This window comes from Marinimicrobium agarilyticum DSM 16975, from assembly GCF_000423345.1.
Taxonomy (GTDB): domain Bacteria; phylum Pseudomonadota; class Gammaproteobacteria; order Pseudomonadales; family Cellvibrionaceae; genus Marinimicrobium; species Marinimicrobium agarilyticum.
The window spans coordinates 590229-647899 of record NZ_KE384008.1 but is presented as its reverse complement, the minus strand read 5'-3'; the positions used below and the strand labels follow the sequence as shown (position 1 = coordinate 647899).

Sequence of the window (57671 nt, the reverse complement as noted above, 5' to 3'; positions counted from 1 at the left end):
CATCCGCAAAGTCATTCGCGGTGATCTCTACATGAGCAACAGCATTGCCCAGCAACTGGCCCTGAAGAACTTCTCCGGTGATGGGGAGAAAACCTCTCCGTTTGAGCGTTTGTCCCAGCGGGAGTTGCAGACGGCCATGCTGATTGCCAATGGCCAGAAAGTGCAGGACATCGCCGATATTTTCTGCGTCAGCCCCAAGACCGTGAACAGTTACCGGTACCGGATCTTCGAGAAGCTCGATATCAACAGTGATGTGGAGTTGACCTTGTTGGCGGTGAAGCATAATTTCCTGGATCCGGAGGCGGTGGTTTAAGGGGAGTTATTTGTCAGGTGGCGCTTGCGCTTACCTGACCTACGCGGTCGGCAAAAAACGTAGGTTAGGTAAGCGGAGCGCCACCTAACAAACCCCCTCCGACGCAACTCCCAATCTGTTATCCTCCCCACCCATGACCACGCCAGAAGTTTTTGACCATAAACGCTTTCTCTCCAACACCACTCAGCAGCCCGGCATCTACCAGATGTACGACGCCGAGGGGGAGCTGTTGTATGTGGGGAAAGCCAAAAACCTGAAAAAACGCCTGGCGAGTTACTTTCGCCCGACCGGGCTCTCGCCCAAAACCCACGCCCTGGTCGCGAAAATTCAGCAGGTGGACGTCACGGTCACGTCCACGGAAACCGAGGCGCTGATTCTTGAGCAGAATCTGATCAAGTCACACCGCCCGCCGTACAATATTCTGTTGCGGGACGATAAGTCCTATCCCTATATTTTTCTCTCCAGTGGAGAGACCTTTCCGCGAATCAGTTTTCACCGTGGCTCCAAGAAAAAGCGGGGCGATTACTTCGGGCCTTACCCCAATGTCGGTGCGGTGCGGGACAGCCTGAATTTTCTGCAGAAAACCTTTCAGGTACGCCAGTGTGAAGACAGTGTGTTCCGGAACCGCTCCCGGCCCTGTCTCCAGTACCAGATCAAACGCTGCACGGCGCCCTGCGTCGATTACATCAGCCCGGACGATTACGCCGAAGATGTTCGCCACACCAAAATGTTTCTAACGGGCCAGAGCGATGCCCTGATGAAAGAGTTGGCGGACCAGATGGAAACCGCTTCCCTGTCGCTGGAGTTTGAGCGGGCGGCCGCGCTGCGGGATCAGATTACTGCGCTGCGCTCCATTCAGTCTCAGAACCTGATCGAGGAGGGGCGGGGCGACCTGGATGTGGTGGCCGCTGTGCTTCAGGCCGGGTTGATCTGCGTTCATGTGCTGTTTGTCCGGCAAGGGCGCATTCTGGGCAGTCGGAGTTTTTACCCTCAGGCGAACCTGGCGGATTCCGAAACCGAGGTGTTGGGGGAGTTTCTGCCCCAGTTTTACCTGGCGAGCGAAGGCCGGGAAATTCCCCGGGAGATTGTCACCAGTCATCCGATGGAGGACGCCGAGCTATTATCGCAGGCGCTGCGGGAAGCGTCGGGCCGGCAGGTGGTGGTGACCGATAAGGTGCGCACTCATCGCTCCCAGTGGGTGCAGATGGCTGTGACGGCGGCCCAGCAGAACCTGACCAGCCGGGTGAACAGCCGCAAAAACAGCATGGACCGGTTTCTGGCACTGCAGGATGCCCTGGGGCTGGATGAGATGCCCCAGCGGCTCGAGTGTTTTGATATCAGCCACAGCAGCGGCGAGCTGACTCAGGCGTCGTGTGTGGTGTTCGATACCAATGGCCCACTGAAGTCTGATTACCGCCGCTTCAATATAGACGGCATTACCCCCGGGGACGATTACGCTGCGATGGAGCAGGCCCTGCAGCGCCGCTATACCCGGTTGCAGAAAGGCGAGGGTAAGCTGCCGGATATTTTGATCATTGATGGCGGCAAGGGGCAGTTGAGCACGGCTCATGCGGTGTTGGCCGAGCTGGGTGTGAATAACGTGCCGCTGCTGGGTGTGGCCAAGGGCACGACGCGCAAGGCGGGGTTTGAAACGCTGTTCTGGGCCGAGACCGGGGATGAGATTGTGATGTCCAGTGATTCTCCGGCGTTGCATCTCCTGCAGCATATTCGCGATGAGGCTCACCGCTTTGCGATTACCGGCCACCGCCAGCGCCGGGATAAGAAGCGCCGCACGTCGAGTCTGGAGGGTGTGCCGGGTATCGGTGCCGGTCGGCGCCGGGAGTTGTTGCGCCATTTCGGGGGTTTGCAGGAGGTGCAGAAGGCGAGCGCGGCGGATATCGCCAAGGTGCCGGGCATCAGTAAACGGTTAGCGGAAGAGATTTACGGGCATTTTCATGATGGGTAGGGGCATGGTGGGCGGACGAGTTATTTTGGTAGGTGGCGCTTCGCTTACCAACCCTACAAAAAACGTCGAGGCCGCTAACCGCGTAGGGTAGGTAAGCGCAGCGCCACCTACCAAAAAGAGCTGAAATATGGTGCCGGGAGCGGGACTTGAACCCGCACGACCTTTCGGTCCCAAGATTTTAAGTCTTGTGTGTCTACCAATTTCACCATCCCGGCATAGGGAGGGAGTACCTGGGGCGTGATGGCAGAGCCCCACGCTTTAGCAGTGCTTCGCACTGCCTTCTGTGGCCGTTCCCGGACATCCTGTCCTCCACGGCACTAGTACATCCTGTACGTCGTCTACCAATTTCACCACCCGGGCTATAACTGGGTGAGGCTGTTGCGCAGAAAGGAAAATTGGAGGCGCGAGCCGGAGTCGAACCGGCCTAACCGGATTTGCAATCCGGGGCATAACCGCTTTGCTATCGCGCCTTGCGTGAAGAGGGCGGAATTCTAAAGGAATCGGAAAAAAAATCCTAGGGGTTTCCGAGACTTATCCGCAAATTCTTGAAATTGCTCGCTTTTCAGTCAACGTCAGACGACGGCTCGGCCGAGGTCTTCATGAAAGGGGCGGCGGCTTTGAGGTACAGGATCATGGACCATAGGGTCAGCAGTGCCGCGCTGTAGAGGGTGATGTAGCCCACCCACTCGAAAAAGGCGAAGGGCAGGTCGGCCAGCAGGACGATCAGGGCGGTCATCTGTAGGGTGGTTTTGATCTTGCCGATGTAGGACACCGCGACACTGGCCCGTTGGCCCAGCTCGGCCATCCATTCCCGCAGGGCGGAGATGACGATCTCGCGGCCCACAATCACAATGGCCGGGGCGGTGAACCAGGGGCTGTTGTGCAGCTCAACCAAGAGCACCAGCGCGATCACCACCATCAGTTTGTCGGCCACCGGGTCCAGAAAGGCACCGAAGGGGGTGCTCTGATCGTACTTGCGGGCGACATAGCCGTCGGCCCAGTCGGTGATGGCAGCGACACTGAAAATCAGCGCCGAGACGAAATGGGCCCAAGCGAACGGCAAGTAAAAGACCACCACAAACAGCGGAATCAGAACAATGCGGATCAGGGTCAGTTGGTTTGCCAGGGTCATGGGGTGAATCGGTCTCTGGTTCGCTACGTTGGGCGAATCATACAGCCGCAGACGCACACTGGCCAGCCCGCTGTAGGCAATCAATAAAGGAAGGGGGGAGGAGAGCGCCGCAGCCAGCCGGGGCCGGTTCGGCGCGGCGAGTCAGCCCGAGGGGATGGCCCGGTCCAGGGCGCCCACGTCCAGGAAGGGAGAGGCGTCAATGTCTTTGGCATCCATCATTTCAGCGACGCGCTGCAATGCGGCGATGATCATGCCCTGTTCCCATTCATCCAATTCGCGGAAGCGGCGCACAAAATTGTCCTGTAGGGCGGTCGGGGCGGTGGAGAGAATTTTTCGGCCGTGGTCGGTCAGGCGCGGGTGAACCTTACGCTTGTCGGTGTCCGAGCGCACCCGCTCAACCAACTCGCGTTTTTGCAACCGGTCGAGGATGGTAGTGACCGTGGCCTGGCTCAGGCTCATATCGCGCGCCAGGTCACTGATGGTCATGTCGCCCTTGGCGTTGACGATCTGCAGCAACAGCAGCTGGGGGCCGGTGACGCTGGCGGTCTTGACGAGCTTCTTGGAGTGCAGATCAGTCGCCCGGATTACCCGGCGCAGGGCCACCAGCACTTCCTCGATTTTGTCCGAGGTGCTCATGGTTTTGAGTGCGCTCAGGTTATGTTCGGCCCGCGAGGCCAGTCCGTGGGGCAGATGCGGTTCGTCTTTGGTCATGCCGGTTCCTCCGAGGATCGGGTGGACTCATCATTTCGCTTAGTGTACTATACATTTTTCTTTAGTTCTCTAATTAATTTGCTGGCGCCGGGGTACGGGCGACTTCGAGAGCGTTTTGCTGAAGAAATCGAGCAATTTGGGGAGGCAAACCTTGAATTTTCCACGGTTTGCAGTCATACCCTATAAAGTCTATTCACGCTGGGAAGGATCAGACGATGACCGACAAACCCGACGACAATCTGGATTTTCGCCGTCCCACGGCCGATGTGGGATATCTGCTGAACAAACTGGTAGAAGCCAGCCCGCCTCTTGACCCCAACTCCATTTACTGCAATCTCCTCCAGTGCTCTCACTTTGCTGACACCGCCGTGGCGGTGTTCGATGGTGATGAGCTGGTGGGTTTTGTCTCCGGCTACGTCATTCCCAACAAGCCGGATACCCTGTTTGTCTGGCAGGTTGTGATCGCCGAGGCGGCGCGGGGCAAGGGCCTGGCAAAACGCATGCTCAAGCACCTGTTGGCGCGCGAGGCCTGTGCAGAAGTGCGGTACATCGAAACCACGATCACGCCCGACAACGAGGCCTCCTGGGCGCTGTTCCGCAGCCTGGCCCGGGATCTGGATACCACGCTGGACAGCGAAGTGTTCTTCCAGAGCAAGGTCCACTTTGGCGGAGAGCATGATGACGAACACTTGCTGGTGATTGGTCCGTTCCACTCGGAGCGCGCCACAACGGTGTAACGAGCTGCCGAAATAATGAAACGAGGGCGGACCGATTCGCCCGGACACACACGAGACGACTTTACATAACTGAAGACGGAGTAACTTATGATCGTTCGCACCCTTAAAGAAGCTGAAAAGTCCGGTCGAAAAATTGAAGCGGAAGGCTTTGACAGCACGCGCCTGCTGTTGAAAAACGACAACATGGGCTTTTCCTTTCACATCACGACGATTTATCGGGGTGCCGAGCTGCCCTTGCACTATCAGAACCATCTGGAGTCCGTGTACTGCATCTCCGGCTACGGTGAAGTAGAAACTCTCGCTGACGGTAAAAAGTATGAAATCGCGCCCGGCACCATGTACGCGTTGAACCTGAACGACAAGCACATTCTGCGCGGCATTGAGGAAATGAAGGTGGCCTGCGTGTTTAACCCACCGTTGCACGGTAAGGAAAAGCACAACGCCGAAGGCGCCTACGAGCTCGACGCAGAAGAAATTTCGGATTAAGTCGTCCGTCGGGAGGTGGCCTGCCCGTTATTGAACAGGCCACACCCCTCGATAAGGCGGCACCTTATCCAGGGCAAACCCATCCAGAATGGAGGACTTATGTCACACACAGTCGAGAAGATCGGCGGCACATCGATGAGTGAGTACGAAGCCGTACGCGACAATGTGGTACTGAAAAACGGCAAGGACGAAGATCTCTACAACCGGATTTTTGTGGTCTCCGCTTATGGTGGCCTGACGGATTTGTTGCTGGAGAACAAAAAGAACGGCCAGCCGGGCGTCTATGGCCTGTTTGCCAGCACCAACGATGACGATCCATGGATGGAGCGGTTCAATGACGTGCGCAAGCGCATTCACGATCTGAACAAGGAGTATTTTGGTGATACCGAAATGCTCAAAGAGGCCGACGCTTACATCGAGGCCCGCCTGGATGACGCCGAGCGTTGCCTGACGGACTTGCAGCGTCTGTGTCAGCACGGTCACTTCGAGCTCGACGCCCACCTGTTTACGGTCCGGGAAATGCTCGCCAGTATCGGTGAAGCCCACAGTGCCTGGAACATGGCAAAACTGCTGCAGCGCGATGGCGTGAATGCCCGCTTTGTGGATCTTTCCGGCTGGAAAGCGGACGGCGCATTGCCGCTGGATGAAATGATCAAGAAGAACTTTGCCGGCATCGACTTTGCCAAAGAGCTGCCCATTGTGACTGGCTACAGCCATTGTACCGAGGGTTTGATGGCGAGTTTTGACCGTGGCTACAGTGAGATGACCTTCAGCCGCATCGCGGTCATCACCGGCGCGCGTGAGGCGATCATTCACAAAGAATTCCACCTGAGCAGCGCGGATCCGCGTCTGGTCGGAGCCGACAAGGTTGTGCCCATCGGCCGCACCAACTACGACGTGGCGGACCAGTTGGCCAACCTGGGGATGGAAGCCATTCACCCCCGCGCCGCCAAAGGTCTGCGCCAGAGTGGTATCGCCCTGCGGGTGAAGAACACCTTTGATCCGGATCACGCCGGTACCCTGATTACCGGGGACTACGTGAGCGAGAAGCCCTGTGCGGAAATCATTGCCGGGCGCAAGGGCCTGTACGCCATCGAACTGTTCGACCAGGACATGATGGGCAACATCGAGAAGTATGATTCGGGCATTCTGCACCAGATTTCCCGCTTCAAGGCCCACGTGGTCAGCAAGGACATTAACGCCAACACCATCGTTCACTATGTGGCCGGTAACCTGAAAACGGTCAACCGGATTCGCAACATCCTGGAAGAAAAGTATCCGGATGCGGAAATCGATGTGCGCAAGATCGCTGTGGTCTCGGCCATCGGTAGTGACATGAAAGTGTCTGGTATGCTGGCCAAGTCCGCGACGGCGTTGTCGTCGGCCAACATCAGCGTGCTTGCTGTTCACCAGTCCATCCGGCAGGTGGATATGCAGTTCGTCATCGATGAGGATGATTACGAACAGGCGGTGAAAAGTCTGCACAAGGCACTGGTGGAAGTGCACGATCACGGGGATGCCATATGCGCAGCCTGACCAGGCTGGCCGCACTCTTACTGCTTTGTGTCTCGGTCTCGGTGGTCGCTCAAGACGACCCCGAGGCCGAGGCGCGTCAGCGTGTGGCCGAGGATATCGACCAGCTCGAAGAGCCGATGTACAGCCCCTTCATCGAACGCTACATGCTCGATGAGCTCAAGCAGCTTCGTATTGACCTGTCCAACCAGCGGGCGGAACTGATCCAACAAGTGGTTGATCGGGAACTCAATTCCGTTGACCGCGGGGTGACTTACGCGACCAATACCGTCACCTATTTTTTCTACCTGATTGCGGCGGTGAGTTCTATTCTGGTACTGCTTGGCTGGAATTCGCTGCGCGACATCAAAGAGAAAATGAGTACCCTGGCCGATGAAGAAGTGGGCAAGTTGGTCAATGCCTACGAGGTGCGGCTGAGGGGCATCGAAAAGCAGATCACTCAGAAAAGCATGCATATCGATGCCAACCGGGAGGAAATCGAACGCACCCAGGAAATCCACTCCTTGTGGTTGCGGGCGAATCAGGAGCAGGCATCCGCCAACAAAATCGCCATTTACGATCAGATCCTGACGATCAAGCCAGACGATTGTGAAGCACTGACCTACAAGGCTGATGTGGTTCTGGAGTTGGGCGAGCCTCAATGGGCCGTCAACTTGTGCCAGCAGGCGCTGTCGATCGACTCGGACAATGCCCACGCCTTTTACCAACTGGCCTGCGCCCACACGTCTTTGGGCCACTACGAGGAAGGTATTCACTTTTTGGCCGAGGCCTTGAACCGCGCGGAAAGTTACCGGGAGTCCCTGATGCAGGACCCGGCACTGTTCCCGCTGCACGACTTGCCAGGCTTCCAGGAACTGGCCGGTAACCGGGAGGAAGAGTAGGGTGGCCGCGGCCACCCCGTCATCCGACAATATCGCTCTCTCGTCCCAGGCTGGATAATAATCCGAAACCCGAACCAACCGGAGTGACGCATGTTTGAGAAACTCGCCCGTACCTTGGGCCTGAGTGCTATTCCCCAGGTCTTTTTCATCGCCGTCGGCATCGTGGTGCTATTTGTCGGGTTTGCCATCCCCTTCAACGCCCAGTTCGCCGCATTCTTTGACATGCTGGGTGCATTCACCTTCGTCAATTTCGGCTGGTTTTATGTGCTGAGTGTCAGCGGCCTGCTCCTGTTTCTGATATGGATCGGGGCAGGGCGTTACGGACACATTCGCCTCGGTCCCGATGGTGTGGGGCCGGAGTACGGCACGGTCACCTGGTTCTGCATGTTGTTTGCGGCCGGTATCGGCACCATTCTGATGTTCTGGGGCGTGGCAGAGCCCATGTCCCACTTCGCCAACCCGCCTCTGGAAGATGTGGAGGGCGGCACCAAGGACGCCGCGCGCCTGGCGATGAATATTGCGCTCTACCATTACGGCCTTCACACCTGGACGATTTTTACCTTGCCCGCCCTGGCCATTGGTTACTTTACCTATCGCCAGGGCCTGCCGATGCGTATCAGCAGCGTCTTCTACTCGGTACTGGGTGATCGCATTTACGGCCCGGTGGGCTGGGCGATTGATATCGTCGCGTTGATCGGTACGCTTTTCGGCGTCGCGGTGTCGGTGGGGCTCGGGACCCTGCAGCTCAATACCGGCATGAATTACCTGTTTGGCCTGCCCAAAAACCAGATTGCCGAGTTGGGTATCGTGGCGGGTATCACGTTGGTGGCTTCCATTTCCGTTGCGTTGGGCCTCGACAAGGGGATCAAGCGACTGTCCGAATTCAATATCATAATCGCGCTGGTGATTCTGTTGTTTGTGGCCGTTACCGGCCCGACGCTGTTTATCGTTTCCGGCACGGTGCAGAACATCGGGGCCTATCTGCATAATCTGCCCTGGTTGGCGTTCTGGACCGAGGCCTACAACGAGGGTAACTGGCAGCGGCACTGGACGGTGTTCTATTTTGCCTGGACCATTTCCTGGGCGCCCTATGTGGGCATCTTTATCGCCCGCATTTCCAAAGGGCGCACCATCCGCCAGTTTGTGGCCGGCGCCCTGGGCGCGCCGCTGTTGTTTACCGTGGTCTGGTTCTCGGTGTTCGGTATGTCCGCCATTGACCTGGACCTGAACCACGGGACCGATATTGCGGGTCAGGTGCAGGAAGACGTTTCCGTGGCGCTGTTCAGCTTCCTGGAACAGTTTCCCTGGTCGGGGCTGATTTCCACCCTGGCCGTGATCGTGATTGTGGTCTTTCTGACGACCTCTGCCGACTCGGCGGCCCTGGTGGTGGACCTGCTGTCGCGCCGGGACGATCAGCCGTCGCTGACCTGGCAGCGGGTGTTCTGGACACTGCTGCTCGGTTTGGTGGCGGGCACGCTGCTGCTCGGCGGCGGGCTGCAGGCCCTGCAGAATGTGATCACCGCGCTGGGCTTCCCGTTCTGTGTGTTGTTGGTGTTTATGGCCTATTCACTGACCCGGGCGCTGCACGCGGATTACCTGGGCTACTCCATGGAGGAGCTGGCGCAGGGCAAGGCACCCCCCATGGGACCCATGGGTTCGCTACCTCATGAAGAGAAAGGTTCAAGCGCGAAACAAGAGGAACGCAATGAGTGATCAACGGGTATACCGGGTTCACGCGCCCGGTGATGAATCGAGCCTGAGTCTTGAGCACGAGCCGTTGGCGGAACCGGGGTTTGGTCAGGTGCGTGTTCGCCACCGGGCCATCGGTCTCAACTTCATTGATATCTATCACCGAAGCGGTCTCTACCCGCTGGATCTGCCCACGGGCATCGGGCTGGAGGCCGCCGGTGTGGTCGAAGAACTGGGGCCGGATGTCAAAGGCCTTTGCGAGGGCGATCGGGTGGCGTACTGCAGCGGTCCGCCGGGGGCCTATGCGGACACTCACGTGGTTTCGGCCGATCGTCTGCTGCCGATTCCCGAGACCCTCAGTGACGAAGTCGCCGCTGCCAGCCTGCTCAAGGGGCTGACGGCGGCCTATCTGCTGCACAAAACCCACAAGGTAAAAGCCGGTGAAACCCTGTTGTGGCACGCCGCGGCGGGCGGGGTAGGGCTGCTGGCCTGCCAGTGGGCCAGGCGTTTGGGCGCGCGGGTCATCGGTACGGCCGGTTCGCGCGCCAAAGCCGATCTGGCCCGGGAGCGTGGGTGTGACGAGGTGATTCTTTACCGCGAAGAAAACGTGGTGGAACGGCTCAAAACCCTGACCGAGGGCAAGGGCGTTCCCGTGGTTTACGATTCGGTGGGCAAGGATACCTTCGAGCTCTCCCTCGACTGCCTGGCGCCGCTGGGTCTCATGGTGAGCTTCGGCAACGCCTCCGGCGCCGTGCCGGATTTCAGCCCCTTGCTATTGGCCCAGAAGGGCTCGCTGTTCTTTACCCGTCCGACCCTCGGCCACTACAGCGCAAGCCGGGAGTCGCTGGAGGAACTGGCTGGCTTGTGGTTTGACGCCGTGACCTCCGGTGCGGTAAAAGTGGATATCAATCAGCGCTACTCGTTGGAGGAAGTCCCCCAGGCTCACCGAGATCTGGCGGCGCGCCAGACCACCGGTGCCAGCGTGATCATTCCCTAGCGAGCCGCACACACACTGGAACCCTTTCTATGCCCAAAGGCTTCGGCAACAAACTGGTCATTGCCATTTCCTCCCGCGCTCTGTTCAACCTGGACGAGAGTCATCAGGTGTTTGAAAAAGAGGGTCTGGCCGCCTACGCCGACTATCAGATCGAGCGCGAGGATGAGCCCCTCAAGCCCGGCGATGCCTTTCCCATGGTGCAGAAACTGCTTCACCTGAACGAAAGCCTGGGTGGGGACCCGCGGGTGGAGGTGATCCTGCTCTCGCGCAACAGCGCGGACACTGGCCTGCGGGTGTTCAACTCCATCGAGCACTACGGGCTCAACATTACCCGGGCGGCCTTTTGCAGCGGCAGCAGTCCCTACCGATACACCAGCGCCTTCGGTTGCCACCTGTTCCTTTCCACCGATGGGGAGGATGTGCGTCAGGCCCTGAATCAGGGAGTCGCGGCGGCCACGCTGGTGGCGGCGAAGAACAAATCCGAAGACGAGGAAGAGCTGCGGTTTGCTTTCGATGGCGATGCCGTGCTGTTCTCCGACGAGGCCGAACAGGTGTTCAAGAGCCAGGGCCTCAGTGCCTTTACCGAGAGCGAAAAAGCCTCGGCCAAAACCCCGCTCAGCGGCGGACCCTTCAAGGCGTTCCTGTCGGCGCTTCAGGGCCTGCAAAGCGAATTCACCGAAAGTCGTTGTCCCATCCGGACCGCTCTGGTCACGGCACGTTCGGCCCCGGCCCACGAGCGGGTCATCCGCACGCTGCGGGCCTGGAATGTCCGGATTGATGAGTCCCTGTTCCTGGGTGGCCTGCCCAAGGGCGAGTTTCTGAAAGCCTATGGAGCCGATGTCTTTTTCGACGATCAGCAACAACACATTGATTCCGCCAGCGAGCATGTCGCCAGCGGCCATGTCCCTCACGGTGTTGCGAACCAAGCCTCATAACGGGTGGTTGGATCGAGCGTCTATATAGTCTAAAGTTATAGCACGGGCTAAAATTTGATCGACAGGGCTGGCAATTTGCCCGGTAAGGTTCTATTCTACAAAAGAATAATTAGTTAACTTTTTATAACACCGTCCTTCAGATTATCGGACACCCTCGGCGCGAGCCAACGGTCAACCCTCAGGGTGACAGGCGAGACCCAATGGAGGCCTACGGAGGGGATTACGAAGGACAAAAAGGGGGCACTATGAAGCTGCAACAACTGCGTTATATCTGGGAAGTGGCGCACCACGACCTGAATGTGTCTGCGACAGCTCAGAGCCTGTATACCTCCCAGCCGGGTATCAGTAAGCAGATCCGTTTACTCGAAGACGAGTTGGGCGTGGAGATTTTCTCGCGCAGCGGCAAGCATCTGACCCGCATCACTCCGGCCGGCGAGGCCATTCTGAAAACCGCCGGCGAGATCCTGCGCAAGGTCGACAGTATCAAGCAGGTGGCCCAGGAGTTCAGTAACGAGCGCAAGGGCAGCTTGTCCATCGCCACCACTCACACCCAGGCACGCTATGCCTTGCCGCCGGTGATTCAGTCCTTTATCAAGCAGTATCCGGATGTGTCCCTGCACATGCATCAGGGGACGCCGATGCAGATTTCGGAAATGGCGGCGGACGGTACGGTGGATTTTGCGATCGCGACGGAGGCGATGGAGCTGTTCAGCGACCTGGTGATGATGCCCTGCTACCGTTGGAACCGTTGCATTGTGGTGCCCCGTGAGCATCCGTTGGCTCAGGTTCAGCCGTTGACGCTGGAGTCGGTGGCGAAGTATCCGATTGTGACGTATGTGTTTGGTTTCACTGGTCGGTCGAAGTTGGATGAGGCGTTTATGAACCGCGGCCTGGCGCCGAAGGTGGTGTTCACGGCGGCGGATGCGGATGTGATCAAGACGTATGTCCGTCTGGGTCTGGGCATTGGTATTGTGGCGAAGATGGCGGTGGATGAGCGTCTGGATTCGGATTTGGTGGCGTTGGATGCGAGTCATTTGTTTGAGTCGAGCGTGACGAAGATCGGTTTCCGCCGCGGTACCTTCTTGCGCGGTTTTATGTACGATTTCATCGAGCGTTTCGCGCCTCACCTGACCCGCGATATTATCGACGAGGCGTACAACCGTCACTCCCGAGCGGAGTTGGAAGAACTCTTCGAACACGTCGAGCTGCCGTCTTACTAGAGTTTGGACGAACCAGCCCCCTAAAAACCCGGCCTTCAGCGCCGGGTTTTTTGTTTTTCTCTGCTGATTTTCTCCATTAAGGCGTCATGTTTAACGTTTAGTCCGGCGGCTACGGGGTATGACCATCGGAGACCCGCCGTGAACCCATCCATGGGGGCTTCTCATCGGCATCCATGCCGCGGCTTTGGCTCCTGCGTCGCTCTAGCACCTACATCCATGTAGGCGTCAGAGAGTCTCCGATGGTCATACCCCGCATCCGCCTCTGAAGCCAAATCACCCACGAAAGCGTCTGAAATTTTGTGTTTCCGCGTAGGGTAGGTAAGGGCGTGAGCCCGCCACCTACCAAAATCACTCTCCACCACACCAACCGCATTTGTACGCTTTGTTCGTTGATGGCCCTACCTGTGACGGGCTATTTATGGATGGGAAATGGCGGATGCGCCTTCGGCTTATACGCCCTACGGGCCCAAATACGTGAATCTGGCACTGAGGCGAGAAGGTGGGTGTACCGGTTGAAGACTCTCTGACGCCTACATGGATGTAGGTGCTAGAGCGACGCAGGAGCCAAAGCCGCGGCATGGATGCCGATGAGAAGCCCCCAGGGATGGGTTCACGGCGGGTCTTCAACCGGTACACCCACCTTCTCGCGGGACTGTTCAATAGCCTCCGCACTAAAAAAACTTATACAAATCCACTTGCGTTGTACAGAATAATGGCCTATAACTTATACAACACTCAAGAAGTTGTACAAGATGTCCTCATGGCCACCACAGATGAAAAAATCCCCGTCGGAATCAGCGAATGCCTGCTCGGAGAGCCCGTGCGGTTTGACGGGGGCCACAAACGCAACCGCTTTCTCACCGACATCATGAGCCAGTACTTCGACTACCGGCCCGTGTGCCCCGAAGTGCTCATCGGCCTCGGTATTCCCCGCAAACCCATCCGCCTCGTTGCCACTGACAAAGGCACCCGGGTCCGGGGCGTGGATAACGATAGCCTCGACGTCACCGAAGCGCTCGCCGCCGAAGCCGACAGCGCCCTCGACCGGATGCCTGAGATCTGCGGCTACGTCCTCATGCAGAACTCCCCCAGCTGTGGCGCCTTTCGCATGAAGCGCTACGGCGAGAACGGCTACCCCCTGGACAGCGACGGCGTGGGGGCCTTTGCCCAGCGACTGCTGGAGCTCCATCCGCTGCTGCCCGTCGAGGAAGCCGGCCGGCTGACCGACGCCGGGCTTCGGGACAACTTCATTGAGCGCGTTTTCGCCTACAAGGACTGGAAAGACTCGGTCGAGTCCGATCCTACCCCGGCCAAATTGGTGGATTTCTATTCCCGGTACAAGTACCAGGTCATGGCTCACCACGTGCCCGGCTACAAGGCGCTCGGCCCCCTGGTGGCCCAGGCGGGTAAGCGGGATATTCACGAGCTTTGCCGGGAGTTTCTGGAGACGTTCATGGATGCCCTGCGCCACAAGGCCTCGCGCAAGGGCAACACCAATACCATGATGCACTTGCGCGGCTATCTGCGGGACTTGCTGGACCACGACGAGCAGAGCGAACTGTCTGAGGTGATTGAGTCCTATCGCTGCGGGGAGGTGCCTCTGGTCGTGCCCCTGACACTGCTCAAGCATTACTTGCGTAAGGTGGATAACCCCTACCTGCAACAACAGACCTTCTGGTCCCCGCATCCCGAAAAGCTTGGGCTGCGTAACGTGAGCATGGACTGACGCCATGACCGATAACAGTATTCCCCAGGACGCCGTACCGATCCGGACCGTTTCAGAGCAAACGGGGGTCAATAGCGTGACCCTGAGGGCCTGGGAGCGGCGCTATGGGCTCATCAAGCCCTTGCGCACGGAAAAGGGCCATCGCCTTTATCGCCCGGAGGACATCGAACGGATCGGTCTGATTCAGCAGTGGCTGGCCCGGGGCGTGGCGGTCGGGCAGGTGAGGGCGCTGCTTGAAGAGTCGTCCGACGGTGCGGCCGGGCCCGAAGCGATTTCCGGCCCTTGGGAGTCACATCACCAGGAAATCATCAAAGCCGTGAACGCACTGAACAGACCGAAGTTTGAGCGCAAACTGGCCGAGCTGACGTCGCTGTACCCACCAGCGGTATTGGTGGATCAGTGCCTGGAGCCACTGCTGAGTGAGTACCGTACCGCCCAGCATCGTCGCCCGCCCTTTGGAGCGGCGACCCGCCTGGCGTTTCTGGAAAGTAGCCTGGCTGGTTACTTTGCCTCGGCGCGCTATCGGCAGACGGTGGGTCGCCGGGCGCCGCGCTTGCTGCTGGTGGACACGGGCCGGGCGCCCGATTCGGTGACGCCGGTGATCCTCGCGTACTGCCTGGGCGTAAACAGCGTCCGAGTGGACTTCTTCGGGCCCATCCCTCAATCAGAATGTGTTTACGCGGTGGAACAGCTCGGCTCGGACGCCCTTCTGCTGTTTTCCGATGGGGCTCCCGTGGCTGATCTGGCGCAGCAGCAACGCGAGCTCAGTCATCAGCTGCAATTGCCGGTGTGGCTCGCCGGGCGTCAGATCGCGCTGAGCGATCCGGTGCTTGAGCCGCACTGCGTGGGGCAGACTCAAGGTGACATTCTGCTAGAGGTGGCGAAACGCCTTGGGCGCGAGACCGGAAGTCCTGATTTGACCGAATCGGGAGTAACCCCCTAATGGAACACCCCCTGTTACATCGGGTGCAGACGCTTTATGAGCGTTTCGACCCGGCCCTGGTTGATGCGCTGGATCAGATCTACAGCAATGAGGTTGTGTTTGAAGATCCCCTGCATCGCGTGGAAGGCCTGCCGGCCTTGCGCCGCTATTTCGCCGGGCTGGTTGAGGGCCTGGACGAATGCCGATTCGAATTCGCCGACGTGGTGACCGAATCCGACGCAGGGCAGGGAGGGCAGGCGGTGTTGTTCTGGACCATGCACTACCGCCACCGCAAGCTCAGAGGGGGCGCTCCCCTGAAGCTGGCTGGCAGCAGCCATCTGAAATTCACTGACCGGGTGACCTATCACCGGGATTACTTCGACGCCGGGGCGATGCTTTACGAACATGTTCCGGTGCTCGGGTTTGTTATTCGTAAGCTCAAAGCGAGATTGGGTTAATGCGAGCATTGGTTTGGCTGCGCAATGATTTGCGCCTGCGCGATAACCCCGCGCTCTTCCACGCGGCGGAAGAGCGCCAGGGCGTTGTTGCGGTTTATGTGTTGTGCGAGCGCTTTGTGGAACAGCACGAGACGGGCCCCGCGCGCCTGGACTTTATCCGGCGGCACCTGGCGATTCTCGAGCGGGACCTGGCGGAGCGGGGCATTCCCCTGATTCTGCTGCGCGTGCGGGAGGCGGGCGAAATTCCTGGCCGACTGACGGATCTCGCGCGCCATGAAAACTGCGACCGGCTGTATTTCAACGCCGAATACCCGATTGACGAGCTCAACCGGGACCGTCGGGTTGCCGACGCATTTCGCGCGGCGGGGTTGCACTTCAAGCGCTTCCACGACCGGGTGATTCTGCCGCCGGGTGAGGTACGTAACGGCCAGGGCGAGCCCTATCAGGTCTTTACCGCCTTCAAGCGCCGTTGGCTGCAACTGGCCAGTCGGCTTCCCATGGCACCCCACGGGTTGCCGCCCGAGCAGCCTGAGGGCCTGGGTGCTCTGAATAGCCGAGGGTTGAGTCTGGAGCAGTTGTTTCAACGGCTCGCCCTCAGGGACCTCGCCGACCTTTGGCCAGCGGGTGAGGAACAGGCGCTGGCCCGCTTGAGTGAGTTTTGTGATGGCGCGATCCGGGACTACAAGGCGATGCGGGATTTTCCCGCCGAGCCCGGTACCTCCGAGCTGTCGCCGTATTTGGCCGTGGGTACGCTCTCGCCGCGCCAGTGCCTGAATGCGGCGCTGAGCGCCAACGAGGGTCGTTGGGACGGTGGCAACGAAGGCATTCATACCTGGATTGGTGAGCTGGTCTGGCGTGACTTTTATCAGCACGTCACGGTGGACTTCCCTCAGGTCTGCAAGCGCAAGCCCCTGCAGTCCTATACTGAAGGTTTCCCCTGGCGTTGGGACGAGGCGGACTTCAATCGCTGGCGGCGCGGTGAGACCGGCATACCGATTGTCGATGCGGCCATGCGCCAGCTCGCGCAAACCGGCTGGATGCACAATCGCCTGCGGATGGTGGTGGCCATGTTCCTGACCAAGAACCTGCGAATCGACTGGCGCATGGGGGAGTCCTGGTTCATGTCCCAGCTGGTCGATGGGGATTTCGCGGCCAACAACGGCGGCTGGCAGTGGAGTGCCTCCACCGGGACCGACGCGGCGCCTTACTTTCGCATTTTTAATCCGGTGACCCAGTCGGAGCGCTTTGATCCCGAAGGCCGTTTTATCCGTAAATACGTGCAAGAGCTGGCAAAGGTTCCCGGCAAGGCGATTCACGATCCGCCGCCGACGCCGGGATACCCCCGGCCGATGGTTGACCTGAAGGCCAGCCGCAAAGAGACCATCGCGCTGTTCAAGGCGCTGCATGGGCATCGCGAACCAGAAAAGGCCAGTGAGTCGTGAGGAGAATGCAATGAGCGAACCGCGTTGGATATGGGTGACCGGCGCTTCCACGGGCATCGGGGAAGCGCTGGCCCGTCGAATGCTGGAGGATGGCCACAAGGTGATTGTCTCTGCCCGCTCGGAAGACAAACTGGCGGCGTTGGCCGGGGATTTTCCGGGCAGTTGTTACCCTCTGGCCGTGGATCTGACCCAGCGGGAATCGGTTGAAAAAGCGGCGACGGGGCTGCGGGAAATCAATGGCTACCTGGACACCGTGGTCATCAATGCCGGCACCTGCGAGTACATCGATATCAAGTCGTTCGATGCCCGACCGTTCGCATCGGTGATGAACATCAATGTGATCGGTTCGGCGAACACGGTCGAGCTGGCATTGCCCCTGTTGCGCGCCTCGCCCAAGCGCGCGCAGGTGGTGGGTGTGGGCAGCATGGCCTCAATCTTGCCGCTGACCCGCAGCGAAGCCTACGGCGCCTCGAAAGCGGCCATGGAGTATTTCATGCACTCGTTGCGGGTGGACCTGGCGCCGGAAGGCATCGACGTTACCCTGGTGCGCCCGGGGTTTGTGAAAACGCCGCTGACCGACCGGAACGATTTTGAAATGCCGTTTCTTGTAGAGGCGGAAGACGCCGCGAAAGCGATTGCCAAAGGCATGGAAAAGCGGCGTCTGATTGTGCAGTTCCCCTGGCAGTTGGTGTGGACCATGCGGTTGATCAACTGGCTGCCTTTGGGGTGGAAAACCGGTTTACTGAAAAAGATGGTGAGAGATTGAAAAGATCAGGTTCGACCGAAACCAGAAAAATCGCGGTGATTGGTTCGGGTATCAGTGGTTTGACCGCCGCGTATGTACTGGCAAAGCGACACGAGGTCACGGTCTTTGAAGCGGGGCCGCAGATAGGCGGCCATACGGCAACCAAGACGGTGGAGGTGGCCGGCTCGACGTATCAGGTCGACACGGGCTTTATTGTGTTCAATGACCGGACCTATCCGAATTTTATCCGCCTGATGTCGCACCTGGGTGTTCCGAGCCAGGTGACCGACATGGGGTTCAGCGTGACCCAGCCGGACCACGGACACGAGTACAGTGGCAGTGGCCTGTCGGGGCTGTTTGCCCAACGACGCAACTGGTTCCGGCCCGCGCACTGGAAAATGTTGAAAGACATCATGCGGTTCAATCGGGACTGCACCCGTGCTTACGAACAGAACCGGATCGACCCGAATCAGACTCTGGGCGAGTATCTGGACGCCCAGGGCTACAGTGACTTCTTCCAGCGGCACTATATCCTGCCCATGGTTTCCGCCATATGGTCTTCGGGATTGAGCGGTGCGGCGCAGATGCCGCTCCTGTTTTTTATCCGCTTCTTCCACAACCACGGCCTGCTGACGGTCACCAACCAACCGCAGTGGTACACCGTCAAAGGCGGCTCTCACAGTTATCTCAAGCCGATCACTCGGGAGTTTGCCGACCGGGTGCACACCGATTGCCCGGTCACCCGGGTTCGTCGGACCAGTACCGGGGCCACCGTGCTCACCGAACGCTTCGGGGAGCAGACGTTTGACGAAGTCATCTTTGCCTGCCATAGCGATCAGGCCCTCAAGCTGTTGGCCGACCCCACCGCGCGCGAGCACGATATCCTGTCGGCGATTCCCTACCAGGACAACGATGTGGTGATGCATACCGATGCCCGCATCCTGCCCAGAGCGCGTAAGGCCTGGGCCAGTTGGAATTATCGCCTGGATCCGGCCCGGGAAGACGAGGCGGTACTGACCTACAATATGAATATTCTCCAGCGCCTTAAGTGCCCGGAAACCATCTGCGTGAGTGTGAATGCCTCTCAGTGGTTGGACGACGATCACGTTCTCGGCCGGTACCGCTATAGTCATCCGGTGTTCAATCGTCAGAGCATTGCCGCTCAGGATCGCTGGAGTGACATCAGTGGGGTGAATCACACCCACTACTGTGGCGCCTACTGGCGCAACGGCTTTCATGAAGACGGTGTGGTCTCGGGACTGCGCGTGGCCCAGTGCCTCGGGGAGGCATTCTGATGGAAAGCGCCATTTATCAGGGCTGGATTCGCCATCGCCGGTTTGTGCCGCGCGAGCACGAGTTCCGCTATCGCTCCACGATGTTTTATATGGATCTGGACGAGCTGGCGTCGCTGTTCGATGGTGCCCGTTTCTGGTCCGGTGTGCGCCGCAATCTTGGCCGCTTTCGGCGCGAGGATTATCTGCACCCGGAACAGGGGGACCTCAAGGCGGCCGTGCGCCGTGAAGTGACGCGGCAGACCGGCAGTTGCCCCACGGGACCGATACGCCTGCTGGCCAACTTGCGGATGTGGGGCGTCTGCTTCAATCCGGTGAGTTTTTACTATTGCTTTGAACCGGAGCGGGATCGGCCCAGTGTGATTCTTGCCCAAGTGAACAATACGCCCTGGAACGAGCGGCACTGTTATGTCATTCCCTGCCATCCGGAAACGGGAAAGAGCCGTTTGATGTTTCGCAAGGGCTTCCAGGTCTCACCGTTCAATCCCATCGATATGGATTATCGCTGGGTCAGTACGGCCCCCACGGAACGGCTTCTGGTCCATATGGAAAACTACCGGGAGCGGCAGTGTCATATGGACGCCACATTGAGCCTGGAGCGGGAGTCGTGGACTCCGGAAAACCTCAATCGCATTCTCTGGCGACAGCCCTGGCTGACCGCAAAAGTGCCCGTGGCCATTTACTGGCAGGCACTGAAACTCTGGCTGAAGCGCGTGCCGTTTCTTGGACACCAGACGGCGCCGGCCTCGGCAGCATCGACGACCCGTATCACCTTGTCACCCAGGAGGTAGTTGTGACGCATTCCAACCCCAGCATTGCCCGACTGAAAGGGCATCGAACCGCGCGTTTGCGCTGGAATCATGCGCTCGCCAAACGCCTGATCCTGAAGACGTTGGCCCGGCTGGAGCAGGGCTGCCTGCGTTTGCACGACGGCGAAGAGCTTTATGAGTTCGGGCAGCCGGCCGAGCGGGCCGACCTGGTCGCTGACCTGCACGTGCACAATCCCATGGCGTATGCCGAAGTGGCGTTCGGCGGCAGCGTCGGGGCCGGGGAAGCGTATATGAGCGGTTACTGGTCTACGCCCGATCTGACACGGGTGACACGCCTGTTCGTGCGCAACCTGTCGGCACTGGATGCGATGAATTCCAGCCAGTCCGTTCTTGGCAAAAGTTTTTTGAAAGCGTTCCGCTGGATGAATCGCAACACCAAAGAGGGCGCCCGGCGCAACATCGCGGCGCACTATGACCTGGGGAACGACTTCTTCCGACTGTTCCTGGACCCGAGCATGATGTACTCCTCCGCCATCTATCCGAGCCCCGAGGCGAGCCTGGAAGAGGCGGCGGCGTACAAGCTCAAGCGCATTTGCGACAAGCTTGAATTGTCGCCCCGCGATCACTTGCTCGAAATCGGAACGGGCTGGGGCGGGCTCTCGATGTATGCCGCGCAGCACTACGGTTGCCGGGTTACCACCACGACGATTTCCCGCGCCCAGTGGGAGCATGCCACGCAAGCCGTTCGCGCCGCGGGTCTGGAGGCGCAGGTCACGGTACTGTTTGATGACTACCGCGACCTGACCGGCCAGTACAACAAGCTGGTGTCGGTAGAAATGATCGAGGCCGTGGGCCACGAACATTTCCGGGAATATTTCGAGCGTTGCTCGCGTCTATTGACCGAGGATGGCCTGATGTTGCTACAGGGTATTACCATCAGTGATCAACGCTACGAGAAATCGCGCAAACAGGTGGATTTTATTCAGCGTTACATTTTCCCCGGCGGCTCGTTGCCCTCGGTCTCGCTGATGACGGACCTGATGCACCGCGCCACTGACATGAACCTGTTGCACCTGGAGGATATCGGCCAGCATTATGCGCGCACCTTGCGCGACTGGCGAGCGGCCTTTGAAAACCAGTTGGACCGGGTTCGCGCCATGAATTTTGACGAGCGTTTCATCCGGATGTGGCGCTACTACCTGTGTTATTGCGAGGGCGGTTTTCTGGAGCGTAGCATCGGGACGGCCCAGCTGTTGATGGCCCGGCCCAAATACCGTCCGGATATGGGGGGGGTATGAACTGGCGCAAGCACTATTGGTTGATCAACGCGGTCGCTTCTCAGGTGGGGTGGTTTGTCTGCGTGATGGCGGGGAACGTCCCGGGCATCGTGTTTACCTTTTTATTCGTGGTGTTGCATTTTCGCTTCGCACCGGTTCATCCCCGGGACTGGCTGTCGATTTGCGTCGCACTCCCGATGGGTGTGGCGCACGATAACCTGTTGGGTTATTTAGGGGTGTTGGATTTTGGCGCAATTTCCCAGTCCGGTTTGGCGCCGGCGTGGCTGACCTGCCTCTGGGTGATTATGGCGTTGACGCTGCACCATCCTCTCAAGCTGGTCTATGAGCGGCCCTGGTTGATCGCGGCACTGGGTGCGATTGGCGGGCCCATGGCGTACCTGGGCGGAATCCAACTGTCCGGCGCCGAGTGGGGCGTGCCGGTGGTACAGGGCTTTTTGATAATGATGGCCATCTGGTGCTGGTTGCTGCCATTGCACCGGTGGTTGGTGCTTAAAGGAGAGCGTGTATGTTCAGCAGAACCGTCAGTTTAGGCGCGCTTGCGAGCCTGCTATTGTCCGTGCCTGCGATGGCCTCGGATTACCGGGTCACCGGCAAAGCCTACGCGCTCGGTAACTGGCAAAGTCCCGTTTATGAGGAGCGTTACACCCCGCGAACACAAGAGGGGCGGGCGGAAGTGCATTACGTCGACGTCGAAGAGGAGCGTATTGCGCTCAAAACCCTGGATTATTCCCGGGGCGATATTCACCCGTCCTACCGGCTGGAAGATCATCGTCTCGACCGGCTCTGGGCGGCGGAGTGGTCTTCGGATGATCGGATCACGTTAAAGCGTGGGGACATTTCGTCGCCTGAAACGGAAACGGTGACGGTGAAAGTGCCTCAGGTTATCGACGCGGGCTTTGATCCGTTTATTCAGCAGTCCTGGGACTCATTGCTTGCGGGCGATCGGGTGACCTTTCATTTCGCCTTTCCCAATCGGCTGACTAACGTCAAGCTGCGTGCGGAGCAAATACGGGCAGACGATTCGCCGCTGCACCACAAGAAAAGCGACTGGGTGTATTTTCGAATCCGGGTGGACAGTGCGCTCCTGTCGTTGTTTGCCGACGACCTTTATCTGGCCTACGCCAAAGACGGTAAACGCCTGATGGTCTTTCGCGGCCGCTCCAATATTCCCGACGAAAACGGGGAAGGGCGCGACGTGGAAATTCGCTACCACTACCCCTCGGATTGACCCTCGTCTCTGGAGGGCCCAAAACCCTCCGGTTTCTTGCCCTGGAGTTCGTAGGCAAAGGCGATGATGTGAGCGACGGCAATGTAAAGGCTTTCGGGAATTTCGTCGCCGAGCTCCAGAGTCACCAGTAGTTCCACCAACTCACGGTTGTCGCACAGCGGCACACCTTCCGCCTCAGCGATGGCCATGATTTCCCGGGCCACGTCGCCCTGGCCCTTGGCGCTGACATGGGGCGCGTTGCGGCCGTCGTAAAACAGCGCGACCGCTTTTTCCAGTTCGTCCCGGGTAAAGTCTTCGGCTTTCATGTGGTGATGTCCACGAGTGAGTAGTGAATGTCGGTCATCGGCCTCGGCGGCGTGCCGGTGTGGCATTCCAGCTTGGTCACCTCGATGCCTTCCTTTTCCAGCCGGTGCTGGAGATCATTCAGGCGTGTGCGAATGGTATCGGCCGTCTGCGGCTGCTCGGCCCAGAGGCGGGTGGCGACCTGTTGCTCGCGCACGGTGATCTGGGCGTAAAAGTGACCCGCTTCGGGTAGCTCAAAGCTCAGTTGCACCTGCCACTGGCGAATTTTACCGGAGCGCTGACCGGCTTCGTCCTGGCCCGCCTCGGGCTCGAATCTCAACATCAATGGCAGTACGTCCTGGCCGAAGCGCAGGGGGATATCCATGGTCCAGGTCTGTACTGGTTGGCCGGCATCGGCGGGGGCGAACTGCTGGGCGAGCCCCTGACTCTGCTGGAACTGAACCCGGGCCAGACTGTTCAGGGTGAGTTGATGCACCATTTGCAGCAACTGGGTGCGCAAGGACCGATCCGCCAGTTCAGGGGCGGGGCGTGCGGAGAGTTGCTGAAGCAACTGGGTCAGATTGAGCTCCGAGGGGCGCTGGAATTCCGGGCTCTGTCCCAAGCGGCCCAGTTCGGTTCGCGTGGAACTCAACACCTTGAGCAGCGCGCCTTTCCAGTCGTTGGCAAGGGTCCGGGCAATGGTTTCCCCGCGGGTTGCTTCCGGGCGAGGCGCCTGTCCTTCGGTGGTGGCTTTCTGCTCCTGCAGGGCCCGCATCAGTTTTTGTTCCAGTTGCACGCCGCTGTTTTCCACGGATTGGCGCAGGGCTTTGGGTTGGGCGAGTTGAAGCGGGTGGCGAATCTGCTGCGCGACCTGACGCAGCGCCTGTTGCAGGGTAGGGGATAGCAACTGCCGTTGCTGCATGTAAGTGAGGCTCTGTATCTTGGGCAGCTGTGGGGTCAAGTCCGGTTGGTCCTTCAAAGGCAGGGCGCGTCGCAGGGTTTCAAGCAACGCCTGACGGACCGGCTCGCTCAGGGTTTGCCGGGTTTCCGTGCCGGTTTGGGGCTTCGCATCGAGCTGCCAGAGGCGGCCCTCGGCCAAGTACATCGGCACCCGCTGGCCCGGTTTAAGGGGCTGGTCGGTATAAGTGACCACCGATTCCTGGCGTACCATCAGGCGGACCAGTTTGAGTAGGGGAGAGTTGAGTAGTGCCCGTTCGTCCGCCAGGCGGGCCAGTTGCTCGGTCTTTTGGGCGCTGTCGGGTCGGCTCTGCCATTGCAGCAGAGTGTCCACCAGCCGGTTGATCAACTGTTGGCGTTGCTCGATGTTGACGCTGGTCACCGTCTGCACCTCGGCGGTGGTGGCCGCTTGAGGCGTGCGTCCCAGTTGTTGAGCCAAGATTTGCATCAGCCCCTGGGGTGCGGCCGGGCGTTGGCCGGCCGGAGTCTCGGTGGGCAATGTCAGGGGCAGTCGGCCCTCGGGGAGTTTGTTCACCATGATGTTTGCCCGGGCTCTGGGTTGCGGGAGTGACCTGTGGGAGTTGGCATTGTGGCACCGTTCATTGTGAGAGGTGGCACACCCCGTTATAATCCGCGTCGTTTGAGCGTTCATTCTGTCGAATAACGCCCGATCAGTACAGTGACCGTGGCAACCCCTTTCAGGTTGCCACCTTCTTTGGCAAATGGCGGCGCAATTTGGCGGAGCTTCTCCTCACACTCGAACACCTGAGCTGCGAACGCGACGGACGCCCGCTGTTCAGTGGACTCGACGCGCGCTTCCACGGCGGTGAGCAGTGGCAGGTCCAGGGCCCTAACGGCTCGGGTAAAACCACACTGCTGCGGGCGATTGCCGGCATCGGCGCTACGGCCCGGGGCCGCATTCTCTGGCGCGACCGGGCAGTGAGGGAAGACCTCTGGGCTTTTCGCCGCTCTCTTCTTTATATCGGCCATTCGCCGGGAATTAAAGGGGCCCTGACCCCGCTGGAAAACCTCGCCTGGTACCGTGCCCTGAGTGCGGGCACTCTCTCGGAGGATTCGCTCGGTGCGCTGGCGGAAGTGGGCCTGGCCGGTTACGAGGACATTCCCTGCCAGCAGCTCTCCGCCGGGCAGCTCCGGCGAGTGGCGCTGGCGCGACTGTATTTGTCCAGTGCGCCCCTGTGGGTGCTGGATGAGCCCTTTACCGCGATCGATAAAGCCGGCGTTGCCTCTCTGGAAGCCCGGCTTGCCGCCCATGTCGCCGCTGGTGGCCTGGTGTTGATGACCTCGCATCAGGAAGTGACGCTTCCGGGCGTGCGCCACCTTGATCTGACCGCGTTTCCGCCCGTTCTCCGCGACGATGAGGAGGGCGGCTATGACGGCTGAAACCTCCTCCAGGGCCATGACCGGCACCTTCGGCGCCACGCTGCGCCGTGATTTGCTGCTGGCCGCCCGTCACCCGGGGGACTGGATCAATCCGCTGGTGTTTTTCCTGATTGCGATCTCCCTGATCCCTCTGGGTGTCGGGCCGGAGAGCAAGGTGCTCGCCGTCCTGGCGCCCGGGGTCCTTTGGGTCATGGCGCTGCTGGCCACGCTCCTCTCGCTGGACGGCCTGTTCCGCTCGGACTTTGAGGACGGCGCGCTGGAACAGTGCCTAGTCAGCCCCTCGTTGCTCTACTTTACCGTGCTCGCCAAAGTGGTCGCCCACTGGCTGGTCACGGGCCTGCCGTTGACGCTGCTCTCCCCGGTGCTGGGCCTTATGTTATCGCTACCGGGGGGCTATGGTACATTGTGCCTGTCCCTGTTGATCGGCACCGCTACCATGAGTCTGGTGGGGGCGGTGGGCGCGGCTTTGACGGTTTCTCTGCAGCGGGGCGGCCTGCTGTTGTCCCTGATTGTGATGCCACTTTATGTGCCAATCCTGATTTTCGGCGCAAGCGCCGTGAACGACGCGGCGCAGGGGGTGGAAGTGGGTGTGCCCCTGGCGATTCTGGGGGCTTTTCTGGCGCTGGCGCTGGCGTTGGCGCCAATGGCGGCTTCGGCCGCCCTGCGTGTGTGTGTCGACAGTGACTGATAACGATGAGAGGAGCACGGGCTGAATGGCTTCCTGGCAATGGTTTCACCGGTTGGGCTCGCCCCGCTGGTTTTATGAGAAAACCGGTGGCTGGCTGCCGTGGTTGACGGCTGTCGCGCTGGTGCTGCTGGTACTGGGCACAGTCTGGGGGCTGGCGTTTTCCCCTGAAGACTTCAAGCAGGGCAACAGCTACCGCATCATCTATATCCATGTGCCGGCCGCGTTTCTGGCCCTGGCCGGTTACTACATCATGGCCGTGTGTGGTGCCGTGGGGCTCATCTGGCGGATGAAGCTCGCGTTTATGGTGATGAAGTCCGCCGCCCCCATCGGGGCCGGCTTGACGTTCGTCTCTCTGGTGACCGGCGCCATCTGGGGCAAACCTACCTGGGGTACCTGGTGGGCCTGGGATGCCCGCATCACCTCCATGCTGATCCTGTTCTTCCTCTATCTGGGCATCATGGCGCTGCAGAGTGCCTTCCAGAACCGGGAGGCGGCGGACAAGGCCAGCGCGATTCTGGCACTGGTGGGTACGGTCAACATTCCCATCATCTACAAGTCTGTGGACTGGTGGTACACCCTGCATCAGCCGGCGACCCTGAAGTTGACCTCGGCGCCGACCATTCACGCCTCCATGCTGTATCCGCTGTTGACCATGGTGGTGGCCTTTTACGTATTCTATGCGGTGGTGCTGCTTCTCTATACGCGCCATGAAATTCTCCGGCGAGAGTCGCGCACCGGCTGGGTCCGGGAGCTGATCGCAAAAGAAGGGGGGCTTTGATGAATTTTTATTTTGATTCCTGGGCCGAGTTTCTCCAGATGGGAGGGCACGGTGCCTACGTCTGGGCCTGTTACCTGATTACCTGGGCGGTGCTGGCTTATTTATTGATCAGTCCCGTGGTGCGAAAGCGCCGCTGGATGAGGCGCCAAGCCGCCTTGCAGCGCCGAACCGCCGCCGCCCGAACGCCAGAGCGGGCAGAGACTCTGACATCTTGATACACTGCGCCAGGCTTCGGCCGCCCGCGTTGACTTAAAGTGAAGTAGCCTATGCATCCCGTCCGCCGACAGCGTCTTTTACTCGTACTGTTTATTGTGGTGTTCTCCAGCGTGGCGATTGGCCTGATGGCCTACGCGCTGCGCGCGAACATCAATCTCTTTTATCCCCCCAGCCAGATTGTCTCCGGGGAGGCCCCGGTGAATACCCGGATCCGGGCGGGCGGTTGTGTCCGGCCCGGGAGCGTGGAGCGCTCGAAGACAACCCTGGAAACCCGCTTTTCCCTGACCGACGGTGTGGTGGACTTTCCCGTGGTCTACTCGGGCATACTGCCGGACCTGTTTGCCGAGGGCGAGGCGGCCGTGGTGAACGGTTCGCTGAACAAGGAGCGCGTGTTCGTGGCCACCGAAGTGCTGGCAAAGCACGACGAAGAATATATGCCCCCGGAAGTGGCTGAGGCCATGAGTCAGTCCGGCGGTGATCACGACGAGACCTGCGGAGGCATGGCGTATGGTTCCTGAAGTTGGCCATTATGCGTTGATTCTGGCGCTGGCGCTCAGTGTGGCACTGACCGTGCTGCCCTTGGTGGGCGCGCAAATCGGCAACCAGTTGCTGATGCATACCAGCCGGTCTCTGGCGACGGGCTTTTTTGTGTTCGTGGCGATCGCCTTTGCCTGCCTGGTGATTGCTTTTATTCAGGATGACTTCTCGGTCTCCTACGTGGCCGGTCATTCCAACAGCCTGATGCCGGTGTACTACAAAATCAGTGCGGTCTGGGGTGGCCACGAGGGCTCCCTGCTGCTGTGGATTCTGATGCTCTCGGGCTGGACCCTGGCGATCGCCCACCTCAGCAAAAGCCTGCCGCTCAGCCTGCGTGCTCAGGTACTGGCGGTCATGGGTTTTGTCGGTGTCGGTTTTCTGTTGTTTATTCTGCTGACCTCCAACCCGTTTGATCGCTTGCTGCCGTTGGCGCCGCAAGAGGGGGCGGACCTGAATCCGCTGCTGCAGGATTTCGGGCTCATCGTGCATCCGCCGGTGCTGTACATGGGCTATGTGGGTTTTGCGGTCAGCTTTGCCTTTGCCATCGCGGCGCTGCTCAGCGGCCGGCTCGATAGCGCCTGGACCCGCTGGGCCCGGCCCTGGACCAATACCGCCTGGGCGTTTTTGACCATCGGGATCGCGCTCGGTAGCTGGTGGGCTTACTACGAGCTCGGCTGGGGTGGCTGGTGGTTCTGGGATCCGGTGGAGAATGCCTCCTTCCTGCCCTGGCTGGTGGGCACGGCGCTGATTCATTCGCTGGCGGTGACCGAAAAGCGGGGCCTGTTCAAGAGCTGGACCCTGCTGCTCGCCATTTTCACCTTTGCCTTGAGCCTGTTGGGGACCTTTCTGGTCCGCTCGGGGGTACTGACCTCGGTGCATGCCTTTGCCAATGACCCGGAGCGGGGGGTCTTCATCCTCATGTTCCTGCTGGTGGTCGTGGGCGGTTCCCTGACGCTGTACGCGTTCAGGGCGCCGGTGGTGCACAAAAGCGTGCGCTTCAGTCTGGTCTCCCGGGAGACCTTCCTTCTGGCCAATAACATTCTGTTGATCACGATCATGGTCACGGTGCTGATCGGTACGCTTTATCCCCTGATCGCCGACGCGCTCAATTGGGGGAAGGTGTCCGTGGGCCCGCCGTTCTTCAATGTGTTCTTCGTGCCGTTAATGGGCTTTCTGTGCCTGTTGATGGCGCCAGGCGTCTCATCCAGCTGGAAGCGCACCAGTTGGCAGCAATTGCGCCAACTGCTGACCCGTCCCTTGGTGGTGAGTGTGGCAGCCGGGGCACTGTTTCCAGCGGTGTATGGCGATGAATACCACTGGGAGGTGGCGCTGGCCGTCTTTATCGGGGTCTGGATCGTCTCCGCGGGCGTGTCTGATCTGCTCTATCGTTTACGTCACAGCCGCCATTGGCGCGACGGCTTACGGCGGCTTACCTTGAGCTACTGGGGGATGCAGCTTGCCCACGCCGGCATCGCGGTGACGACTATCGGGGTCTGCCTGAACTCGGCCTACAGCGATCTTCGGGATGTGCGTATGGCGCCGGGCGAAACGGTGCAGACCAGCCATTACGAATTCGTGCTCGAAGGGGTCGAGCAGGTTCGTGGACCCAACTACGTGGCTCAAGAAGCCACCATCCGGGTCAGTCACGACGGCGAGTACGTCCGCCACATGAAACCGCAGAAGCGGCGATATCTGGCGGGCGGCAACATGATGACGGAAGTGGCGTTGGACCCGGGCCTGTTCCGGGACCTGTATATCGCCATGGGGGAGCCCTTGGGAGATGATGCCTGGGCAATTCGGGTGCATGTTAAACCCTTTGTTCGCTGGATCTGGTTGGGCGCGATTTTCATGGCCCTGGGCGGTGGCCTGGCGGTGGCGGACAAACGCTATCGCAAGCTGGCACAACGCCAGGCCGAGGCCGCTGAGCCCTCTCTGACCGGGGAGGCCAGAACCTGATGCAACGGCTGAAGTTGTTTATTCCGCTTATTGTGTTCGCCCTGTTGGCCGTCCTGTTTTGGCGCGGGCTGAGCCTGGACCCCACTGAAATGCCTTCGAGTCGGCTCGGAGACGCCGTTCCGGCTTTCGAGTTGCCTACGGTCGATAACCCCGAGGCGACCATTACGCCGGCGATATTCAAAGGGCAGGTCAGTCTGCTCAATGTCTGGGCCACCTGGTGTCAGGCATGCCGTATTGAGCATCCGTTTCTGGTGGAGCTGGCCGAGACAGAGGATATTCCGATTTACGGGATCAATTACAAGGACGATGTGGAAGAAGCCAAACGTTGGCTGGAACAGCTGCACGATCCCTACGAGTTCAGCATTGTGGATAAAGAAGGGCGCCTGGGGCTGGATCTGGGCGTGTTCGGCGCGCCGGAAACCTATGTCGTGGACAAGCAGGGCATCATTCGCCATCGACATGTGGGTATTGTGGATCAGCGCGTGTGGGATGAGGAAATAGGACCGTTGGTGGCGCGGTTGCGGGAGGAATAGGTTCGCTTCAATAGTGCGTGAAATCAGCGCTAGGGGGACACATCACGGCCGGTCCGCTGTGGGGCGCACTGTTCCCGGACACGCCGTGAACCCGTCCCTGGGGGCTCGAATCGCGGGTCCCCCGCTCCACGGTCCGGGAACAATGCGTCCCACAGCGGACCTCAGTGCCAGTAGCACCCTAATCGCTCCAAAAAGACACGTGCTATCTCAAAGCAACTATCCGATAGCACCAGCGGAGGGTGAATATACCGTTGCGAGACCGTTACCTGCCTGGACGGCAGGTAATCGAGCCTACATGGACGTATTCACGGCGTGTCTCGCAACGGTATATTCACCTGGAGCGCTACATGCGAAGTGAAAAACCTTGGTTGACCCCGCGGGTTCGAGCCCCGTCCGCGTCGTACCACGGCAGTTTCTTTCAGACACAAAAAAGCCCCAACGTGTGGGGCTATTTCGTAATATGGCGGACCGGACGGGACTCGAACCCGCGACCTCCGGCGTGACAGGCCGGCATTCTAACCAACTGAACTACCGGTCCGCGGTATTGAACGTGGTGGGTGGTACAGGAGTCGAACCTGTGACCTACGCCTTGTAAGGGCGCCGCTCTACCAACTGAGCTAACCACCCCCGCTCAAGAGGTGCGTATTCTAATGAAACGGCGGCTGAGGTCAATTCCTTTTTGGCATTTTTTTCAAAAATCTTACGTCGGTAAAAACTCTTGCAAAGATGGGGCGCTTGCCTCGCCAGTGTCGACGGTGGCTTGTTATACTCCGGCTTCGCTGAAATCACCCGGGGGTGCTGTGTCCAATCACATCTTGCGTACCAATCCCATCTTGCGCCAATGGTGCCTGCTGGCTTTTCTGCTGGTGTCGAGTCTCGGCGCCCAGGCTGCAGTGGATGTACGGCAGTTCGATAACGAAGCAGACCGCGAGCGCTATCAGAGCTTTATTGACGAGCTGCGCTGTCCCAAGTGCCAGAATCAGAATCTGGCCGGGTCCGACGCGCCCATTGCCAAGGATCTGCGGGATCAGGTCTACCGCTTGATCGAAGACGGGCGCTCGGACAAGGAAATTATCGATTTTATGGTCGAACGTTATGGCGAGTATGTTCTGTATCGGCCGTCGCTTACCCCCTCGACCCTGGTGCTGTGGGCCGGTCCACCGGTGGTGCTGATCATTGGCGTCATTATTCTGATATTGGTGGTGCGTCAGCGCCGCGCCGCCGGTTTGAGCAATCAGGATGCGGCGCAAAGTGACCTCAGCGCCGACGAGCGCGCCCATCTCAACGAGCTTCTAAACGACCCCGACGACGAGACACCGAAACGATGATGTTCCCCCTATGGTTGGCCATAGCGCTGTTGACGGCTCTGGCGCTGGCATTCTTTCTCTGGCCGATGCGGCGCAAAGCCTCTGGTTCCCATCTTGAGCGGGTTCGTCGGCACTATCTCGAGGCGAACGTCGCGCTGTTTCGCGAGCATCTGGCCGAGCTGGAGGCCGCCCGGGATGCCGGACGGCTTTCACCCCAGGCGTTTGAGCAGCTGAAGCTCGAACAGGAGCGGGCGCTGCTGGAAGAAGAGCGCGAGCTGGCCACCAGCCGGCCCACTCGCGGCCGGGCGCTGCCAGGAGGCCGCGTGCTGGTGATGACCGCACTTGTACTCGTGGTGGCGAGCGTTGGCTTTTATCGATGGAGTGGTTCCAGCGAGGATGTGAAGCTGGCGGTGATGCGGGCCGAGAAAGCGGCGGCGGACCGGGACGCGTTGGCCAACGATCGTCGGATCAATCAGGACCGGACCTGGGAATTGGTTGAGCAACTGAAGCGGCGGGTGGACGAGGAGCCCGAGTCTACGGAGTATCGCTACCTGTTGGCCTATTATTTCAGGGAGCTGGGTCATTATGATCAGGCCGTTCAAGCTTACGAAGAGATTCTGGAGCAGCAGCCAGGATCGCCTCGCATTCAGGCGGAACTGGCGGAAACGTTGTTTATTCGGGATGACAACAGGCTGAACGCCCGGGCGCGAACCCTCGTGAAAGAGGCGCTGGCGTCCAACCCCCAAGAAACCACCGCTCTGGGGCTGGCCGGCATTGATGCCTTTGGCCAACAGAATTATCGCGATGCCATCGATTATTGGGAGCGCGCAGTCGCCGTTATGAATCCTCGCTCGGGCAACGCCTTGGCCTTCCAGCGGGGCATTGAGCGTGCCCGGCAGGCGCTCGGGGAAGAGGCGCCCACGGCGCAACCCGATGCGGACAAGGCCGAAGGCATTACCATTCCCGTGCAGGTTCGCCTGGGAGAGGGGGTGGAGTATTCGGGCGAGGAGCGGGTGTTTGTTTATGCCCGCGCCTGGCAGGGTTCCAAGATGCCCCTCGCCATAAAGACGCTGCAGGTCGAACAGTTGCCAACATCCATTACATTGGATGAAACTATGGCCATGTCACCGGCCGCTTCTCTGGCCTCCGTCAACCAAGTCGAGCTGGTGGCCAGGCTCTCCAAAAGTGGGGACGCTTCCGCGCAGCCGGGGGATTGGCAGGGAAGTCTGGGCCCCGTGGATCTCAGCGATATTCCCGACTCGTTGACGCTGACCATCGACGAAGCCATCGCCGAATAGGGCGAATCCGTGTAGAATTCCCGCTTTTGCAATTCCCTTCCCGCGACGCCTTCCGGGAAGGGCAAAATTCTAACGATTTCAATGGGCTAGCCCGCCTTGGCAAAGGCTCGGGCGAGCGCCCGGCGGTTGTAATCAACGCCAAGAACAGAGTGAATAGGGACCTATGCGCCTCAAGTGTATCAAGCTGGTCGGTTTTAAATCTTTTGTCGACCCCACCACGGTCAACTTCCCCAGCAATTTGTGTGCGGTTGTCGGCCCCAACGGCTGTGGCAAGTCCAATATCATCGACGCGGTGCGTTGGGTGATGGGGGAGTCCTCTGCCAAGAACCTCCGCGGCGAGTCCATGACCGACGTCATCTTTAACGGCTCCAACGCCCGCAAACCGGTCGGGCAGGCGTCTATCGAGCTGGTGTTCGACAACACTGACAAGACGGTTCAAGGCGAGTACGCCGCGTTCAACGAAATTTCCATCAAGCGCAAAGTCACCCGCGACGCCCAGAACATCTATTACCTTAACGGCACCAAATGTCGGCGCCGTGACATCACCGACATTTTCCTGGGCACCGGCCTGGGGCCGCGCAGCTACGCCATCATCGAACAGGGCATGATTTCCCGGCTGATCGAAGCCAAGCCCGAAGACCTGCGGGTTTACATCGAAGAGGCCGCCGGGATTTCCAAGTACAAGGAGCGTCGGCGCGACACGGAAAACCGCATGCGCCGCACTCTGGAAAACCTCGAGCGCCTGACCGATATTCGGGACGAGCTGGAACGCCAGCTGAGCCGGCTGCAGCGCCAGGCCCAGGCCGCGGAAAAGTACACCGAATTCAAGAAAGAGGAGCGCCAGCTCAAGGCCCAGTTGCAGGCATTGAAGTATCGCAACCTGGACGACCAGGCCAAGGCCAAGCAGGAAGGAATCCGGGACCTGGAGCTGCGCATGGAGTCTTTTGTGACCGACCAGGTCAACAAGGACACCCAGATCGAGAAGTGCCGCAGCCAATACACCGAGCTGCAGGACAAGTTCAACGAAGTACAGGGGCGCTATTACGCCATCGGCGCCGATATTGCCCGGATTGAGCAGACGATCCAGCACGCTCAGGAGCGCGGTCGCCAGTTGCAGACCGACCTGGAACAGACCAACCGGGACAGCCGCGAGGCCGAAGACAGTCTTCAATTTGATCGGGAGAAGGCCGAAGGCTGGGAAGCCGAATTAATGGAGCTTGAGCCCGAACTGGAACTGATTCGCGCCGCCGAGGAAACCTCCGGTGATGCCCTGCAGGAGGCCGAAGAGGCCATGCAGCGCTGGCAGAGCGAGTGGGACAGTTTCAACCAGCGCGCGGCCGAACCCCGGCAGCGGGCCGAAGTCCAACAATCCCGGATTCAGCACTTGGAGCAGGTCCAGCAGCGGCTGCTGCAGCGCATTGACCGCTTGAAAGAAGAACGCTCCAACCTCCAGGTAGGCTCCGCCGATGAAGAAATCGAACAGCTGAACGAGCAGCTGGCCGAGCTGGATCTGGTGATTGACGAAAAGCGCTCGCGCAGCGAGCAGCTGGGCGACCAACTGGAAACCCAGCGTGAAGCCAATAACCGGCTTGCCGACGATCTGGACCAGGCCCGCAGCAAGCTGCAGAGTCTGCGCGGTCGCCACGCCTCTCTGGAAGCGTTGCAACAGGCGGCCCTGGGCGAGAAAAGCGAGGCCGTGGCCGATTGGTTGGCTGAACATCAGTTGACCGACAAGCCCCGACTGGCGGAAACCCTCACCGTCTCCGATGACTGGGACAAGGCCGTTGAAACGGTCCTTGGCAACAGCCTGCAGGCGGTCTGCGTCGAGGGCCTCGATGCGGTGGCAGACACTCTGGCCGGGCTCAGTCAGGGCGAGCTGGTGCTGCTGGATACCGATCGCCGGCCGAACGCCTCGACCGGTCAGAAAGCCGCCCGGCTGCAGGACAAGGTCCAGGCCGATTGGGATCTTAGCGAACTGCTCCAGGGCGTCTACATCGCCGAAGACCTGTCCGGGGCGCTGGCGCTGCGCGCCCAGCTGGAAGCCGGCGAATCGGTGATCACCCGGGACGGCATCTGGCTCGGCCCGCAGTGGCTGAAAGTGGCGCGGGATACCGACGCCAGCGCCGGTGTGATTGCCCGCCGCCAGGAACTGGAAGAGCTGGATGCCGCCATTGAGGAGCGGGAAGCGGAAGTCGCGCGGGTCGATGAGGCGCGCACCGAAGGCCGGGAAACCGTCCAGAACCTGGAGCGGGAGCGGGAAACCACCCGCCGCGAGGTGGACGAACAGAGCCGCAAGGCCAGTGATCTGCGCTCCCAGTTAAGTGCCAAACAGGCCCGTATTGAACAGATATCGGTGCGGCGTGAGCGGGCGGAAACCGAAATCCGCGAAGCCAGCGAACAGATGGATCAGGAAAGTGAACAGCTGGCCGAGGCCCGCATGATCCTGAGCGAAGCGATCGAGTTCATGGAGCGGGACACGGACGAGCGCGAGCGACTGATGCAGGAGCGCGACCGGATTCGCGGCGCGCTGGACGACGCTCGCCAGAAAGCCCGTCACGATCGGGACAAGGCCCACGAAATGGCCATGCGCGCCCAGTCCCTCAGAACCCAGCTCGACAGTATCCGGCTGGGCATCACCCGCTTGCAGGAACAGACCCAGCGTCTGCGCGAGCGCAAGGAGCAGCTGCTGGAAGCCCTGGGTGAGACCCGGGACCCGGTCGAGGAGCACCAGCTCGAGCTGGAGGCCAACCTGGACAAACGCCTGGCGGTCGAGGGCGAGCTGTCCCAAGCCCGCTCGGCGCTGGAAGAGGTGGAACAGGAGCTGCGCACGGCCGAGCAGGCGCGCCACAAAGCCGAGCAGGAAGTGCAGGCGGTGCGCTCTCATCTGGAGCAGGAGCGCCTGGCCGCGCAAACCTTCGAGGTCCAGCGTTCCGGTCTGGCCGAACAGATCAAAGAAGAGTCCTTCGAACTGGAGACCCTGCTGGCCGAGTTGCCCGAGGGGACCGATGTCAAACCGTTGGAGCAGGAACTGGAGCAGGTAGCCGGTCGCATCGCCCGGCTGGGTCCGATCAACCTGGCGGCGATCGATGAATACCAGACCGAGTCCGAGCGCAAGCAGTATCTGGACGCCCAGGACGAAGACCTGCGCGAAGCGCTGGAAACACTGGAAAACGCCATCAAGAAAATCGACCGGGAAACCCGGACCCGCTTCAAGGAAACCTTCGACGAGGTGAACCGCTCGCTACAGGAGCTGTTCCCGAAAGTCTTCGGTGGCGGGCACGCTTATTTGGAACTCACGGGCGAAGATTTACTCGATACAGGTATCGCCATCATGGCCCGGCCCCCCGGCAAACGAAACAGCACCATCCATCTGCTCTCGGGCGGGGAAAAGGCGCTGACGGCGATTGCACTGGTGTTCTCGATTTTCCGGCTCAACCCGGCGCCGTTCTGTATGCTGGATGAGGTGGACGCGCCGCTGGATGACGCCAACGTCGGTCGCTATGCCCGCATGGTGGAAGAGATGGCAGAACATGTTCAGTTTATTTACATTACCCACAACAAGATTGCCATGGAAATGGCACATCAATTGATGGGTGTTACTATGCATGAACCGGGCGTTTCCCGCCTGGTGACTGTGGATGTGGATGAGGCGGCCGAACTGGCCGCCGTCTAATGCGCCGAACGGAGTAACTGACGGAAAACGCTATGGGTGACTGGCTGACGATACTCATTATCCTGCTGATCCTCGGGATCCTCCTCGATGGCTGGCGGCGCATGCGCAACGCCCAGAAGGATTCAATCAAGGTCTCCCGCTCCATGCGCCGCTCAAGCGCGACCGGCGGTGCTAAAGAGGCTCGGGACGATTACAACAGCGCCGAACTGCCCAACGGTGGCGCGCGCGTGGTGGCCTATCGGGAAACCCCGGAGGATGAGCGCCCCTTCGACGGGCAGCCGCCGGCGGATGAGCTGGATGTGGATGACACCGAGCAGGATGGCGAGTGGCTCGACGAAGCCTATGATCCGGACCCCGACGACGACTATGAAGAGCGTCCGCGCGAAGAAGAGCCCGCGCCGGCGGAGTCCAGACGCAGCAGCATCCCGCAACAGGTAACCCTGAACCTCGACGAGTCAGTGCCTATCCTCATGGAAACCGAGGAAGATGACACCTATGGCCGTGACGACGGGCGCATTGAACCTTCTCTGGGAGGCGGTCTGGATGATGAGCCCGAACCCGCTCGCCCCACGCCCCCACCGAAAGCGCCTGAAAGACCCGCTCCGAAGCCGGAGCCCAAGCGCGCCCAAGAGCCACCCAAGCCCTCGGCCCCCAAACCAAAGGCCCCCGACAGGGCGGCGGCCAAGCCGGAGCCCAAGCCCGCGCCGCTTCCGGAAGAGGTACTGATCATCAACGTCATGGCACCGAGTGGCCAGCAGTTCCGGGGGGATGCGCTGTTGGATGCCTTGCTGGACGCTGGGCTGCGCTATGGCGACATGAATATTTTCCACCGCTATGAAGACCCCAAGGGCGGTGGGGCGATTCTGTTCAGCCTGGCGAATATGGTGAAGCCGGGCACATTCGACCTGGATGGCATGGATGACTTCACCACCCCGGGGGTCAGCCTGTTCATGACCTTGCCATTGGAGAGCGTGGACCTTGAGAACGTGGAGGTGTTCGACGAAATGCTGGAAGCCGCTCGCTCCATCGCTTTTGAACTGGGCGGGGAGATGAAAGACGAGAATCGCAGCGTCCTGACCCGGCAGACCCAGGAGCATTGTCGTCAACGCATCCACGAATTCGAACGCAAACAGCTGTCGCGGGCCCACTGAGGCCCGCTCCTTGATCGTCGAGCTTTTGTAGTCACCCGACCGGTAGGAAACACCGCCACATGGCCAAACCCCACGACGCCATTCCGGCCGAGAAGAGCGCCCGGGCTCAGGAACTTCGGGCCGAGATTCAGGAACATAACTATCGCTATTACGCCCTGAACGAGCCCCAGGTTCCGGACGCCGAGTACGACCGCCTGATGCGCGAGCTCCAGGGCCTGGAAGCGGATTATCCCGATCTGGTCACCCCCGATTCGCCCACCCAACGGGTCGGGCAGACGCCCCTGAGCGCCTTCGCCACCGTGACCCACGAACGCCCCATGCTCTCGCTCGACAACGCCTTCGAGCAAGACGACCTGGTGGCGTTTGATCGCCGGGTAAGAGACCGGCTGCAGGACGAGGCCATCCTGGAATACGCCTGTGAGCCCAAGCTCGACGGCATTGCCGTGAGCCTGCTTTACCGGGACGGCCTGCTGGTCCGGGGCGCGACCCGTGGAGACGGCACCCAGGGGGAAGACATTACCCAGAACGTGCGCACCGTGGATTCGATCCCGTTGAAGTTGCGCGGAAAGGGCTTTCCCGCCGTGCTGGAGGTTCGGGGCGAAATCTACATGCCCAAGGCCGGCTTCGAGCACTTGAACGAGAAGGCACGGGCGTCCGGCGATAAACTGTTCGTCAACCCGCGCAACGCCGCCGCCGGCAGCCTGCGACAGCTCGATTCCCGGATTACCGCCAAGCGGCCGCTTGAGATGTGCGCCTACGGCGTGGGCCACACCGAAGGTGGCGAGTTGCCGGGAAAACACTCGGATATTCTGAAAGCGTTGAGCCAGTGGGGCCTGAAAATCAACCGGGAAATGGCGGTCGTGCAGGGCATTGAGGCCTGTATTGACTACTACCAGTCCCTGGGGGAGCGGCGCGCGGCGCTCGACTACGATATCGATGGCATCGTCTTCAAGGTGAACCGCCTCGACCTGCAGGACGAGCTGGGCTTCGTGGCCCGCGCGCCCCGCTGGGCCATCGCTTACAAGTTTCCCGCCCAGGAGGAAATGACGCATCTGCTGGATGTGGAATTCCAGGTGGGCCGCACCGGCGCCGTCACGCCCGTGGCCCGTCTGGAGCCAGTGTTCGTGGGCGGTGTGACCGTATCCAACGCGACCCTCCACAATCGTGATGAAATCGAGCGCCTGGGTGTCAAGATTGGTGATACTGTCATCGTCCGTCGGGCCGGCGATGTGATTCCGCAGATTGTCTCTGTGGTGACCGACAAACGACCGAAAGACGCCCGGGACATCGAGTTTCCAGAACGCTGCCCGGTGTGTGATTCGCCGGTGGAGCGAGTACCCGGAGAGGCCGTGGCTCGCTGCGACGGCGGCCTGATATGCCCGGCCCAGCGCAAGCAGGCCATCAAACACTACGCCTCGCGCAAGGCCCTGGATATCGATGGCCTGGGTGACAAACTGGTCGAGCAGTTGGTCGACAAGGATCTGATCCAGGCCGTGGCCGATTTGTACAAACTCAGCCGGGAGGACCTGACCGGACTGGAGCGAATGGGGGAGAAATCCGCCGACAACCTGCTCGACGCCCTGGAGAAGAGCAAAGAGACCACGCTCGCCAAATTCATCTACGCCCTGGGCATCCGGGAAGTGGGTGAGGCGACCGCCCGTAATCTGGCCCAGTACTTCGGCAGCCTGGATGCCCTGGCCGAAGCGGATGAAGAAAAGTTGCAGCAGGTCGAGGACATTGGTCCGGTCGTAGCGCACTTTGTGGCCGAATTCTTCGCCCAAGAGCACAACCGCGAGGCGGTCAAGGCGCTGCGCGAAGCGGGGGTCACCTGGCCCGAGCAGGCCCCGGTGGACCGGGAATCCCTGCCGCTGGCCGGGCTGACCTATGTACTCACCGGAACGCTCGAACAGTTGACCCGGGATGAGGCCAAAGAACGTTTGCAGGCGCTCGGGGCCAAGGTGGCCGGCAGCGTCTCGAAGAAAACCGATTACCTGGTGGCGGGCCCCGGCGCGGGTTCGAAACTGAAAAAAGCCGAGGAGCTCGAGGTTGATATTATCGATGAGTCGGGCCTGATGGAGCTGTTGCAACAATGGGAGCAGGCGTAATGCGGTATTCAGTTTTACTGGGCGCTCTGGCACTGGCGCTCTTGAGCGGCTGCGCTTCGGCACCGCCCAAGAGCTCGGAGAATATCTGCGACGTGTTCGATGAAAAACGCGGCTGGTACGACGATGCCCGGAGGGCGGAACGCCGCTGGGGCTCGGATATTTCGACACTGATGGCGATCATGTATCAGGAGTCCAGCTTCAAGCCCAAGGCCAAACCGCCGCGCACGAAAATTCTCTGGGTGATTCCCGGGCCGCGCAAGAGCAGCGCCTATGGCTACGCTCAGGTGAAGGACGAGACCTGGAAGGAGTACCAGCGCATGAGCGGTAACCACTGGGCCAGCCGCAGCCGTTTTGCGGACGCGGTGGACTTTGTCGGTTGGTACAATGCGCAGAGCCACAAGCGGGTGGGCATCGGCAAGAACGATGCGCGCAACCTGTACCTGGCGTACCACGAGGGGCACGGCGGTTACGAGCGGCGCACATACAATGATAAGGCCTGGTTGGTGGGCGTCGCCAACAAGGTGGGAGAGCGTGCGAAGCGTTACAAGAAGCAGTTGGAAGAGTGTGAACGCCGGTTCAAGGGGCCTTGGTGGTGGCCGCTTCGGTGATCAGTTACCCATTTGATTTGAAGTCGTAACAGGAGCGGCTATGGATCAGGAGTCTATTGTTTACGGTTGTATCAAGGATACGGCGTATTTGCCGTCCGAGGGGCAGCGGTTGGAGGTGAATCGCGAGGCGATGTTGACCTTGCCTCATGCGGATGACTGGCCTTTTTTGTCTCAGGAGATGTTTTCGATTCCGCAGGTGGAGATGCGCCCGGGGCATTATCAGACGGAGGTGATGCATTTCGGGGCGTCGTATAAGGCGGTGGAGTATGAGTGGGACCAGTGGATCGCTCAGTTTGAGGATTTGCTGAGCCGTATGTATTGGGTCTCGGCGACGGTGCACTTGGAAACGGAGCTCTCGGGCACGCATACGTTCACCTGGGAGTCCACGGCGAACTACCACAAGCCAGGCTCAGGCGACATGCACGTCCGCTGCGAGTGGTCCCACGAAGGTGCCTTGGCGGTCTGATTTTGTTGTTTGCTTGGGTGGTTACGTAACGTCCGGCTTGCAGGCGGGGTATAACCATCGGATCGCGTTCGAATGGGAGTAGGGTGGTTTCGTCTTTGTCCGGCGGGAGTGGGGAATACCCATTGGAGACCCGCCGTAAACCCATCCATGGGGGCTTCTCATCGGCATCCATGCCTCAGAGAGTCTCCAATGGGTATTCCCCAATCCCGCCTCAGTGCCACCACTCGACATAGGGTGCGCGCGTTTGGCCAACTCAACGAACGAGAGATAAAACTTTCTATCTCAACTTAACTTTTGTTGCGCGTAGGGTAGGTAAGCGAAAGCGCCACCTACCAAAAAATCAAAATACACTCACAACCGAGTTAAAAATGAAGCCTGCTATCTCAAAACAACTTGCAGCTCGCACCAGCTCCGGGTGGGCATACCATTGCGAGACTCTCTGACGCCTACATGGATGTAGGTGCTAGAGCGACGCAGGAGCCAAAGCCGCGGCATGGATGCCGATGAGAAGCCTACATGGATGTATTCACGGCGGGTCTCGCGATGGTATGCCCACCCGGAGCTCAACAATGCGAAGTCCCCAAAAAGAAAAGCTAAACAACCGAGGTTAAAAAATGACCAACGACACCCATCCCGAATTCCGCTTCCGCCGCTTGCGCCGCACCGCCGCGCTGCGCGACATGGTTCGGGAAACCCGCCTCACCGTCAGCGACCTCATCCTGCCCATGTTCATCGAAGAAGACATCGAACAGCCGGTCGAGATCAGCAGCATGCCGGGCGTGGTTCGCTACCCCGAAAGCCAACTCGCGGACAAAGTGAAAAGTGCCTGGCAAAAGGGCATTCGGGCGGTGTTGCTGTTCGGTGTGTCCCGTCACAAAGACGATATCGGGTCCGATACCTGGAACGAAGACGGCCTCATGGCCCGCATGATCCGCACCGCCAAGCAGGCGCAGCCCGAAATGTGCGTGATCAGTGACAACTGCTTTTGCGAGTACACCGACCACGGCCACTGCGGCGTGGTGCGGGATCACGATGTCGACAACGATGCGACCCTGAACAACCTCCAGAAGCAGGTTGTCACCGCGGCAAAAGCCGGGGTGGATATGATTGCCCCCTCGGGCATGCAGGATGGTATGATCGCCGCGATTCGCGCGGCGCTGGATGCCTCCGGTTACGGTCATGTGCCGGTGATGTCCTACTCCACCAAATTCGCCTCGGCGTTTTACGGACCCTTCCGCGATGCGGTGGACAGCAACTTCAAAGGCACCCGGTCGAGTTACCAGATGGACCCGGCCAATCGGCGGGAGGCCCTGGCGGAGTCCCTGCAGGATGAAGACGAGGGGGCCGATGTACTGATGGTCAAGCCGGGCATTGCCTATCTTGATGTTCTGGCGGATATCCGGGCGCACTCCGAGCGGCCGCTGGCGGTCTATCAGGTCAGCGGCGAATTCGCCATGATCAAGGCCGCCGCCGCCGCGGGTGTGGTGGATGAAAAAGCTGTGGCCCTTGAAAGCCTGTTGGCGTTCAAGCGGGCCGGGGCGGATTTGATTATTACGTATTTTGCGGAAGACGCCGCCGACTGGCTGGCGCAATAGCAATCCAGGTAGCAGAGAGGGTGGAATGAAGGCGATATATGCACTGATTGGGGTCAGCCTGTTGATGATTGTTGGCGGTATCGCCCTGATTGTAAACCAGCCGCCAGCGCCGGAAGAGGCGCCGATCGCCGAGGAGACCCGCGATATTGGCGTCATCCCCGCGCCGGCCCAGACTGATTCGGAAATTCCTCAACTTGATGTTGAGGCCGAGCCGGGCAGCGAGCCCTGGTGTGACCAGATGATGAACATTCCCAACGTCGAGTGGACGCGAGAGGATTCCAAAACCTTTGCCGACAACTGCATTTACGAATAAATACTGAATGTTCTTTACTGAAGAGCGTCCGTACTTCTTCAATCCCCTGACCGGAAAATACCGGGAAGTGGTGGCGGAGTGTCTGCGCCTGCTGTATCAGCGGCTGTACACCGACCTGCGCGATTACGGCTCCGGTCTCAACCGGGAAGGGCTGTTGGATATCTTCAAGGAAGCCATCGCCCGAACGCCGGTGCTGGACAGTCGGGATGAGCCGGGAGACACCGAGGGCCGCTTTAAAAACCAGCGCGAACTGGCCGGCTTTATCATCAACCGTCTGCTGGAGGCCGGCTGGCTCGAACGTCGCGTGGATGATGCCAATCTGCAGAGCAGTTACGGTTTTTCCCGCATGGGCCGGCTGTTTACCCAGCCTTTCGCGGCCAATCAGCACAACGACTTCCGTACCCGTCACCGCAACACCCGGAATACCCGCAACAGTCTGCAGGCGTTTCTGGACCGGGCGGAAGTGTACGACCTGCTCGACGCCTACGAATATTCCGAGCGAATCATCAGTGACTTCACCGATGTGATCGCCGAGCTTGAGGAGCGCAAGCGCCAGCTGGTTCGGGACGTGGAAGCCCGCCAATTGGTGCAGCAGGCCAGTGATGAATTTTTCGATTTTATGGAAAAGGTATTCAAACCGGATCTGGAGGTCCGCCTGTCGGCGGACAGCGTGGAAAAGTATCGCGACCAGATCGCGCATATCATCAGCCGCATTCGTCGCAAACGCAAGTTTGGTCAGGGCGAGTCCGCCGACAAAGACTGGCGGGCGGTGATGGAACTGCGTTTGCGCGCGTTGCTGCCCCAGCGGGTAGTGCCGGGCAGTTCATTGTTGGAAACCTTATTGCAGGCCATCGAAACCCGCTTGAAAAATGCCTGTGAGGTTATGCTGCCGGCACTGCGCAAAGCGCTCAATACCTTTACCCAGCGGGCGGATATCATCATCCGCCAGCTCAGTTATATTCACACCCAAAGCGGTGACAGCGCGCTTGAATTGTGCCAGTTGCTGTCACAGCAGCCGCGCGAGCGACAGGATGCACTGCTGCGCGAACACGGGAGCGATTGGTCCGCCATGCACCTGGGCTACCTCGATCCGGGGCAGCTGGTGCTGCGGGAACGGCGGGACAGAAACCCGATCCGCAGCGATCTGGATGAGGACAAACCCCTCGACCGGGATGCCCAGAAGCAACTGTTTATCCAGCAGGCGCTCGAGCAGGCGTTTACTCTGCAGGGCAAAGATGTGCGTGTCTTTGTACAGCAGGCGTTGGATCAGTCCGGGCGCATCAGCAGTCGCGACCTGGTGGCGGAATCTTTGCCGGAGCTCCTGAGTCTGGCCAGGGCCACCGAAGTCGGCGCCTCCGCAAACCTGTCTTCCGAGTTTGGCTTCCGGGTTCATCAGGACGACCAGTGGTTGCAGGACAGCCCGCGCATTACCGACGGCGGCTATTTTACCCGTCGCGATGAATACACGATCGAACTGACCGAGGGCGCCCATGAGCCGTCTGACCGATAGCCTGGAACAGGCGTTAATTGCGGAAAACCTGAACCTGCGCGACTGGCGCGAGCTGATCCAGCGGCTGCTGGATTACGGCGTCCTTTGCCGGGACGACAGCCAGGTGGAGGCCGAACTGTACGACCGGTTCGAACGCATCGAGTCACTGGTGGATGAATACCTCGGCCTGATGGGCGTGCGCCTGCAGCACGATCAACGCTTCCAGTTTGTCCGTCTGATTCCCCCCGGTGCGCGGGTGCCCGGCATTGAAGACGAAAGCGACGAGCCCTTCAATGGCGGTTTCCGCACCCGTCTCACCCAGGCGGAAATCGCCCTGGTATTGATACTGCGGGCCGAATACGACAAATCCGTGCGCGAGGGGGTGATTGATGAGCAGGGCTGCGCCACTCTGTCGGTGGAAGCACTGGCCCTGGCGAGTAAGAACCTGCTTCAACGCAGCCTGCCAGAGAACCTGGTGGAACGTCGGCAACTGTTTCGTCGTCTGCGCCAACTCCGGCTGATTCACTACGCCCACGAAGCGGATCTGGAGCAGAGCGACAGCTGGATAAAAGTCCGCCCGCTGATTGTCAATCTGGTCAGCAACGACTGGCTCGATAATCTGAAGCAGGCGATTGAGTCCGAAGCGACTCCTGCCCCGGAAGAAGCCGAACCAGACGCCCCCGAAGGCGCCTCTCTGTTCTCGAAGTAACGCAACAGTTTCCCCACCCACGATTGGGCGACGATAAACTCTATGTACCTGAAAAAATTTGTCTATATCCACTGGGGCAACATACCGAATACCGAATGCGAATTCGGCCCCATCAATCTGTTTTCCGGTGGTAACGGCTCCGGTAAAACCACGGCCGCCGACGCCATACAGACCGTAATGACTGCGGCGCACGACAACCTGTTCCATTTCAACCCGGGGCAGGATGAAGCCAGTCAGCGGGGGCGGGGCGGCAAACAGGTTCGTACCCTGGCGTCCTATATTCTGGGCTGCGACGACGGCGCCTACGCGCGCCCGGGCGGCTGTGATGGTTACCTGGGGGCGGTGTTCTATCCGACCCCGGGCGAGACCAGCGAACCCTTTACCGCCTTGATCGGAATGCGTGCCTACCTGGAAGGCTCCGGACAGCAACGCGTCGCCCGCCTGGACGACACGCAGTTTTTCCTGTTGCCCGGCGTTCAGCTCGGCCTCAAGGATTTACTCAAAGAAGACAAAGCGGGTCGCTACGTCCTGCCGTTGGATCGGGTGTACAGCGTTCTGCGCAAACAGTTTGGCCCCGAAGCGGTGGAGAAGTACGATAAGAAAAAGGCGTATCTCGGTCGGCTCTATGGGCTGATTCGGGATCGGGCCGATGCCGTCTCCGAGCGCGAGGCAATGAACGCAGCACGCGCTTTTTCCCGTTTCATGGCCTACAAACCCATCAAGGGCATCGACGAATTTGTCGCCAACGAAGTGCTCGAGCCCCGGGACCTGGGGGAAGCCATTCGCTCCGTCTCCGCCATGCTCAAGCGCATTCACGGCATGGAAGCGGACGCACGCCAATTGCGCGACGCCATCGAACGCCTCAATCAGGGCCGGCACACCGCCGCCAGCTTTATTGACCAGTGGCTCGATTGGCAGTTGTTGCATTACGGCCTGGCCAAACGTCGGTACAGCGACTGCCAGAACCGCTACCTGAGCGAGAAGCGGCGTCAGCAGGAACAGCGTGAAGCGGTTGAAACCAGCCGTCAGGCCATCGAGCTGAGCGAGCAACGCCGGGACAACCTCCAGCAATTGCTGCTGGACCTGAATACCCGGCGCTTGGGTATTCCGGGCCTGCGGGAAAAAGACCAACTGGCACAGGAGCGGCGTAGCGAAGAGCAACGCCTGCAGCAATCGGTTCCGCAACTGCTCGAGCAACTGCAGCAGGTGGAACGCAATGTTGCCAGCGCCCGCTCGCTGCGCGATGGGCTTCAGAAAACCTCACTGTCGCTGGCACTGCCGACCCTGGCCGACAAAACCTTCCTTAAACGTCTAAAAGCCATCGCCGAGGATGAACTCCGGCTGGACGTTCACGGTTGGCTGAACCAGGACTGGATTGATATGTCGCCGCTGGAAGCCCGCCTGGATGAGGCCTTGGCGCAGCAGCAGAAACACCGGCAATGGGCATCGGCCTGGTTTGACAACACCGAGGGCCAAAGCCACCTTCGGGATCAACTGGCGCGCGAGTGCGAAAAGCGCCAGCAGGCGAGCGAGCAGGCCCGCACCAAGCTCGAACGGCTGGAACGGGAAATGCGCGCGCTGGAAGCACGGGAAGTGAGCTATCCGCCCTATGTGCAACAGGCGTTGGCCGAACTGCATCGCCATCTGCCGGAGGCGGATGCGCGCGTATTGTGCGATCAGGTGGAAGTCACCGATCCGCAGTGGCAGTCGGCCATCGAGGGCTATCTGGGCGGCGCCCGCTTCGGCCTGATTGTCGATCCGGATTGCGAGGCGGAAGCGATCCGGTTGGTGCGGGGCCTCCCCGGACAGGGCCAGAAAGCCCGTGTCATTCAGGGCGAAAAAGCCCGACGCGATCTGGACAAGCTGAATGCGCCCGCCGGGGACAGTATTGTGGACGTGATGCACTTCAGCCACGCCACGGCGGAGAATTACCTGCGCGCGAGTTACGGTTCCGTACAGCGCGTGGCCGACGCCGAAACGCTGCGGCGTACCCGTCGGGGTGTGACTCAGGACTGCCTGGGCTCGGGCAACTATTCCCTGTTTCGGTGCGACATTGCTGACAGCGACCTGGTCTTTGGCCAGAGTGCGCGCGAGCGGGCCTTGGCCGCCCGCCGGGAGGAGCGCGATGCGCTGACTCGCGAATGGGAAGCCTGCGAGCGGTTGGCCCGAGAGGCCGCGGAATTGCTCGGTGCCGTCGACAAGGTGTCAGCGCCAGCCCATGGTGACCTTCTACAACAGTTGTTGTCGGCTCAACGCCGGCTGCAGACGCTGGATCAGCAATCCGAGCAACTGGATCTCAGTGCCGGTGAGGACCTGGAGCAGGAACTCGGCGCGCTAAAGGCGAAGGTGGAAGAGCAGGCCACCCAGGGCAGGGCGCTCAACGAGGAGCGAGCCAACCTGCTGGCGGAACTGAAGAATATCGACAGCCGCTGCCAGAGCCTGGACCGCGATCAGGACCAGACCCTCGCCGTGGTGGAGTCCTGCGAGACGAGCCTCGAGGGGCTGGATGCATTGGTGCCCGGCTTTGACGCGGAAGCGCGACTCTCTTCGGTCGACGAGGATCTGCGGGAGACAAAATACTACGAGGCGCAACTGGCGGAGGTCCAGGGCGAGCTGAAAACCGGAATGCACCGGTTGCAGCAGGCGGTGATGCAACACAACCAGGTCTGTCGTCAGGCGGATGCCATCGCCCTGGAACTGAACTTTGGTGATGAGTTCGGACGGGAGAATTTCTCTCGGGTCTGCCAGTTGCGCCGGCAATTCGACAGTCTCTACAACCGGGACAAGAACCACATTCTCGCCCAGCGCCACAGCGAGCTGCAGTCCCTGCGGGAGAGTTTTAACAACGCCTTTGTCACCAACCTCTGCCATTCCATCTACCAGGCGATTAACGATGGCAAGCGGGTACTCGAAGATCTGAACCGGGAGCTGGAACACCACCGCTTCGGCGCGGACCGGGAACGCTTCCGGTTCGACTGGCAGTGGGTCCCGGAATTCAGGGAGTACTGGCAGTTCTTCAAGGCGATTATCGACAACCCCAGCCTGGGTGACGGGGAGACACTGTTCGACATCAGTCTCGAGCCCAAGCATCAGAAAGTCCGGGAGCGGTTGATGTCCATGCTGCTGGATGACGACGAACAGAAAGCCCTGCGGGAGCTGGAACGGTTGGCGGATTACCGCAATTACCGCCGCTATGAAATCTATAAGGAACCCGAAGGCAAGCAGCCGATCGCCTTGAGCCAATACGGCACCGGTTCCGGCGGTCAGTTGGAGACGCCCGCGTATATTATTCGCAGCGCCGCCATTACCTCGGCCTTCCGTTTTGGGGAGGGTAACAGCCACCTGCGGATGGTACTGGTGGACGAGGCCTTCTCCAAAATGGATGAGCATCGCTCGCGCGAGGTGATTCATTACCTGACCGAGAGCCTGGGGCTGCAATTGCTGTTTATCATGCCCAGCAGCAAGTCCGGACCCTTCCTGGAACTGATTTCCAACCAGTTTGTGTTCAGCAAGTGCGCCACCAACGAGCGCACGGGGGAATTGCAGACCCGCGTGATCCTCGACCGTCAGGAGTGCGACCGGGCACGTATCCAGCAATTGATGGCCAACCATCGTCAGACCATCCGCCAGCAAGCGGAGCTGGACTTTCTGGAGGAAGTTGAAGGATGATAGACGCCGGTCGCCTTCAACCGTCTGCTAGAGACACACAACGATGATATCAAACGAAACGCTGCAAGCCCGTTTCAACCAGCTGCGAAGCAACAAGGCGTTCGAATTGTTTGTGGTGGGTATCATCATTTTCTCGGCGCTGGTCATCGGCGCCAAGACCTACGATATCCCTCCGCTGGTCTCCTCCGTCATTGTGATTACCGACTGGTTTATCACCATTTTTTTTCTGGTGGAAATCACCATTCGTTTACTGGGCGAGCCGCGCAAGCGGGACTTCTTCAAAAACGGCTGGAACATCTTCGATACCACTATTGTTGTGGTCAGCCTGATTCCGATTGAAGACAGTGAGTTGGCGCTGGTCGGTCGTTTGGTAAGGGTCTTCCGCGTGCTGAGGATGGTCTCCATCATTCCAGAGCTGCGCACCTTGCTGGTCTCATTGCTCAGGGCCTTGCCCCAGTTGGGGTATGTGGCGCTGATGATGTTTATCATCTTTTACATCTACGCCGCCATCGGAAGTATGTTCTTCGCCAGCGTGAACGAGGAGCTCTGGGGCGATATTGCCATCAGCATGCTGACGCTTTTTCGGGTCATGACCTTCGAGGATTGGACCGATGTCATGTACGAGACCATGACGCAATACCCGTTCAGTTGGATCTTCTATGTCACCTTTATTTTCCTCTCCGCCTTTGCCTTTCTGAACATGATCATCGGCATCGTCGTCAATGTTCTGGACGAGCAGCACCGAAAGGAACGTCAGGAAGAAGGGGAGCCCACCCTGAAGGAGTTACACACCGAACTCAAGGAGCTGAAAGCCATGATCAAGGAGAGAAACTGACCCGATTTCGGCCCTCCTGCTTGGCGTTATACATCGCGGCGTCGGCCCGTTCCAACAGGCTCTCCCGGCTGTCGCCGGCGGTGTACTGGGCCACGCCGAGGCTCAGGGTGATATCCACCTCGACTCCGAAATTCTGGTAGGCAACCGCGCGGCGCAGCTCATCGGCGAGCTGGCGAGCCGACTCCAGGGAGGTGTTGGGGCAGACCAGCAGAAATTCCTCGCCGCCCCAGCGACCCAGGCAGTCGGTGCGCCGTACCCGTTGACTGAGAAGGCGGGATACCTCAACCAGAACCTCGTCGCCTCTGTTGTGGCCATGCCCGTCGTTGACCGCCTTGAAGTGGTCAATGTCCATCAGAATCAATGTCAACGGGGCGGGGTATCGTTTCTGACGCTCGATTTCGACGTCCAGGGTTTCATCGGTGCGCATACGATTGTAGAGGCCGGTAAGCACGTCGGTGATCGCCAGGCGCTGCATTTGCCGGTTGGTCTCTTCCAGCTCTCGGGTGCGCTCCTTGACCATCCTCTGCAGCACCTGGCTGCGATCCTCAAGCTCTTTGAGCGGATACCCCTCGTGCTCCTCATGGGCTTGGGAGGGCTGTGAGAGGTGCTTATGTTCGAGTATCCAACGGCCGTCGAGCTTGCGCATGACGAGGGTGAAACGGATATTGAGCAACGAGGCGGCCTGGTTCAAATGGAAAAAGTGGCAATCCATTTCCCCCAGAACGACGCCAGTGTCGTCGGTAAGGCCTTGAGCCTGAATGTTGCGAATGCTGTATTCGATCGGGCCGGGAATCGCTTCAACGTCCATCCGGTACAAGTCCAGCGCCTGCTCCACTTTGTAGACTCGCTCCCGGGCACCGGTGCCGAAGCCGGTAATCCGGTTGCTGGCAAGAGCCGCAGAAGCCTTGGGATCTCGGTGACACAGGAATGTGTCGAAATAGAGGCGCGCGGCGCTAACCAGTGTCTCGGCGGTGGGACTATTATCCATGTGCGTAACGAACCCCTGTTACTCAGATTGCATTCCAGACGGTTACTTCAGCATTCTGTTCCTGAGGCTTGACTTCGCCTTTCAATCAGATACTGCTCCTAAATCAGTTACTATAGGCATATTAGCCCATAAACGGTGTTTTGTTAATATACGTGCCATCTTGTCGTTGTCATTGCTTTAGCAGGTGTTGCCCTGAAGTATAGTCGAATAAAACGGCATGGCGACCCGACGCGATATTGTCATGAGTGACGCTTTTTCAACCTACAGAGGAGTTCCTGTGAGCCAAACGGATGCAATTCTGCAGCGGCTCGACGCCCTGATCGGCCGCGTCGAAAGACTGGTTCCGCCGGTTCCACCGGCGCCCAACTGGGGCGCCCAGGCGTTCCGTTGGCGCCGGGTCAATGGTCACGGTCGGTTGCAGGCGGTGCGCCATCCGCACCGGGTCGAGCTGGCCGCGCTGCAGAACATTGAACCCCAGAAAGAGGCGCTGATCCGCAACACCCGGCGTTTCGTGGACGGCCAGCCGGCCAATAACGTACTGCTGACTGGCGCCCGGGGGACCGGTAAATCGACCTTGATCAAAGCGGCCTGGAACGCGTTTTCCGGGCGCGGTCTCAAATTGGTTGAGGTCGACAAATCGGACTTGCCCGAGCTGACCGACATCTTGATGATGCTGGAGGAGCGGCCCGAGCGGTTTATTCTGTTCTGTGATGACCTGTCATTCGAGGAGGGGGACGCCAGTTACAAAGCGTTGAAGTCCGCCCTGGACGGCTCCATTGCCGCGCCGTCGGAGAAGGTTCTGTTTTACGCCACGTCCAACCGTCGGCATCTACTGCCGCAAAGCATGCGCGACAACCTGGATGTGAGCTACGAAGAGGGGGAGCTGCGCCCGAGCGACAGCATTGAGGAGAAAACCTCGCTCTCCGACCGCTTCGGTCTCTGGCTCAGCTTCTACCCGTTCAGTCAGGATGAGTATCTGGCGGCGGCCCGCTATTGGGTGGAAGCCATGGGCGGCGCCTGGAGTGATGAAGCCCAGTCCAATGCATTGTTGTGGCACCGCACTCGCGGTGCGCGCAGTGGTCGCGTGGCCTGGCAGTTTGCCCGGGATTATGTGGATGTCGGCTGAAAGACGCGGCTAGGGTTCTCCGGCGCCTGCTTCGGGAACGGGCAGGCGATAGCCATAAGACTCAATGATGCGCTGGGCCGTATCGCTTTGTAGAAAGCGCCACAACGCCGTGGCGCCCTCGCTATCGGCTCCGCGTTTCAACAGGACCGCGTCCTGGCGTATGGGGTTGTGATGGTGTGGGGGCACCCGCCATGCGGACCCTCCCTTTAGCGCGCCGTCACGCATGACCTGTGACAGGGCGACGAAGCCGATGTCCGCATTGCCGGTATGAACGAACTGATACGTTTGGGCAATGTTTTCCCCCTGAACCCAGCGGGAACGGGTCGCCTCCACCAGCGCCAGCGCCTCCAACACTTCCACTGATGCAACGCCATAAGGCGCCAACCGGGGGTTGGCAAGCGCCAGCTTGTTGAAATTTCCTTCCCTTAAAACCTGCCCCTGAGGGTCGATCCGCTTAGGATCGCGGGACCAGAGTGCCAGCGCTCCGAGCGCATAGGTAAACCGTGTGTCATCGACCGTCCAGCCCTCTTGCGCCAGCGCCTGAGGCTTGGCCTGATCGGCGGATAAGAACACCTGAAAAGGCGCGCCGTTTCTGATTTGCGCGTAGAATTTACCGGACGAACCGGAAGACAGAACGACGCGGTGCGTCGACTCACGCTCAAAGGCCGCGGCGATGTCGTTCATCGGGGCGGTGAAGTTGGAAGCCACGGCCACGTGGATATCCTCGGCGAGGCATAGGGCGGGCCGCCAGAGCGCGAGAACACTCACCAAAAAGACACTGAACGCTCGGGAGAAGGGCATCGGGCTTTCTCGGCTTCTGGAACCATAAAAGATGTGGTTGGTATAGTGCATTATCTGGCCAGCGGCGACAAGTGACGCCTCCCTGAGGGTGTGACCTACTACAATTGTGTAACAGCCTACTACAAAGGCTTACAGTTTCCGCCTCCCGGCTTTGCTAGAGTGCTGTCATAACAAATCATGAAGGGTTATTGTTATGCTGAAGTCTCTTACCACCGCCGGCGCACTGACGCTGGCCGTCGCCAGCCTGCCGGCCGCCGCCACCATCGTTGAATTTGAAACCGTACTGGGCAACATTCAGGTCAACCTTTACGACGAGAGTACGCCGGAAACGGTGGAAAACTTTTTGGCTTATGTTGAAGCCGGGTCGTACGACGGTTCGTTTATCCATCGTTCAATTCCGAACTTTATTGTCCAAGGTGGTGGATTTGCCTACGACCAGGAAGAGAAAAAATCGGTAAAGATCGACACCGAAAGCGCAGTGGCCAATGAGCCGGAATGGTCCAATCGTAAGGGCACTATCGCGATGGCCAAAGTGGGGGATAACCCCAACAGTGCCACTTCCCAATGGTTTTTTAATCTGGATAACAACCACACCAACCTGGATGTGCAGAACGGAGGGTTCACCGTCTTTGGTGAAGTGATCAGCGGTATGGACATCGTTGAAGACATCGCAGACCTGCCGCGTTTTAATCTGGGAGGTGCCTACACAAGCCTGCCGCTACGCAACTACGGTGAAGAGGAAATTGAAGACGAACAGTCCATTTCACCGGACAATCTCGTGTCCATTCTAAGTATCACTGTGATTGATGATTCGGAAAACTCCGCCGCCGATCTGGAACCGGTACCCAATACGCTCATTGATGAAGTAGGGCAGGGAGGAGGTGGTGATTCGTCCAGCAGCGGTGCCCTGGGCCTGCCCTGGATCCTGGCATTGATGGGATTGGGCATCGCCCGCCGTTTCCGGCGAGCCCGCTAGCCTCAAACGGCCGTAGAGTCGTACACCACGACTTTACTCCACAGGTGGGAGCAATCTTCCACAAACTTCTTGTGGATGGGGTGGACCTGATAGGCGTTCTGCCCCTCCACATTGTCGAACAACAACAGCTCTGAAACCTGGTAGCTGTTCTCCACCACGTCCCGTTTCTCTGTCGAAGCCGGCACACCGATGTGAATGCCTTTCACGGTATCAATGTCGCCCAGGGTCTTGAGGCCCGCGATCAGTGCATCGCGGTCTTCCTTTGAGTCGGGGTTCTTCAGCCAGAAAAATACCGTGTGGGTCAAACTGGGAAGGTTAACCTGACCGGTGTGATCGTGGTCTCCCGCACGCACTCCGGGAACTACGGCGGCCGCGCTGAGGGCGGCGGCGCCACCGAGAAATTGCCGACGATTGGTTTTGGATGTCATTGTGGTTTTGCTCCTTTGTAGATACCGGTATCCGCGAGAATGACCAGTTGATCGTGAGGCTGTATGTTCAGCGCGGTCTCCCGGTTGGGGTTTAATTGAAGTTGACGGCTCTTGTCTGCCGAGCGGTAGAGCACACCGAGGGCGGTTTCACCGCGCTCTCCGGCCAACGTTTCCAGCTTCCAGAAGGGGAGGGGTCCTTTGATGCCGTAATGCTCCGGAGAGCGAAATACAATCTCTGCACCCCCTTCGGTAAACAGCTCATCGAACACCAACCGCAGTTCCGGTCGAAGGGCGACCTGAGCGAGCAGGTGGCTGAGAATCAGTGGACTGATAATCGTCTCACCCCGCTGCTGGCCCAACAGAATAGCGTTGTCCGGGTCGCTGAGTTCCAGCAGCAGGTTGGGTGGATCGTCGGTGTTCCGGAGGTGTTCCTCAAGTATGCTTTGGCCGACAATGGCGCGGGCGTCAGCTTCTTCCCCACTGGCCAATCGATCGCTGCTGATCAGCACAATGCTGTCATATTGAGCCGGCTCAATATCGTGCAGTTCGCCTTCACGCATGAAGTCGGTCTGAATGTGACGGCAGTGAGGCGGCGTCTCACCGGCATGGTAACGGGAGATGGCGCTGTCGCGCTCCTCCGGGGGTACAATAGACACAATGTCCAATTCAAACCGGTATTGCCGGTAGCTTCCCAGTTCGTGGACCAGTGCGGGCAGTCGTTCATTCCATCCCAGTATCAATACCCGACGGCGGTGCTGCTGGCTGGAGGGGGCTTGGCTGTTGGCCGGAGCCTTGCGCTCGACGGGGCTGAGTCGGTGACCGGTGGCCTTGAGCGGTTGAGTGTCCTGCAAGTCCTGGGCGATCATCACAACCTTGTCTTCCGCGCGCACCGCTGTTTTCGACGGGGCGTTGAGACGAACCTTCCATTGCTCATGTTCCCGGCTCAGTACGCCGCAAACCACCGCGCGCGGGCAAAGCATGGCAATGCTTGAGAGGGTTTCCCCTTCAAAATGTTCACCACTGCGCACATAGAACTCGTTCCCACTCTGCTCCGTCAGCAGCTCGTTGTACACTTCGGAAAGGCCCGGGTGTATCAGGTTTTGGGCCATCAGGCTGGCGATGGTGACATCCCCGGCAACCACCTGAAGGGGCCCGTTGTACGCGCGCCGAGCGATGGGAAGTTTGCGCAGGTCCTGGATTTCCGCCACGACAAAGGGGCGGGACACACCCTGCGAGCGCGCCTGGGCATCGAGCGACATCAGCGCTTTGACGGTTTCCACATCGGAGCTCACCAGGCTACCCAGTTCGTGGGCCTCGCTGGGAATGATTACGGCGGCGGCGTTCAGACAAGCCGCCCGGTGGAGCGCATCGGGTTGCAGCGGGCTACCGGAACGAAGCACGATGTGTTTCGCCTTGCGGCCGATTCCGGGCTCGTTGCGCAGCTCCTGGGCCTGCACGGCGGACATCCGCTCGGCGAGAACCACCAGCTTCAGGCGGGAGCTATCGCGCCCCAGCAGGTGCTGGCGCATGGTGCCCGAGGCGCTCAGCAGCTCGCGAATCAGGGGTAGGGTACGACTGTTCCAGCCGAGAATGACCACGTGATTTCGATACGCCACCGGCGTCATACCGCGCTCAAGCTCGGTCATTCGAGCAATCAACGAGCGGGTGAGAATGGCCACCAGGGTACCCATGAAGATGACGTAACCACTGACGGTCAACAACGTCGAGACGGCCCTGAGCCATGAGCCCTGATCATCGCCCAGGTAACCCGGGTCGGTCAGGCGGAGAAAGGCCCACCAGATGGCATCCCCCATGTCCTCGCCCTGACCGGCGGGGTAGGCGAGCAACCCTCCTGTCAGGGAGATCAGCCCGATGATGGCGGCTACCACCAAGAGCTGGAAGAGCGCCCCTTTGACAAACTGACGCTCGACAAAAAATTTTACGCGATCAATAAAACGCAGCGGCAGCATGGCTGCTCCCAAATTCCGTTGAGGCTTGGATTTCATTTAACTGCCACTCAAGCGGCAGGGCTGCCAGTATACCCGTTTTTGCGGTCGGTCCACTCAAGCACCATGACCGTCAAAGCCGGCAGCATTGTCAATGTTACCAAGGTCGCGCCGATAATACCCGACATCACGATGATACCAACGCCCCGGTACAGTTCGCTCCCGGCTCCCGGGAGAAACACCAGCGGCGCCAGCCCCATGATCGTGGTAATCGTGGAAATGGCGATAGGGCGCAGGCGTGAGCTGACCGCCTCGCGCACGGCATCGACCGGTGCCATGGCTTCTTCTTTGAGGTTACTGATCGCTCGGTGAACAATCAGAATCGGGTTGTTTACGACCGTCCCCATCAGAATCAGAAAACCGAGCATGGAGATCATGTCAAAGGGTTGACTGAAGCCACCCAGGCCCAACGCGGAAAACAGCGCGCCCACGACGTTGAGCAGGGCGAGCCCGGCGATGCCTCCGGCGATACCCAGAGGAATTGTGGTCATGATCAGCAACGGGTAACCCCAGTGGGTGAAGATCGCCACCATCAGCAGATACACAATGACCAGTGCGACCAGGTAGTTGCTGCTCAAGGACTCGCGTGTGGCATCCAGTTGGTCCGCCGCGCCGGAGATATTCAGCGTCACGCCCGTGGGAACCTGACCGTTATCCTGCAGGTACTGGACAATATCCTCCCGCACTCGTTGTACACCGGTTTCGAGCGCGACCGACCGGGGCGGGATGATATTGAGCGTGACGGTGCGGCTGCCGTCCAGGCGGCGGATGCTGCTGGTATCGACGGTTTCTTTGATACTGACGATGTCAGACAGCGGTAGCGAGCCGTGGCCGGGAACGTAGGTCACAATGTCATTCAGGGTGTCAACGGTCACGCCCGGCCCCTGCTCGTTGTACAGGTAGATATCAATTTTGTCGTCGGCCCAGAAGAATTCATTGACGAAGGCGCCATCGGTCAGGGCCGAGACGGTAAAGCCGACGTCTTCGGTGGTCAGGCCCAGTTCCGCGGCGCGCTCCCAATTCGGCCGAACCTCCAGCAACGGTTGCGCCAGAGAGAGACTGCCCGGGCGGGTCTGAATGCGTGGGTCGTCGAACACTTCTTCGGCTCGGGCATAGGCGGCACGCGCCACCTGAAAGAGGTCGGCGAGCGCCGGGCCGGACACGTCGAGGTTGACGCTTCGGGTTCCACCGTCGTTGCTGCTGATAATCGAGCCGCGGGCGGCGAAGGCGCGCATCCCCGGGTAACTCTCGTATTTCTTAACAATGGCGTCCATCAGCGGTTCAATGTGAGCGGGGTCTTTGGACTCGGTAATGATGCGCAAACTCTGCGGGGAAATGCCCATGTTCACGTACTGCATGGCCGGCACATCTGTTTCGCCATTCTCAAATGCCGACGGGTCGTCATCCACGAACTGCATGAAGTAATCCTGAATTTCCAGGCCAATACTTTCCATTGTCTCCAGGTTGTACCCCGGAGGCGCATTCATGGACGCAAAGGTTTTGGCTTCTTCGCCCTCGGGAAGATACTCCGCCGGGGGCGTGAGGAACAGGGCAATGGCGCCGCTGACCAAAACGGTAATCAGAACACAGCTGATTCGACGGCGAGGCGTGGCGATCAGCCAATCGATACGGTCGGTGATGCGTTTTTGCAGTGGGTGCTCTTTATCGTCAGGGGGCTCGTCGTCCGATGAGGCACCGCCTTTGAAAGACAGCCGGGCACTGGCGGTCGGTATCACGGTGATGGCGACCAGCATCGACACCAGAATGGAGGCCGAGATGGCGATGGCGACATCGGAGTAGAGTTGACCGGCTTCTTCCTGAATGAACACGACCGGCAGAAATACCATAACGGTGGTCAGAGTAGACGCCAGCACGGCGGGCCAGACTTTCTGCACGCCGACCAGTGCGGCCTGCATTTTTTTCAGCCCCCGCCGGCGCTCCAGTTCGATGCTTTCGAGCACCACAATACTGTTATCCAGCGTCATGCCGATGGCGAAGGCGACCCCCGCCAGGGAGATGACATTGATGGTTCGCCCGGCAATCAGCAGCCCGAGAAAGGCGGCAATGGTACAGATGGGAATCCCCACGACACCCAGGGCGGTGGCGCGGAATGACCGCAGGAACAGGTACATGACTCCCGTCGCCAGCAGGGCACCGAGGATCAGATTTTTCCAGACGTTGAAAATGGAGTCTTGAACGTACACCACATCATCGGCGGTGCGCTCCAGAATCATGCCTTCCGGGTTCAGCAGGTCCCGGTTCACGGCATCGACTTCCTTCATCATCGCCTCTTTGATCG

General features: G+C 59.7%; 51 protein-coding genes and 4 tRNA genes (2 of these 55 cut by a window edge). 42 read left to right on the top strand and 13 right to left on the bottom strand.

Annotation, left to right across the window (positions count from 1 at the left end):
• Nucleotides 1–313, top strand: the end of a protein-coding gene (locus G547_RS0118825; RefSeq protein WP_027331152.1) for a response regulator. It extends 341 nt beyond the left edge of the window; 313 of the gene's 654 nt are visible here — the last part of the coding sequence; the start codon falls outside the window, past its left edge; the stop codon is at nucleotides 311–313.
• Between the two features lie 133 nt (nucleotides 314–446).
• Complete coding sequence (gene uvrC / locus G547_RS0118820) at nucleotides 447–2279, top strand: excinuclease ABC subunit UvrC (protein WP_027331151.1); 1833 nt, start codon at nucleotides 447–449, stop codon at nucleotides 2277–2279.
• A gap of 128 nt (nucleotides 2280–2407) precedes the next feature.
• On the opposite strand, the gene G547_RS0118815 is transcribed toward uvrC, so the two are convergent.
• From G547_RS0118815 to G547_RS0118800, 4 genes are all read right to left on the bottom strand, one after another.
• Nucleotides 2408–2494, bottom strand: a tRNA-Leu gene (locus G547_RS0118815).
• A gap of 181 nt (nucleotides 2495–2675) precedes the next feature.
• Nucleotides 2676–2749, bottom strand: a tRNA-Cys gene (locus tag G547_RS0118810).
• Nucleotides 2750–2841: 92 nt separating this feature from the next.
• Entirely contained in the window at nucleotides 2842–3411 is a 570-nt protein-coding gene (pgsA, locus tag G547_RS0118805) for a CDP-diacylglycerol--glycerol-3-phosphate 3-phosphatidyltransferase (RefSeq protein ID WP_027331150.1), read from the bottom strand.
• Nucleotides 3412–3552: 141 nt separating this feature from the next.
• Nucleotides 3553–4047 carry a MarR family winged helix-turn-helix transcriptional regulator gene (locus G547_RS0118800; RefSeq protein WP_036189647.1) on the bottom strand — a complete coding sequence of 165 codons (495 nt, stop codon included), beginning with the start codon at nucleotides 4045–4047 and terminating at the stop codon, nucleotides 3553–3555.
• Nucleotides 4048–4337: 290 nt separating this feature from the next.
• Here G547_RS0118800 and ectA point away from each other — a divergent pair, with 290 nt between their 5' ends.
• The 18 genes from ectA to G547_RS0118710 all read left to right on the top strand — a co-directional run bounded on the left by ectA (nucleotide 4338) and on the right by G547_RS0118710 (nucleotide 22481).
• On the top strand, nucleotides 4338–4859 hold the full coding sequence (gene ectA / locus G547_RS0118795; protein ID WP_027331148.1) for a diaminobutyrate acetyltransferase: 522 nt from the start codon (nucleotides 4338–4340) through the stop codon (nucleotides 4857–4859).
• A gap of 87 nt (nucleotides 4860–4946) precedes the next feature.
• Nucleotides 4947–5345 (top strand): ectoine synthase, encoded by a 399-nt coding sequence (locus G547_RS0118790; RefSeq protein ID WP_027331147.1) that lies wholly within the window; start codon nucleotides 4947–4949, stop codon nucleotides 5343–5345.
• Nucleotides 5346–5444: 99 nt separating this feature from the next.
• Nucleotides 5445–6881 (top strand): aspartate kinase, encoded by a 1437-nt coding sequence (locus tag G547_RS0118785; protein ID WP_027331146.1) that lies wholly within the window; start codon nucleotides 5445–5447, stop codon nucleotides 6879–6881.
• Nucleotides 6869–7759: a TPR end-of-group domain-containing protein gene (locus G547_RS0118780; RefSeq protein ID WP_084646224.1), complete on the top strand. Its 891-nt coding sequence runs from the start codon at nucleotides 6869–6871 to the stop codon at nucleotides 7757–7759. The genes G547_RS0118785 and G547_RS0118780 overlap by 13 nt, the downstream gene beginning before the upstream one ends.
• 90 nt (nucleotides 7760–7849) lie before the next feature.
• Nucleotides 7850–9472: a BCCT family transporter gene (locus G547_RS0118775; protein WP_027331144.1), complete on the top strand. Its 1623-nt coding sequence runs from the start codon at nucleotides 7850–7852 to the stop codon at nucleotides 9470–9472.
• Entirely contained in the window at nucleotides 9465–10445 is a 981-nt protein-coding gene (locus tag G547_RS0118770) for a quinone oxidoreductase family protein (RefSeq protein ID WP_027331143.1), read from the top strand. Before G547_RS0118775 ends, G547_RS0118770 begins: the two co-directional genes overlap by 8 nt.
• 29 nt (nucleotides 10446–10474) lie before the next feature.
• On the top strand, nucleotides 10475–11380 hold the full coding sequence (locus G547_RS0118765; RefSeq protein WP_027331142.1) for a 5'-nucleotidase: 906 nt from the start codon (nucleotides 10475–10477) through the stop codon (nucleotides 11378–11380).
• Nucleotides 11381–11625: 245 nt separating this feature from the next.
• Entirely contained in the window at nucleotides 11626–12600 is a 975-nt protein-coding gene (gene cysB / locus G547_RS0118760; protein ID WP_027331141.1) for an HTH-type transcriptional regulator CysB, read from the top strand.
• 760 nt (nucleotides 12601–13360) lie between these two features.
• Nucleotides 13361–14326, top strand: coding sequence for a YbgA family protein (locus G547_RS0118755; protein WP_027331140.1), 966 nt, complete (start codon nucleotides 13361–13363; stop codon nucleotides 14324–14326).
• Between the two features lie 4 nt (nucleotides 14327–14330).
• Complete coding sequence (locus tag G547_RS23980; protein ID WP_051235728.1) at nucleotides 14331–15269, top strand: MerR family transcriptional regulator; 939 nt, start codon at nucleotides 14331–14333, stop codon at nucleotides 15267–15269.
• Nucleotides 15269–15706, top strand: a complete 438-nt coding sequence (locus G547_RS0118745) for a nuclear transport factor 2 family protein (RefSeq protein WP_036189376.1) — start codon at nucleotides 15269–15271, stop codon at nucleotides 15704–15706. The genes G547_RS23980 and G547_RS0118745 overlap by 1 nt, the downstream gene beginning before the upstream one ends.
• The gene (phrB, locus tag G547_RS22310; protein WP_051235727.1) at nucleotides 15706–17148 is read left to right on the top strand and encodes a deoxyribodipyrimidine photo-lyase; all 1443 of its coding nucleotides are present in this window, start codon (nucleotides 15706–15708) and stop codon (nucleotides 17146–17148) included. Before G547_RS0118745 ends, phrB begins: the two co-directional genes overlap by 1 nt.
• 10 nt (nucleotides 17149–17158) lie before the next feature.
• Nucleotides 17159–17914 (top strand): SDR family NAD(P)-dependent oxidoreductase, encoded by a 756-nt coding sequence (locus tag G547_RS0118735; RefSeq protein ID WP_027331138.1) that lies wholly within the window; start codon nucleotides 17159–17161, stop codon nucleotides 17912–17914.
• Nucleotides 17911–19188 carry an NAD(P)/FAD-dependent oxidoreductase gene (locus G547_RS0118730; protein WP_027331137.1) on the top strand — a complete coding sequence of 426 codons (1278 nt, stop codon included), beginning with the start codon at nucleotides 17911–17913 and terminating at the stop codon, nucleotides 19186–19188. The genes G547_RS0118735 and G547_RS0118730 overlap by 4 nt, the downstream gene beginning before the upstream one ends.
• Entirely contained in the window at nucleotides 19188–19976 is a 789-nt protein-coding gene (locus G547_RS22305; RefSeq protein WP_051235726.1) for a DUF1365 domain-containing protein, read from the top strand. The genes G547_RS0118730 and G547_RS22305 overlap by 1 nt, the downstream gene beginning before the upstream one ends.
• A gap of 2 nt (nucleotides 19977–19978) precedes the next feature.
• A complete protein-coding gene (locus G547_RS0118720) occupies nucleotides 19979–21253 on the top strand; it encodes a class I SAM-dependent methyltransferase (RefSeq protein ID WP_084646218.1) in 1275 nt (424 codons plus the stop codon).
• Nucleotides 21250–21783 (top strand): DUF2878 domain-containing protein, encoded by a 534-nt coding sequence (locus G547_RS22300; RefSeq protein ID WP_051235725.1) that lies wholly within the window; start codon nucleotides 21250–21252, stop codon nucleotides 21781–21783. The genes G547_RS0118720 and G547_RS22300 overlap by 4 nt, the downstream gene beginning before the upstream one ends.
• Nucleotides 21759–22481, top strand: a complete 723-nt coding sequence (locus G547_RS0118710; RefSeq protein WP_027331135.1) for a hypothetical protein — start codon at nucleotides 21759–21761, stop codon at nucleotides 22479–22481. Before G547_RS22300 ends, G547_RS0118710 begins: the two co-directional genes overlap by 25 nt.
• Here G547_RS0118710 and G547_RS22295 read toward each other — a convergent pair.
• Complete coding sequence (locus G547_RS22295) at nucleotides 22466–22786, bottom strand: EscU/YscU/HrcU family type III secretion system export apparatus switch protein (protein WP_036189374.1); 321 nt, start codon at nucleotides 22784–22786, stop codon at nucleotides 22466–22468. The genes G547_RS0118710 and G547_RS22295 overlap by 16 nt on opposite strands.
• A complete protein-coding gene (gene fliK, locus G547_RS0118700; RefSeq protein ID WP_027331134.1) occupies nucleotides 22783–24258 on the bottom strand; it encodes a flagellar hook-length control protein FliK in 1476 nt (491 codons plus the stop codon). The genes G547_RS22295 and fliK overlap by 4 nt, the downstream gene beginning before the upstream one ends.
• A 197-nt stretch (nucleotides 24259–24455) precedes the next feature.
• On the opposite strand from fliK, the gene ccmA reads away from it, so the two are divergent.
• Genes ccmA through G547_RS0118665 form a run of 7 tightly spaced genes read left to right on the top strand, consistent with a single transcriptional unit; the run spans nucleotide 24456 to nucleotide 29829 of the window.
• The gene (gene ccmA / locus G547_RS22290) at nucleotides 24456–25121 is read left to right on the top strand and encodes a cytochrome c biogenesis heme-transporting ATPase CcmA (RefSeq protein WP_051235724.1); all 666 of its coding nucleotides are present in this window, start codon (nucleotides 24456–24458) and stop codon (nucleotides 25119–25121) included.
• Nucleotides 25111–25809: a heme exporter protein CcmB gene (gene ccmB, locus G547_RS0118690; protein ID WP_245573514.1), complete on the top strand. Its 699-nt coding sequence runs from the start codon at nucleotides 25111–25113 to the stop codon at nucleotides 25807–25809. The genes ccmA and ccmB overlap by 11 nt, the downstream gene beginning before the upstream one ends.
• Before the next feature lie 25 nt (nucleotides 25810–25834).
• Nucleotides 25835–26587, top strand: a complete 753-nt coding sequence (locus G547_RS0118685) for a heme ABC transporter permease (RefSeq protein WP_036189371.1) — start codon at nucleotides 25835–25837, stop codon at nucleotides 26585–26587.
• The gene (gene ccmD / locus G547_RS0118680) at nucleotides 26587–26802 is read left to right on the top strand and encodes a heme exporter protein CcmD (RefSeq protein WP_027331131.1); all 216 of its coding nucleotides are present in this window, start codon (nucleotides 26587–26589) and stop codon (nucleotides 26800–26802) included. The genes G547_RS0118685 and ccmD overlap by 1 nt, the downstream gene beginning before the upstream one ends.
• A 51-nt stretch (nucleotides 26803–26853) precedes the next feature.
• Nucleotides 26854–27321 carry a cytochrome c maturation protein CcmE gene (gene ccmE / locus G547_RS0118675; RefSeq protein WP_027331130.1) on the top strand — a complete coding sequence of 156 codons (468 nt, stop codon included), beginning with the start codon at nucleotides 26854–26856 and terminating at the stop codon, nucleotides 27319–27321.
• Complete coding sequence (locus G547_RS0118670) at nucleotides 27311–29296, top strand: heme lyase CcmF/NrfE family subunit (RefSeq protein WP_027331129.1); 1986 nt, start codon at nucleotides 27311–27313, stop codon at nucleotides 29294–29296. The genes ccmE and G547_RS0118670 overlap by 11 nt, the downstream gene beginning before the upstream one ends.
• A complete protein-coding gene (locus tag G547_RS0118665) occupies nucleotides 29296–29829 on the top strand; it encodes a DsbE family thiol:disulfide interchange protein (protein WP_027331128.1) in 534 nt (177 codons plus the stop codon). The genes G547_RS0118670 and G547_RS0118665 overlap by 1 nt, the downstream gene beginning before the upstream one ends.
• Nucleotides 29830–30290: 461 nt before the next feature.
• Here the strand turns inward: G547_RS0118665 and G547_RS0118660 are convergent.
• Nucleotides 30291–30367 (bottom strand) — tRNA-Asp (locus G547_RS0118660).
• Nucleotides 30368–30380: 13 nt separating this feature from the next.
• Nucleotides 30381–30456 (bottom strand) — tRNA-Val (locus G547_RS0118655).
• Between the two features lie 173 nt (nucleotides 30457–30629).
• On the opposite strand from G547_RS0118655, the gene G547_RS0118650 reads away from it, so the two are divergent.
• The 13 genes from G547_RS0118650 to G547_RS0118590 all read left to right on the top strand — a co-directional run bounded on the left by G547_RS0118650 (nucleotide 30630) and on the right by G547_RS0118590 (nucleotide 49047).
• A complete protein-coding gene (locus tag G547_RS0118650; RefSeq protein ID WP_245573513.1) occupies nucleotides 30630–31157 on the top strand; it encodes a cytochrome c-type biogenesis protein in 528 nt (175 codons plus the stop codon).
• On the top strand, nucleotides 31154–32434 hold the full coding sequence (ccmI, locus tag G547_RS0118645) for a c-type cytochrome biogenesis protein CcmI (RefSeq protein WP_084646214.1): 1281 nt from the start codon (nucleotides 31154–31156) through the stop codon (nucleotides 32432–32434). Before G547_RS0118650 ends, ccmI begins: the two co-directional genes overlap by 4 nt.
• A 163-nt stretch (nucleotides 32435–32597) precedes the next feature.
• Complete coding sequence (gene smc, locus G547_RS0118640; protein ID WP_027331125.1) at nucleotides 32598–36107, top strand: chromosome segregation protein SMC; 3510 nt, start codon at nucleotides 32598–32600, stop codon at nucleotides 36105–36107.
• A 32-nt stretch (nucleotides 36108–36139) separates the two neighbouring features.
• Nucleotides 36140–37258 (top strand): cell division protein ZipA, encoded by a 1119-nt coding sequence (zipA, locus tag G547_RS0118635; RefSeq protein ID WP_027331124.1) that lies wholly within the window; start codon nucleotides 36140–36142, stop codon nucleotides 37256–37258.
• Nucleotides 37259–37317: 59 nt separating this feature from the next.
• Entirely contained in the window at nucleotides 37318–39363 is a 2046-nt protein-coding gene (ligA, locus tag G547_RS0118630) for an NAD-dependent DNA ligase LigA (RefSeq protein ID WP_051235723.1), read from the top strand.
• Entirely contained in the window at nucleotides 39363–39971 is a 609-nt protein-coding gene (locus G547_RS0118625) for a transglycosylase SLT domain-containing protein (RefSeq protein ID WP_036189367.1), read from the top strand. The genes ligA and G547_RS0118625 overlap by 1 nt, the downstream gene beginning before the upstream one ends.
• A gap of 40 nt (nucleotides 39972–40011) precedes the next feature.
• Nucleotides 40012–40437 carry a hypothetical protein gene (locus tag G547_RS0118620; protein ID WP_027331121.1) on the top strand — a complete coding sequence of 142 codons (426 nt, stop codon included), beginning with the start codon at nucleotides 40012–40014 and terminating at the stop codon, nucleotides 40435–40437.
• Between the two features lie 614 nt (nucleotides 40438–41051).
• On the top strand, nucleotides 41052–42032 hold the full coding sequence (hemB, locus tag G547_RS0118615) for a porphobilinogen synthase (protein ID WP_027331120.1): 981 nt from the start codon (nucleotides 41052–41054) through the stop codon (nucleotides 42030–42032).
• 25 nt (nucleotides 42033–42057) lie between these two features.
• Nucleotides 42058–42345 (top strand): DUF3012 domain-containing protein, encoded by a 288-nt coding sequence (locus tag G547_RS22285; RefSeq protein ID WP_036189363.1) that lies wholly within the window; start codon nucleotides 42058–42060, stop codon nucleotides 42343–42345.
• A gap of 7 nt (nucleotides 42346–42352) precedes the next feature.
• Entirely contained in the window at nucleotides 42353–43855 is a 1503-nt protein-coding gene (locus G547_RS0118605; RefSeq protein ID WP_027331119.1) for a Wadjet anti-phage system protein JetA family protein, read from the top strand.
• Nucleotides 43836–44543 carry a DUF4194 domain-containing protein gene (locus G547_RS0118600; protein ID WP_051235722.1) on the top strand — a complete coding sequence of 236 codons (708 nt, stop codon included), beginning with the start codon at nucleotides 43836–43838 and terminating at the stop codon, nucleotides 44541–44543. Before G547_RS0118605 ends, G547_RS0118600 begins: the two co-directional genes overlap by 20 nt.
• Nucleotides 44544–44585: 42 nt before the next feature.
• Nucleotides 44586–48212: an ATP-binding protein gene (locus G547_RS0118595; protein ID WP_027331117.1), complete on the top strand. Its 3627-nt coding sequence runs from the start codon at nucleotides 44586–44588 to the stop codon at nucleotides 48210–48212.
• A 43-nt stretch (nucleotides 48213–48255) separates the two neighbouring features.
• Entirely contained in the window at nucleotides 48256–49047 is a 792-nt protein-coding gene (locus G547_RS0118590) for an ion transporter (protein WP_036189358.1), read from the top strand.
• Here the strand turns inward: G547_RS0118590 and G547_RS0118585 are convergent.
• Nucleotides 49031–50035, bottom strand: a complete 1005-nt coding sequence (locus G547_RS0118585) for a diguanylate cyclase (RefSeq protein ID WP_027331115.1) — start codon at nucleotides 50033–50035, stop codon at nucleotides 49031–49033. The two genes, G547_RS0118590 and G547_RS0118585, sit on opposite strands and share 17 nt — an antisense overlap.
• A gap of 277 nt (nucleotides 50036–50312) precedes the next feature.
• Between G547_RS0118585 and G547_RS0118580 the strand changes: the two genes are divergently transcribed.
• Nucleotides 50313–51161 (top strand): ATP-binding protein, encoded by an 849-nt coding sequence (locus G547_RS0118580; protein ID WP_027331114.1) that lies wholly within the window; start codon nucleotides 50313–50315, stop codon nucleotides 51159–51161.
• A gap of 9 nt (nucleotides 51162–51170) precedes the next feature.
• On the opposite strand, the gene modA is transcribed toward G547_RS0118580, so the two are convergent.
• Entirely contained in the window at nucleotides 51171–51962 is a 792-nt protein-coding gene (modA, locus tag G547_RS22280) for a molybdate ABC transporter substrate-binding protein (protein WP_051235751.1), read from the bottom strand.
• A 193-nt stretch (nucleotides 51963–52155) separates the two neighbouring features.
• Here modA and G547_RS0118570 point away from each other — a divergent pair, with 193 nt between their 5' ends.
• Nucleotides 52156–52938: a peptidylprolyl isomerase gene (locus G547_RS0118570; RefSeq protein ID WP_051235721.1), complete on the top strand. Its 783-nt coding sequence runs from the start codon at nucleotides 52156–52158 to the stop codon at nucleotides 52936–52938.
• 2 nt (nucleotides 52939–52940) lie between these two features.
• On the opposite strand, the gene G547_RS0118565 is transcribed toward G547_RS0118570, so the two are convergent.
• The 3 genes in view from G547_RS0118565 to G547_RS0118555 are tightly spaced (at most 47 nt apart) and all read right to left on the bottom strand, a layout consistent with a single transcriptional unit that may run on beyond the window.
• Nucleotides 52941–53366, bottom strand: a complete 426-nt coding sequence (locus G547_RS0118565) for a Dabb family protein (RefSeq protein ID WP_027331112.1) — start codon at nucleotides 53364–53366, stop codon at nucleotides 52941–52943.
• Complete coding sequence (locus G547_RS0118560; protein ID WP_027331111.1) at nucleotides 53363–55336, bottom strand: CASTOR/POLLUX-related putative ion channel; 1974 nt, start codon at nucleotides 55334–55336, stop codon at nucleotides 53363–53365. Before G547_RS0118560 ends, G547_RS0118565 begins: the two co-directional genes overlap by 4 nt.
• Nucleotides 55337–55383: 47 nt before the next feature.
• On the bottom strand, nucleotides 55384–57671 hold the 3' portion of the coding sequence (locus G547_RS0118555; RefSeq protein ID WP_027331110.1) for an efflux RND transporter permease subunit. It continues 886 nt past the right edge of the window; only the last 2288 of its 3174 coding nucleotides appear in the window; its start codon lies beyond the right edge, outside the window — the gene reads right to left on this strand; it ends in the stop codon at nucleotides 55384–55386.

Coding starts and splice junctions, on each gene's coding strand:
- uvrC (WP_027331151.1), top strand. CDS start 447: ATGACCACGCCAGAAGTTTTTGACCATAAACGCTTTCTCTCCAACACC.
- pgsA (WP_027331150.1), bottom strand. CDS start 3,411: ATGACCCTGGCAAACCAACTGACCCTGATCCGCATTGTTCTGATTCCG.
- G547_RS0118800 (WP_036189647.1), bottom strand. CDS start 4,047: ATGAGCACCTCGGACAAAATCGAGGAAGTGCTGGTGGCCCTGCGCCGG.
- ectA (WP_027331148.1), top strand. CDS start 4,338: ATGACCGACAAACCCGACGACAATCTGGATTTTCGCCGTCCCACGGCC.
- G547_RS0118790 (WP_027331147.1), top strand. CDS start 4,947: ATGATCGTTCGCACCCTTAAAGAAGCTGAAAAGTCCGGTCGAAAAATT.
- G547_RS0118785 (WP_027331146.1), top strand. CDS start 5,445: ATGTCACACACAGTCGAGAAGATCGGCGGCACATCGATGAGTGAGTAC.
- G547_RS0118780 (WP_084646224.1), top strand. CDS start 6,869: ATGCGCAGCCTGACCAGGCTGGCCGCACTCTTACTGCTTTGTGTCTCG.
- G547_RS0118775 (WP_027331144.1), top strand. CDS start 7,850: ATGTTTGAGAAACTCGCCCGTACCTTGGGCCTGAGTGCTATTCCCCAG.
- G547_RS0118770 (WP_027331143.1), top strand. CDS start 9,465: ATGAGTGATCAACGGGTATACCGGGTTCACGCGCCCGGTGATGAATCG.
- G547_RS0118765 (WP_027331142.1), top strand. CDS start 10,475: ATGCCCAAAGGCTTCGGCAACAAACTGGTCATTGCCATTTCCTCCCGC.
- cysB (WP_027331141.1), top strand. CDS start 11,626: ATGAAGCTGCAACAACTGCGTTATATCTGGGAAGTGGCGCACCACGAC.
- G547_RS0118755 (WP_027331140.1), top strand. CDS start 13,361: ATGGCCACCACAGATGAAAAAATCCCCGTCGGAATCAGCGAATGCCTG.
- G547_RS23980 (WP_051235728.1), top strand. CDS start 14,331: ATGACCGATAACAGTATTCCCCAGGACGCCGTACCGATCCGGACCGTT.
- G547_RS0118745 (WP_036189376.1), top strand. CDS start 15,269: ATGGAACACCCCCTGTTACATCGGGTGCAGACGCTTTATGAGCGTTTC.
- phrB (WP_051235727.1), top strand. CDS start 15,706: ATGCGAGCATTGGTTTGGCTGCGCAATGATTTGCGCCTGCGCGATAAC.
- G547_RS0118735 (WP_027331138.1), top strand. CDS start 17,159: ATGAGCGAACCGCGTTGGATATGGGTGACCGGCGCTTCCACGGGCATC.
- G547_RS22305 (WP_051235726.1), top strand. CDS start 19,188: ATGGAAAGCGCCATTTATCAGGGCTGGATTCGCCATCGCCGGTTTGTG.
- G547_RS22300 (WP_051235725.1), top strand. CDS start 21,250: ATGAACTGGCGCAAGCACTATTGGTTGATCAACGCGGTCGCTTCTCAG.
- G547_RS0118710 (WP_027331135.1), top strand. CDS start 21,759: ATGTTCAGCAGAACCGTCAGTTTAGGCGCGCTTGCGAGCCTGCTATTG.
- G547_RS22295 (WP_036189374.1), bottom strand. CDS start 22,786: ATGAAAGCCGAAGACTTTACCCGGGACGAACTGGAAAAAGCGGTCGCG.
- fliK (WP_027331134.1), bottom strand. CDS start 24,258: ATGGTGAACAAACTCCCCGAGGGCCGACTGCCCCTGACATTGCCCACC.
- ccmB (WP_245573514.1), top strand. CDS start 25,111: ATGACGGCTGAAACCTCCTCCAGGGCCATGACCGGCACCTTCGGCGCC.
- G547_RS0118685 (WP_036189371.1), top strand. CDS start 25,835: ATGGCTTCCTGGCAATGGTTTCACCGGTTGGGCTCGCCCCGCTGGTTT.
- ccmD (WP_027331131.1), top strand. CDS start 26,587: ATGAATTTTTATTTTGATTCCTGGGCCGAGTTTCTCCAGATGGGAGGG.
- ccmE (WP_027331130.1), top strand. CDS start 26,854: ATGCATCCCGTCCGCCGACAGCGTCTTTTACTCGTACTGTTTATTGTG.
- G547_RS0118670 (WP_027331129.1), top strand. CDS start 27,311: ATGGTTCCTGAAGTTGGCCATTATGCGTTGATTCTGGCGCTGGCGCTC.
- G547_RS0118665 (WP_027331128.1), top strand. CDS start 29,296: ATGCAACGGCTGAAGTTGTTTATTCCGCTTATTGTGTTCGCCCTGTTG.
- ccmI (WP_084646214.1), top strand. CDS start 31,154: ATGATGTTCCCCCTATGGTTGGCCATAGCGCTGTTGACGGCTCTGGCG.
- smc (WP_027331125.1), top strand. CDS start 32,598: ATGCGCCTCAAGTGTATCAAGCTGGTCGGTTTTAAATCTTTTGTCGAC.
- zipA (WP_027331124.1), top strand. CDS start 36,140: ATGGGTGACTGGCTGACGATACTCATTATCCTGCTGATCCTCGGGATC.
- ligA (WP_051235723.1), top strand. CDS start 37,318: ATGGCCAAACCCCACGACGCCATTCCGGCCGAGAAGAGCGCCCGGGCT.
- G547_RS0118625 (WP_036189367.1), top strand. CDS start 39,363: ATGCGGTATTCAGTTTTACTGGGCGCTCTGGCACTGGCGCTCTTGAGC.
- G547_RS0118620 (WP_027331121.1), top strand. CDS start 40,012: ATGGATCAGGAGTCTATTGTTTACGGTTGTATCAAGGATACGGCGTAT.
- hemB (WP_027331120.1), top strand. CDS start 41,052: ATGACCAACGACACCCATCCCGAATTCCGCTTCCGCCGCTTGCGCCGC.
- G547_RS22285 (WP_036189363.1), top strand. CDS start 42,058: ATGAAGGCGATATATGCACTGATTGGGGTCAGCCTGTTGATGATTGTT.
- G547_RS0118605 (WP_027331119.1), top strand. CDS start 42,353: ATGTTCTTTACTGAAGAGCGTCCGTACTTCTTCAATCCCCTGACCGGA.
- G547_RS0118600 (WP_051235722.1), top strand. CDS start 43,836: ATGAGCCGTCTGACCGATAGCCTGGAACAGGCGTTAATTGCGGAAAAC.
- G547_RS0118595 (WP_027331117.1), top strand. CDS start 44,586: ATGTACCTGAAAAAATTTGTCTATATCCACTGGGGCAACATACCGAAT.
- G547_RS0118590 (WP_036189358.1), top strand. CDS start 48,256: ATGATATCAAACGAAACGCTGCAAGCCCGTTTCAACCAGCTGCGAAGC.
- G547_RS0118585 (WP_027331115.1), bottom strand. CDS start 50,035: ATGGATAATAGTCCCACCGCCGAGACACTGGTTAGCGCCGCGCGCCTC.
- modA (WP_051235751.1), bottom strand. CDS start 51,962: ATGCCCTTCTCCCGAGCGTTCAGTGTCTTTTTGGTGAGTGTTCTCGCG.
- G547_RS0118570 (WP_051235721.1), top strand. CDS start 52,156: ATGCTGAAGTCTCTTACCACCGCCGGCGCACTGACGCTGGCCGTCGCC.
- G547_RS0118565 (WP_027331112.1), bottom strand. CDS start 53,366: ATGACATCCAAAACCAATCGTCGGCAATTTCTCGGTGGCGCCGCCGCC.
- G547_RS0118560 (WP_027331111.1), bottom strand. CDS start 55,336: ATGCTGCCGCTGCGTTTTATTGATCGCGTAAAATTTTTTGTCGAGCGT.